44 protein-coding genes and 1 tRNA gene (1 of these 45 running past the window's edge) are annotated in these 57,671 nt (G+C 50.7%); 22 read left to right on the top strand and 23 right to left on the bottom strand.

Features of this window, described 5'->3' with window-relative positions; translation table 11 throughout:
* Both ACEW81_RS03595 and ACEW81_RS03590 read left to right on the top strand, forming a co-directional pair.
* On the top strand, window positions 1-227 hold the end of the coding sequence (locus ACEW81_RS03595; RefSeq protein WP_373531601.1) for an S-layer homology domain-containing protein. Its footprint begins 1,195 nt before the window's first position; the window shows 227 of its 1,422 coding nt (coding positions 1,196-1,422); the start codon falls outside the window, past its left edge; it ends in the stop codon at window positions 225-227.
* A gap of 308 nt (window positions 228-535) precedes the next feature.
* Window positions 536-1,471, top strand: a complete 936-nt coding sequence (locus tag ACEW81_RS03590; RefSeq protein WP_373531600.1) for a hypothetical protein — start codon at window positions 536-538, stop codon at window positions 1,469-1,471.
* A 487-nt stretch (window positions 1,472-1,958) separates the two neighbouring features.
* Here ACEW81_RS03590 and ACEW81_RS03585 read toward each other — a convergent pair whose 3' ends face one another.
* The 3 genes from ACEW81_RS03585 to ACEW81_RS03575 form a co-directional block, all read right to left on the bottom strand.
* Window positions 1,959-3,404: a C2 family cysteine protease gene (locus ACEW81_RS03585; protein WP_373531599.1), complete on the bottom strand. Its 1,446-nt coding sequence runs from the start codon at window positions 3,402-3,404 to the stop codon at window positions 1,959-1,961.
* 339 nt (window positions 3,405-3,743) lie between these two features.
* Window positions 3,744-4,541: a hypothetical protein gene (locus ACEW81_RS03580; RefSeq protein WP_373531598.1), complete on the bottom strand. Its 798-nt coding sequence runs from the start codon at window positions 4,539-4,541 to the stop codon at window positions 3,744-3,746.
* 282 nt (window positions 4,542-4,823) lie between these two features.
* Window positions 4,824-6,404 carry a leucyl aminopeptidase gene (locus tag ACEW81_RS03575; RefSeq protein ID WP_373531597.1) on the bottom strand — a complete coding sequence of 527 codons (1,581 nt, stop codon included), beginning with the start codon at window positions 6,402-6,404 and terminating at the stop codon, window positions 4,824-4,826.
* A 322-nt stretch (window positions 6,405-6,726) separates the two neighbouring features.
* Here ACEW81_RS03575 and ACEW81_RS03570 point away from each other — a divergent pair, with 322 nt between their 5' ends.
* A complete protein-coding gene (locus ACEW81_RS03570) occupies window positions 6,727-8,646 on the top strand; it encodes a hypothetical protein (RefSeq protein WP_373531596.1) in 1,920 nt (639 codons plus the stop codon).
* Here ACEW81_RS03570 and ACEW81_RS03565 read toward each other — a convergent pair.
* Genes ACEW81_RS03565 through ACEW81_RS03555 form a run of 3 tightly spaced genes read right to left on the bottom strand, consistent with a single transcriptional unit; the run spans window position 8,643 to window position 12,084 of the window.
* The gene (locus tag ACEW81_RS03565) at window positions 8,643-10,415 is read right to left on the bottom strand and encodes an Rqc2 family fibronectin-binding protein (protein ID WP_373531595.1); all 1,773 of its coding nucleotides are present in this window, start codon (window positions 10,413-10,415) and stop codon (window positions 8,643-8,645) included. The genes ACEW81_RS03570 and ACEW81_RS03565 overlap by 4 nt on opposite strands.
* A gap of 8 nt (window positions 10,416-10,423) precedes the next feature.
* Window positions 10,424-10,930 (bottom strand): adenylyltransferase/cytidyltransferase family protein, encoded by a 507-nt coding sequence (locus ACEW81_RS03560; RefSeq protein ID WP_373531594.1) that lies wholly within the window; start codon window positions 10,928-10,930, stop codon window positions 10,424-10,426.
* Between the two features lie 2 nt (window positions 10,931-10,932).
* Window positions 10,933-12,084 (bottom strand): peptidylprolyl isomerase, encoded by a 1,152-nt coding sequence (locus ACEW81_RS03555; protein WP_373531593.1) that lies wholly within the window; start codon window positions 12,082-12,084, stop codon window positions 10,933-10,935.
* A gap of 215 nt (window positions 12,085-12,299) precedes the next feature.
* Between ACEW81_RS03555 and xerA the strand changes: the two genes are divergently transcribed.
* From xerA to ACEW81_RS03535, 4 genes are all read left to right on the top strand, one after another.
* The gene (gene xerA / locus ACEW81_RS03550) at window positions 12,300-13,325 is read left to right on the top strand and encodes a site-specific tyrosine recombinase/integron integrase (RefSeq protein WP_373531592.1); all 1,026 of its coding nucleotides are present in this window, start codon (window positions 12,300-12,302) and stop codon (window positions 13,323-13,325) included.
* 45 nt (window positions 13,326-13,370) lie between these two features.
* Window positions 13,371-15,278 (top strand): ArnT family glycosyltransferase, encoded by a 1,908-nt coding sequence (locus tag ACEW81_RS03545; protein WP_373531591.1) that lies wholly within the window; start codon window positions 13,371-13,373, stop codon window positions 15,276-15,278.
* A gap of 145 nt (window positions 15,279-15,423) precedes the next feature.
* Complete coding sequence (locus ACEW81_RS03540) at window positions 15,424-16,473, top strand: hypothetical protein (RefSeq protein ID WP_373531590.1); 1,050 nt, start codon at window positions 15,424-15,426, stop codon at window positions 16,471-16,473.
* Between the two features lie 239 nt (window positions 16,474-16,712).
* Window positions 16,713-17,798 (top strand): hypothetical protein, encoded by a 1,086-nt coding sequence (locus ACEW81_RS03535; protein WP_373531589.1) that lies wholly within the window; start codon window positions 16,713-16,715, stop codon window positions 17,796-17,798.
* 29 nt (window positions 17,799-17,827) lie between these two features.
* On the opposite strand, the gene ACEW81_RS03530 is transcribed toward ACEW81_RS03535, so the two are convergent.
* The 4 genes from ACEW81_RS03530 to ACEW81_RS03515 form a co-directional block, all read right to left on the bottom strand.
* Window positions 17,828-18,772: a tetratricopeptide repeat protein gene (locus ACEW81_RS03530; protein ID WP_373531588.1), complete on the bottom strand. Its 945-nt coding sequence runs from the start codon at window positions 18,770-18,772 to the stop codon at window positions 17,828-17,830.
* A gap of 71 nt (window positions 18,773-18,843) precedes the next feature.
* On the bottom strand, window positions 18,844-20,805 hold the full coding sequence (gene guaA / locus ACEW81_RS03525) for a glutamine-hydrolyzing GMP synthase (protein ID WP_373531587.1): 1,962 nt from the start codon (window positions 20,803-20,805) through the stop codon (window positions 18,844-18,846).
* 109 nt (window positions 20,806-20,914) lie between these two features.
* Complete coding sequence (locus tag ACEW81_RS03520; protein WP_373531586.1) at window positions 20,915-21,640, bottom strand: polysaccharide deacetylase family protein; 726 nt, start codon at window positions 21,638-21,640, stop codon at window positions 20,915-20,917.
* Window positions 21,640-23,910 carry a glycosyltransferase gene (locus ACEW81_RS03515; protein WP_373531585.1) on the bottom strand — a complete coding sequence of 757 codons (2,271 nt, stop codon included), beginning with the start codon at window positions 23,908-23,910 and terminating at the stop codon, window positions 21,640-21,642. Before ACEW81_RS03515 ends, ACEW81_RS03520 begins: the two co-directional genes overlap by 1 nt.
* Before the next feature lie 244 nt (window positions 23,911-24,154).
* Here ACEW81_RS03515 and ACEW81_RS03510 point away from each other — a divergent pair, with 244 nt between their 5' ends.
* The 7 genes from ACEW81_RS03510 to ACEW81_RS03480 all read left to right on the top strand — a co-directional run bounded on the left by ACEW81_RS03510 (window position 24,155) and on the right by ACEW81_RS03480 (window position 34,425).
* Window positions 24,155-25,288 carry a polysaccharide biosynthesis/export family protein gene (locus ACEW81_RS03510; protein WP_373531584.1) on the top strand — a complete coding sequence of 378 codons (1,134 nt, stop codon included), beginning with the start codon at window positions 24,155-24,157 and terminating at the stop codon, window positions 25,286-25,288.
* Window positions 25,289-25,357: 69 nt separating this feature from the next.
* The gene (locus ACEW81_RS03505; protein WP_373531583.1) at window positions 25,358-28,063 is read left to right on the top strand and encodes a hypothetical protein; all 2,706 of its coding nucleotides are present in this window, start codon (window positions 25,358-25,360) and stop codon (window positions 28,061-28,063) included.
* 37 nt (window positions 28,064-28,100) lie between these two features.
* Window positions 28,101-29,648: an O-antigen ligase family protein gene (locus ACEW81_RS03500; protein ID WP_373531582.1), complete on the top strand. Its 1,548-nt coding sequence runs from the start codon at window positions 28,101-28,103 to the stop codon at window positions 29,646-29,648.
* A complete protein-coding gene (locus tag ACEW81_RS03495; RefSeq protein ID WP_373531581.1) occupies window positions 29,645-31,189 on the top strand; it encodes a lipopolysaccharide biosynthesis protein in 1,545 nt (514 codons plus the stop codon). Before ACEW81_RS03500 ends, ACEW81_RS03495 begins: the two co-directional genes overlap by 4 nt.
* A gap of 22 nt (window positions 31,190-31,211) precedes the next feature.
* Window positions 31,212-32,312 (top strand): glycosyltransferase family 2 protein, encoded by a 1,101-nt coding sequence (locus tag ACEW81_RS03490; RefSeq protein WP_373531580.1) that lies wholly within the window; start codon window positions 31,212-31,214, stop codon window positions 32,310-32,312.
* On the top strand, window positions 32,309-33,499 hold the full coding sequence (locus ACEW81_RS03485; protein WP_373531579.1) for a GNAT family N-acetyltransferase: 1,191 nt from the start codon (window positions 32,309-32,311) through the stop codon (window positions 33,497-33,499). The genes ACEW81_RS03490 and ACEW81_RS03485 overlap by 4 nt, the downstream gene beginning before the upstream one ends.
* A 386-nt stretch (window positions 33,500-33,885) precedes the next feature.
* On the top strand, window positions 33,886-34,425 hold the full coding sequence (locus ACEW81_RS03480) for a Spy/CpxP family protein refolding chaperone (protein WP_373531578.1): 540 nt from the start codon (window positions 33,886-33,888) through the stop codon (window positions 34,423-34,425).
* A 108-nt stretch (window positions 34,426-34,533) separates the two neighbouring features.
* Here ACEW81_RS03480 and ACEW81_RS03475 read toward each other — a convergent pair whose 3' ends face one another.
* From ACEW81_RS03475 to rpmE, 9 genes are all read right to left on the bottom strand, one after another.
* Window positions 34,534-35,838 carry an MFS transporter gene (locus ACEW81_RS03475; protein ID WP_373531577.1) on the bottom strand — a complete coding sequence of 435 codons (1,305 nt, stop codon included), beginning with the start codon at window positions 35,836-35,838 and terminating at the stop codon, window positions 34,534-34,536.
* A gap of 147 nt (window positions 35,839-35,985) precedes the next feature.
* Window positions 35,986-36,450 (bottom strand): peroxiredoxin family protein, encoded by a 465-nt coding sequence (locus tag ACEW81_RS03470; protein WP_373531576.1) that lies wholly within the window; start codon window positions 36,448-36,450, stop codon window positions 35,986-35,988.
* Between the two features lie 228 nt (window positions 36,451-36,678).
* Window positions 36,679-38,268: a GNAT family N-acetyltransferase gene (locus ACEW81_RS03465; protein WP_373531575.1), complete on the bottom strand. Its 1,590-nt coding sequence runs from the start codon at window positions 38,266-38,268 to the stop codon at window positions 36,679-36,681.
* Window positions 38,269-38,388: 120 nt separating this feature from the next.
* The gene (locus ACEW81_RS03460; protein WP_373531574.1) at window positions 38,389-39,831 is read right to left on the bottom strand and encodes an MBOAT family O-acyltransferase; all 1,443 of its coding nucleotides are present in this window, start codon (window positions 39,829-39,831) and stop codon (window positions 38,389-38,391) included.
* Window positions 39,828-40,901: a hypothetical protein gene (locus ACEW81_RS03455; RefSeq protein WP_373531573.1), complete on the bottom strand. Its 1,074-nt coding sequence runs from the start codon at window positions 40,899-40,901 to the stop codon at window positions 39,828-39,830. The genes ACEW81_RS03460 and ACEW81_RS03455 overlap by 4 nt, the downstream gene beginning before the upstream one ends.
* A 164-nt stretch (window positions 40,902-41,065) precedes the next feature.
* Window positions 41,066-41,149 (bottom strand) — tRNA-Leu (locus ACEW81_RS03450).
* Window positions 41,150-41,232: 83 nt separating this feature from the next.
* On the bottom strand, window positions 41,233-42,249 hold the full coding sequence (locus ACEW81_RS03445) for a class I SAM-dependent methyltransferase (RefSeq protein WP_373531572.1): 1,017 nt from the start codon (window positions 42,247-42,249) through the stop codon (window positions 41,233-41,235).
* A gap of 74 nt (window positions 42,250-42,323) precedes the next feature.
* The gene (gene prfA, locus ACEW81_RS03440) at window positions 42,324-43,421 is read right to left on the bottom strand and encodes a peptide chain release factor 1 (protein WP_373531571.1); all 1,098 of its coding nucleotides are present in this window, start codon (window positions 43,419-43,421) and stop codon (window positions 42,324-42,326) included.
* 106 nt (window positions 43,422-43,527) lie between these two features.
* The gene (gene rpmE / locus ACEW81_RS03435; RefSeq protein ID WP_373531570.1) at window positions 43,528-43,737 is read right to left on the bottom strand and encodes a 50S ribosomal protein L31; all 210 of its coding nucleotides are present in this window, start codon (window positions 43,735-43,737) and stop codon (window positions 43,528-43,530) included.
* A gap of 514 nt (window positions 43,738-44,251) precedes the next feature.
* Here rpmE and ACEW81_RS03430 point away from each other — a divergent pair.
* The 4 genes from ACEW81_RS03430 (at window position 44,252) to egtD (ending at window position 47,391) form a co-directional block, all read left to right on the top strand.
* The gene (locus tag ACEW81_RS03430) at window positions 44,252-44,710 is read left to right on the top strand and encodes a response regulator (RefSeq protein WP_373531569.1); all 459 of its coding nucleotides are present in this window, start codon (window positions 44,252-44,254) and stop codon (window positions 44,708-44,710) included.
* Between the two features lie 95 nt (window positions 44,711-44,805).
* The gene (locus ACEW81_RS03425; RefSeq protein WP_373531568.1) at window positions 44,806-45,387 is read left to right on the top strand and encodes an NADPH-dependent FMN reductase; all 582 of its coding nucleotides are present in this window, start codon (window positions 44,806-44,808) and stop codon (window positions 45,385-45,387) included.
* A 109-nt stretch (window positions 45,388-45,496) separates the two neighbouring features.
* Entirely contained in the window at window positions 45,497-46,177 is a 681-nt protein-coding gene (locus tag ACEW81_RS03420) for a phosphoribosyltransferase (RefSeq protein WP_373531567.1), read from the top strand.
* A gap of 143 nt (window positions 46,178-46,320) precedes the next feature.
* A complete protein-coding gene (egtD, locus tag ACEW81_RS03415) occupies window positions 46,321-47,391 on the top strand; it encodes an L-histidine N(alpha)-methyltransferase (protein WP_373531566.1) in 1,071 nt (356 codons plus the stop codon).
* Window positions 47,392-47,443: 52 nt separating this feature from the next.
* Here the strand turns inward: egtD and ACEW81_RS03410 are convergent, their stop codons facing one another.
* Complete coding sequence (locus ACEW81_RS03410; RefSeq protein ID WP_373531565.1) at window positions 47,444-48,802, bottom strand: SUMF1/EgtB/PvdO family nonheme iron enzyme; 1,359 nt, start codon at window positions 48,800-48,802, stop codon at window positions 47,444-47,446.
* Window positions 48,803-48,976: 174 nt separating this feature from the next.
* Here ACEW81_RS03410 and ACEW81_RS03405 point away from each other — a divergent pair, with 174 nt between their 5' ends.
* Window positions 48,977-49,942 carry a hypothetical protein gene (locus ACEW81_RS03405; protein WP_373531564.1) on the top strand — a complete coding sequence of 322 codons (966 nt, stop codon included), beginning with the start codon at window positions 48,977-48,979 and terminating at the stop codon, window positions 49,940-49,942.
* A gap of 510 nt (window positions 49,943-50,452) precedes the next feature.
* Here ACEW81_RS03405 and ACEW81_RS03400 read toward each other — a convergent pair.
* A complete protein-coding gene (locus ACEW81_RS03400) occupies window positions 50,453-52,321 on the bottom strand; it encodes an AarF/UbiB family protein (RefSeq protein ID WP_373531563.1) in 1,869 nt (622 codons plus the stop codon).
* Between the two features lie 719 nt (window positions 52,322-53,040).
* Between ACEW81_RS03400 and ACEW81_RS03395 the strand changes: the two genes are divergently transcribed.
* Complete coding sequence (locus ACEW81_RS03395; protein ID WP_373531562.1) at window positions 53,041-54,033, top strand: GntR family transcriptional regulator; 993 nt, start codon at window positions 53,041-53,043, stop codon at window positions 54,031-54,033.
* Window positions 54,034-54,081: 48 nt separating this feature from the next.
* Here ACEW81_RS03395 and ACEW81_RS03390 read toward each other — a convergent pair whose 3' ends face one another.
* Window positions 54,082-54,855, bottom strand: a complete 774-nt coding sequence (locus ACEW81_RS03390) for a dienelactone hydrolase family protein (protein WP_373531561.1) — start codon at window positions 54,853-54,855, stop codon at window positions 54,082-54,084.
* A gap of 452 nt (window positions 54,856-55,307) precedes the next feature.
* Here ACEW81_RS03390 and ACEW81_RS03385 point away from each other — a divergent pair, with 452 nt between their 5' ends.
* Window positions 55,308-55,580, top strand: a complete 273-nt coding sequence (locus ACEW81_RS03385; RefSeq protein WP_373531560.1) for a hypothetical protein — start codon at window positions 55,308-55,310, stop codon at window positions 55,578-55,580.
* 16 nt (window positions 55,581-55,596) lie between these two features.
* On the opposite strand, the gene ACEW81_RS03380 is transcribed toward ACEW81_RS03385, so the two are convergent.
* Window positions 55,597-56,136, bottom strand: coding sequence for a DUF2871 family protein (locus ACEW81_RS03380; protein ID WP_373531559.1), 540 nt, complete (start codon window positions 56,134-56,136; stop codon window positions 55,597-55,599).
* Between the two features lie 999 nt (window positions 56,137-57,135).
* Here ACEW81_RS03380 and ACEW81_RS03375 point away from each other — a divergent pair.
* Window positions 57,136-57,414, top strand: a complete 279-nt coding sequence (locus ACEW81_RS03375; protein WP_373531558.1) for an HU family DNA-binding protein — start codon at window positions 57,136-57,138, stop codon at window positions 57,412-57,414.
* Window positions 57,415-57,671: the final 257 nt, after the last annotated feature.

Here is a 57,671-nt window from a genome sequence, read left to right as displayed (position 1 = left end):
GCTCCACCGCAGCGCTGTCGCGTGAGATTAACACCTCGTCCGGCTCCCTGTACGGCACCAAAATTGGTAAGGCCGAAGTGCTGGATCAAGCCATGGTGCAACAGGTCAGCGACAAGCCAATGGATCCGCTGGACAAACGCAGCAGCAACATCGTTATCGGGGTTGGTGATCGCTTGCAACTCCGCCTTGAAAGCATGGGTAGCGACCCCGCCACCAATACCCAATAATCCATTTGTATAGAGAGCGGTACGACGATGCACCCGGTCGGCACGACCGATCGGGTGCTTTTCTTTATCTTTTTTTCAATATAAATACTTCCCCAAACAACGACCTGTTACAAAGCACGCACAAAAACGGAAGCTTTTGTTTTTATGCCTATGTTCCCACATTGACTTATCAATTCAGGAACAACGGTGTGAGGATGAAAAAGAGATGGATTTTTTTGAGGGGTAATCTCAATTGCGGAAGGCTTAAAACACAGGCTTATGGCCTAATCGCTTCTTAGTAAGCTTGGATACAGGGGGGAAATCGTACTATGGCATCACCAATATCAGGCAGTCCAAATGTTTATTCACTTTATAATCCGGCGCAATCCGAAGGGCAAGCAGCCCAGGCAAAGCCTTATACCAATCACGACATTGGCAGCCAATATTTTCAGCCAAGCAAAAACCAACCCGGATTTACGTCCAATGACCTCGGCTCCATTATGTCCGCGCAAACGCAACAACCCCAACCCTTGAATGATATGACCGCATTGGCCAGAATTCAAAGTGTGGGGGCTGAGCTAGATGCCCAAACCACCGGCGAAAAGGACAATAAAATCAGTATCGACGATCTGCGTAAAGCCATGGAAGATACCACCGAAAAATACAGCAAGGAAGATCAAGAGGCCATTCGCTACCTGCTGGATAACCAAAACGGTTTACGGGGACGTCTGGATCAGTTTGATGGCAAGTCCGATGGGCTATTTACGCTGGAAACCGTGAACCAGGTCACGGCCAATCCAAACACTCAGCCTAAACCCAAAATGAGCAATACTGAGGCAGTAATAACCCTGAAAGACCATTTGCGGGGCCAATTTAAAGCCGGTTTGAAACGCGAAGATTTATTCCGGCTTCAGAATGATGAAAAAGCCCCCGAAGCGGTTAGGGAAGCCGCAAAGAAACTACTGGAAAACGAAGCGTTATTTAAAGCCGCCGATACCGGTCGAGACGATGACGGTAATTATGACGGCCACATCAGCGTTGAGGATTTAAGCAAACTGGCAAACCGCAGCGATGTGGATAAAATAGGCGGCGGCTCCTCATCCACTACCACCGGGGGCTTGGCTGGACAATCGGTGGTGCAGAATGCTTACCTGCCCGTAAGCACCGGCAACCCCAACGCCGATTATTACCAGAACAACGTGGTCAACCGGGCGCTGGGACCCGCCATAGATGCCTTTAGACAGGCCAACACCCCCGCAGCCTAACCCGCCTATTACCGCTCAGTTCCGCATTAAAATTCCGGGCGTAAACGAGCGGATCGCTCTATAGTCATGGGGTTCAAAAACGAAGCCCAGACCATGAAAAGCGAGTGCATGGCCGAACAGGCAATCCGTATTAAAACGATTTTGTCCAAGGCCAGCAGCCTGATTAAAAATAAATGGCAGAGCACTTTGCCATTTATTTTTTTGGGAGAGGCCAAGCCCACAAGGCGGAGATGCCGAGCAACACCGCAAAAGCGTTGGAGCTTGGCAAGCGCCCTGCAAGCCATTCGAGATATTTCCATACCCATGAAAACGTAAAATAAAAAGGGAAGGGGCTAGGAAACTTCTCCATTTGATTTGCCCCTACGCTACGGTAAACCCTCTCAACAAAAAGCGACCCTGCCGCTTACAAGGTCGCTTTTCATCAATAATGCCGTCTTAACCGTATCAATATCAGCTTAAGGATTTTTGATACTTCCGGTTAAGCCTTTTACGGATTTCGAACGGGTCCCCGACCCGAAGCGGGTTCTGGATTCCCGGCAGCTGGTTCCGGATTCCGAACGGGGCCCCGGCCCCGAGCTGGTTTTGGATTCCCGGCAGCTTGTTTCGGCTTCGAAGCAGGTTGCGGCGCCTCTACTTCCTGGAAGCCAACCTGATTTTTCATATTCAGGAAGCTCTCTTTAGACATGGTGAACTCTTTGCCGGAGAACCACGGGTTGCTGTAGGTCACCGAATCGGCAGTCACGCTTTTAACGGCATAGGCATGATTTTGAATGTCTGCGCCAGCTGTGCCATCACCTTGGGCCCTTCCGCCAAATACTACTGAAATGCCATCTTTATCATTCAGCATCTTATCCCATACGGCTTCTTTCTCTGATTTGGAACTGGCCACTTTGCTTTTCTGGCCAGTTAGTAGCTCCTGAGCTTCATACACACTACCACCGAGATTAATATCCCGACCATTTTCGGACGTTCTGTAATATTCTCGGCCAGCTGCTTCTAGAATCTGGGTATCTTTGTCACCTCTGCTAAGCTCGCCTCTGGCTGCTTGCTCACTCAGCATGGCATCGGTTACTTGATAAGATTTATGGGTTTTATCGCCAGCAAAGGTTACGTTGTAGCTGCCATCACCATTATTTTTAATGGATTTTTTCAGCACGTCCTTGCCTTCTTTGTCATTATTAACAGAATTAATGCTGCTCAGGAGAAAACAATTTCCGATGCCACCCTGCTTGAACGGATCGATACTGCCATCATGCATTTTTATGTTTAGCCCGGATTTAATTTCTGAGTGAGTCAAGAGGCCATTTTCATCCGTATCTATTTCCTTAAAGCCCGCGTTGAGCACGTTAACACGTTCATCGTAAATGTCATTTTTTTTCATATTGGCTTGCGCTGCGGTCAATTCTCCCTGTGAAAGGGTGCCATCATTCGTTTTATTAGCTTGATCCTTGGGATCCAGAATCTTGCTTTTGGTTGCATCCGTTTCAACCAAGCCAGCAAGACCCTGTGCTTGTTCTATTGAATAAGGTTTATCGCCAACATAAAAAGACTGCCTTGCAGTGTCTTTTTGCTTGGGCTCTGGTTTCATGGGTATTTGTTTGGGCGTATTGGGCTCATCGGGGTTATAGGGCTTATAGGGCTTATAGGGCTTATTGGACTCATCGGGGTTATAGGGGTTATAGGGGTTATAGGGCTTATTGGGCTTATTGGGCTTAGAGGGCGGCTTATTGGGGTTGAGGGCTTGGGCAACCTGTGCCTTGCCGGCTACTGCTTTAGGATCTGCATTATTAGGCAACGCTGGTGCAGACTTAGCTTCAGCCTGGGCCGGAGCTGACGAGGGTGTTTTTTTCTCCTCTACCTTTTTGTCTTCATGTTTTTTCTCGGTAGGTTTTACAGCAGGTGCTGGTGCATTTGCGCGAACGGAATTAATCATCGTTTCTGCTCTCTTATATTACAGGCGTGTACATATCTGGCTGGATCTGCCAGTTAATTGAGGTGTTCAGGAGATTGGATTACGCTTCTCTCGTTTTTACGTGTTTATAAATAAAAAAACAATCTCTTGCGTATATGATCTAAAGTTACATTTCTTAACGAAGTTAATCCCATTTCTATGCCCGCATATTATTTTATTGATGGCCAATTTGATTTGCCCTTACGCTACCCTCTCAACAAAAAGCGACCCTGCCGCTTACAAGGTCGCTTTTCATCAATAATGCCGTCTTAACCGTATCAATATCAGCTTAAGGATTTTTGATACTTCCGGTTAAGCCTTTTACGGATTTCGAACGGGTCCCCGATCCGGAGCGGGTTCCGACTTCGGAGGTACTTCCGGCATCCGCTTCGGTTCCGGCTTATGCGCTGTTTCTGGCTTCGGAGCTGGTTCTGGCTTCCGGGCTGGTTTCATATTTTCGAGAAAATCGCTCATTTCGCTTTCGGAATCTTTTAATGCATTGCTTATCTCATACTTGCCCAAAACACCATCACGGCTGGTATCCGCTTTTGCGAACTTCTCATCCAGATAGGCTGCAAAGATATCGCCTTTTTTAGCGCCATTTTTAAGTTCAGATTGACTGACCACGTCATCTTTATTGGCATCCACCCCTCTTAAAATGTTCCTAATTTCAGAACTCTGTGGGCCATTATAGTAGTCTTTACTTGCCTTATTGATCTCATACTTACCCAAAACGCCATCACGGCTGGTATCCACTTTTGCGAACTTCTCATCCAGATATTTTGCAAAGCCATTGCCTTTGTTAGCGGAACTTTTAACTTCAGACTTATCGACTACATCATTTTTATTAGTATCCAACCCTTTTACAATACCCATATTTATAGAATGCTGTGGGCTATTATTGTAGTCTGTTATTGCCTTATTGATCTCAAACTTACCCAAAACACCATCACGGCTGGTATCCACTTTTGCGAACTTCTCATCCAGGTATTTTGCAAAGCTATCGCCCTTTTTGGCGCCATTTTTAAGTTCCGACTTATCGATTACGCCATTTTTATTGGCATCCAGCCTTGGTAAAGGAGTGTTTGCTGCGCTTTGCGTATTAAATTTCATTTCCATATATCGTGGCTCTCTCTCTTCTTCAATAACGTGGAACTATCTATTCAATAAATGCAATATTAAAATTAAAACAATCAAAAGTTTAAGATTGCCCTTTCTTTTCAGAAAACTAAGACTTGAAAGCCCTGGGGAAACCAAGCGTTCAGCCATGAAACGCTTAGGCTCAAGACGCCTCAGAGCGATTGAAATAGGCATCGCTATTTCCCTGAACGCTAAGCCCACCTCAAAAGGGCCTCCCAAAAAACAAGAGGCCCTTTTGTTGGCATTGATTTTGAATAAGCCCTAATTCAGGTTGTACAAATAATAAAGCAAGGTGCGAACCCCAAACCCCGTGCCGCCCTTGGGGGTTTCTGGTACATCACTGGTAACCCAGGCAGGCCCGGCAATATCCAGATGCGCCCAGGCCCGGTTTTTATCCACAAAGGCCTTCAGGAACATCCCACCCGCTGAAGACCCTGCCTGCCCCTTGGAGCCTGAATTAATCAGATCGGCAATATCACTTTTCAAAAACGACTGGTATTCCTCGTACAACGGCAATTGCCAAAGCTTTTCTCCGGCCTGCTCGCCCGCGGCCCGAACCCGATTGATTAAATCATCGCTGGTGCCCATGATACCGGCCGCCACTTTGCCCAAAGCCGTCACGCAAGCCCCGGTTAAGGTGGCCAAATCCAGCAGTTCATCCGGGTCTGTTTGTTGCTGGGCGTAAGTCAGCGCGTCGCACAAAATCAACCGACCCTCGGCATCCGTATTATTCACCTCAATGGTTTTGCCGCTCATAGCGGTTACCACATCGCCGGGTTTGCTGGAACGGGCGCTGGGCATATTCTCGCAAGTGGCAATAAACCCGTGCACTTCCACATCCAGGTTTTTAAACTCCGAAATGGCTTTGAGAGTGGCCAAAACCGCAGCGGCCCCCGCCATATCCATTTTCATTAATTCCATGGAAGCCGGAGGTTTGAGAGAGAGGCCACCGCTATCGAAAGTAACGCCCTTGCCCACCAAGGCTACTTTTTTGCTGGCCTTGCCCGATGGCTTATAGCACAGGTGAATCAAGTAAGGCGGCTCGTCGCTGCCTTTGGCCACCAATTCAAAAGCGCCCATGCCCAGCTTGCGAATCTGATCAAAATCCAGCACCTCGCAAGTGACCCCCTGAAGGGCTTGGGCCTGCGTTTTTAAAAAGGTGGGGGTTACATAATTGGCGCTGTCATTGACCCAGTCTCGGGCTAAATTGGTATGCACACCAATCATGCGCCCCAAGCCAAGCCCCAGTTCAATGGCTTTCAGTTGTTCTGCCTGAGGGGCCACAATGGTCAAGGTTTCCAGACCATGCCCGCCCAACTCTTCATCTTCATTGCCAGCGCTTTCCTTTTGAGATTCCGCCGTTTTTTTGCCCTTGCGCAGCATAAATTGATAATCGCCCAGCAGCGCACCTTCAGCCAGCAAGCGGGCTAGCCGTTCAGGCGAATTTTCTGCACCCCCTGCCCCTTGCAGATCTGATCCATTTAGATCTGATCCGTGCAACAAACTAGCAACCTGTTTAACCTTAAGCTTGCCGCAGGCCCGAATGGCAGCGGCACTGGCCCGGCGCAACTGTAAGGCGTTTAAAGCCTCCACCGAGCCCAGCCCCACCACCACAACATATCGGGCCACCAACTGCCCATAGGTGGGAAGCACGCAGGTTTCCCCCAACTTGCCTTTAAACACCTGAGGAAGCGTTTGTAGTTCTCGGGTCAGCAAGCCCCCCAAAGCCTTATCTACCGAGGCTGTTGCGCCAGCGGGAGTGGCAGCCCCCTCTACCCAATTAACAATAATGGCCTCGGCCTTGAATTGGCTAATATCACCCTGTGCCACTTCTATTTGCATGCCGCATCCCCTTCCCAACTCTGATACATTCAACAATACCGCTATTATACTCCAGCTCGATTCATCCGCATGGCACGGGTGACCAGCCATATCTTTACAATCATAGTATTGATTTTTAAAGTTGATACCTGATCATGGATAAAAATTGAATGCTCAGGGCTGCCCTTTCAAACCACGCACCCCAAACCGCCGGAATCCACCGAGTGCGCCCCGCATGACCCTGATATTCGCATTAAGCATTCATCCGGCAAAACGCAGGAAAACAAGCTTTCATATGTACAATTTTTTCTCGTCTTCGGCCTTCCCCCCAGAAAATAACCTGATGCTTCAAAAACAAAAGAAGGCCTATCAACTGAGCCAACAGGCCAAAGAACCCCAATCTTCTGTTCAGCATTCATCTGAAGAATTAGACCCCGATGATCTGGCGCAAGTGAAGTTTTATGTACGCAACGTACCCATTAAATTACTGGCCATGGATGTCTCCAGAAAAACTGGAAACCCGGAGGTGATGCGCTATCTGGGTCAAGTTTTCCGGCAGAACTATAAAAATATCGATGTCCCCGTTTTTCCGTCCAGTGGGCTTACCCTGCTGCATGTGGCCCTCAATCAGGATAACCCGTCTCTGGTGCAAAGTCTACTGGATGAAGGAGCCGATCCCCGAGTTGAAGACAAGAACGGACAAAATGCTTTTGAACGACTGGCCAAACGCAACATACCCAACCGGGACCGTAAGGTGCTGGAAAAAAAATTAACCGATCAAGTCCTGCGACTCAGCCAGCCTTCCCCCAAAACAACCACCTTGATGTCCTGGCTCCCAAACTGGTTCAAAGCAAGTCCAATGCCCACCTTGCATGAACTGGCCAAACCGGATCCCGCATTGCGAAACCGCCAAGCTGAACCGGCATTTTCCGAGTCTTTGCCCGCCGCACAAAAAACGGCTCCTGCCAAAAACCCCGAGCAAACCCACTCCAATCCACCCGCCAGCCCTGAACCATCCACCCCTGAACCGCCGCCTATCCCCCCAAAAACAGAAATAAAAGTAAAAGTAAAAAAGGAAGAAGCAAAAGAGCAAGAAGCGCAAGCCCAACAGTTATTGGCAGTTGCCAGTCAACAACTGGAAACGCTTCAGGGCAGGCTGGAAGGGGCCCAAAGAACACTTTCAGGCCAACAAGCTCAGCGCAACGAAACAGAACAGAAAAACCATCGCCTGAAAGAGCAGCTGACTCAGGCCAATCAGGCCCATCAAAACACGCAAGCCCAGGCCAAGCTGGAAAGACATCAAGCCCAGCTTGAAAAAAACAGGCTAGAAAAAAAGATAGCCGCACTGGAAAAACAACAGGGCAGCACTCACCGCACATTGACCGCTCAGTTGAAACAGCTGAAAAAACAGGCAGAGCAACACAAAAGCACCCTTGAACAAAGAACGCAGGAACTTCGGACGCTCAAACAGCGCCTGAAAGCGGAAGCAAGTCATCAGGAGGAGTCCCAGCAAGCCTTGCAGGCCCAAATCAGCGAACTGGAAAAACAGCATGCCCACACGCAAGCCGAGCAAATGGCCCAAGCCCAACAGGCGCAAGCAAACTTAACCCAAATGCAAGCAAATTTACGCGACAGCAAACAGGAAATAAAAAGGCTAAAAACCCGTTTAAGCTCCGAAGGATTCAGGCAAAACAAGCGCAATGCAAATCTGGAGGTATCTCTCAGGGCCGAATTAAACAAACAGCAAGCCGCCGCCTTGCAACTGGCCGAAAACAAAGCAACCCACCAAGCCCTGCAAACCAAGCTGGAAACTGCCGAAACCCAAATCTCTCGGCAAAAAGCCCAGATTGCCAACTTGTTGGTAGCCAGCCAACATCAACAATCAGCACCCATTCCAGCAGCCCCATCCAGCCTTCAAAACCAGACTAAAAAGCCCGCCAGTGCCAGCAGCGCAAAGCCCCCCACCCCGCCCAAGCCGATCACTCAACAAACGTTTTCTGAGGTTGTGCAAGGCATCATGCACTTTTCCGCCTGGAAGCGACAACTGGCGCTCCAGCAAAACAGCATTAATGATGTGGTGATGAGCGATATTCTAAAAACGCTGGAAACGGTGGAGTCCCTGCCCGAAGCCCAAGCCACCATCCAGCAGTTGGCACAATACAGAATGAGCGCACTGAGCGATTTATCGCTGAAATACCAACTGGAGAGCGGCTTCAAGCCAAACCCACCGCAATTAATCACCCGTTCCAAATCGTTTGGTTAGCCGCCCATCAATTTTTCAATCAAAGCGGCATCCGGGCTGATAAACACGGTTTGCTCCTCCCGGTAATTGACATGCCCCGGATAAGACTGCGGAATTTTACGAACGTGTTTGCATTGGGTATAAACCACCGGCACGTTCAGGCTGCTTCGGGCGGAACTGTAATAAACCGCCAGTGAGGCCGCCTCCAGCAAGGTTTGATCCGGCACCGGCTCTTTGCCCGCCCTAATTAAAACGTGAGAACCCGGCATTTGATGCACATGCAACCACCAGTCATCCGAGCGAGACAGCTTGCCCACAATGGCATCGTTGCCCTGCCCGCTTTTGCCCAGTAAAATTTCAAGCCCATCGGAAGAACGCAAACGACTCACCCCCGACAGCTCTTTGGCCTCAGGCTCCCCGGCTTTTTTCTTTTTGCCTTCCAGCAACTTGGGCGCCTTTTTGGCAAAACCGGCGGCCGCCATGTCCACTTCCAAAGCGTCCAGATCGGCCAAGGTTTCCGCCTGGGTTACCAACTGCTTCAAGCTGGCCAGATAATCCCCCTCGGCGTTAAGCGCCTCGGCCATTTGCTGGTAAGCGTCTTTACGGGCTTTGGCCTTTTTGGCCCGTCGGTAATACAGTTGGGCGTTCTCCACCCAGCTGTGGGCGGCGTCAATCTCAATCACCCAGGCACTACCATCCTCGTAATGCGTAAGGGCCACCGTGCCTTTGCCACTCAGGGGCTGGGCGGGTACTTCTTTTGCGCTAAAGGCGGACAACAACCTGTCCCCGGTGGCTTGCAAGCGCTCAATTTCGGCATCCGTAATGGGCACCAGCTCTTTTTCCCGGCGCAAGCGTTTTTTCTCGTGCTGATCCAGCTTTAACAACAATTGCTCGCTTTTACGCCCAATACGACTGGCGTTTAAATGCCCGATAAAATAAGCGCCCACCAACGCGTTCACCGATTCAAAACGCAGACCGCCTTCCAAAGCAGGCACCCGTTTCAACAACCCGAAGCGCTGGCCATTGGGAGCAATGGCAGGGGCCAAAGCGGCCCCATCTTCCAGGGCATCCAACTGACGGTACAAGGCCAACGGCTCTCCGTCGGACAAAGTTAGAGCGTCTTCCAGCATTCGCAGGCCAAACCCCGCCAAATGGGCATTCAAAAAATGCGGGGTCGATTCTTCCGCCGGTTTTTGGGCCAATAAAGCCTTAAACTCAGCGGAGGTGATTTCTGATAACAACCGTTTCCCGGCCGGTTTGGGAGGAGGGGCGTAGGGCAAGCCCGCCGCCAGTTCCCGATGGCTGCTCATGGTTTCGCTCACCCCATGGGCCACCGCCAAAATAGCGCCTTGCAGTTCATCGTAAAAAATCATGTTGCTGTGCTTGCCCATTAGCTCCAGAGACAGCACCAGCCGCACCTGATTGCCCAGCTCGTTAAAATTCTCAAACACCAAATCAATCACCCGCTCGCCGGGTTGGGTTCGAACCTGAATCAGGCTGGCCCCTTGCAGGTGTTTACGCAGGAGCATGCACAGCGCCGTGGGTTTGGCAAAGGTATGCAACACGGTTTCCTGACGGTGCTTTGGCTGGGTCAGCACGCAAAAAGGCGCTTCCGGGTTGAGCTGAATATAAAACAAATTGAGGTTATCAGAGCGCAACGGGCCACCCCAAAAGGTGATTAAAAACTCATGTGGGCTGGGATGCTGCACCTTGCTCACCTTGGCATTGCCCAGCAAAGTTTGCAGCTCAGCGGCCAGGGCTTTCAGGGTAACGGCATCCAGTTGTTGCATGGCGATAATTACCCGGAACAGACAGGCGCTTGGCTGTCGTCTGCCAACAGCCGCTGCTTGATGGTGTCAATTAAAGAGGTGGTGGAGCGATTTTCCACCATGGGCACAAATTTAACCTTCGCCCCGATTTTACGCAGGGTGGCAATTTCCGGCAAATTATCCTCGTTGTACTGCGCCCCCTTGGCGTGAAAATCGGGGCGAATGATTTCCATCAGAGGCTCAGGGGTGTCTTCATCAAATAACACCACATAATCCACACAGCCCAAACCGGCCAGCAGTTCCGCCCGATCCGCCTGTGGCACAATGGGCCGCTGAGGGCCTTTTAAACGACGCACCGAGGCATCGGAATTGAGCATCAGCACCAGAATATCGCCCATGCTCTTGCAACCCTGCAAATAGCGCAAGTGGCCCACGTGCAAAATATCAAAGCAACCGTTGGTGGTCACGATAGAAGACTGGCCCCTCAAGGGGGCCAGATCTTCCAGTAGCTTTTCGGTGGAAAGCACTTGTCCCATCGCTAGTGCTTACCCGCTTCAGGCTGGGGAGCCGCCGCGCCTTGAGGGGTAGGCATCACGCCGCCCTGACCCTGAGCTTCTGCTTCCGGCTCTTTAGGCTGATAGGCTTTTTCAACATCAATTTTAGCCACCGAGCGTTGCTGCTGCGCCCATTGCTGCAAAAAGGCCTGCTTTTTCTGCTGAGACATTTGCTCACGAATATTGTCCTTGGCCTCGGCAAAGGTTTGCTGATGCGGGGCCTTGTGATCCAGCACCTTAATAATATGGTAGCCAAACTGGCTGGCCACGACCCCTGGATACAACTGGCCCTTGGGGGTTTTATCGGCGGCGGCCCAGAAAGCGGGGTCTACAGTGCCTTGAGGCATGTAACCCAAATCGCCACCTTTAACAGCCGACATCGGGTCTTCCGAATTTTTCTTGGCCAGTTCTTCAAACTGAGCGGGGTTGGCCTTGATTTCAGTGAATAATTTGTCAGCCTTGGCTTTCAAATCCTGTTTTTTGGCCGCAACGCTTTTTTCCAAATCGGCGTCCGAAATTTTTTCGTTGCCTTTGCGCACTTCCTGCTTAATCTGAGGCTCAATGGCTTTTACCAGAATATGCTTGGCATGAATGCTTTCCGGCACCTTGAACTGATCCACGTTTTTATCGTAGAAATTTTTCACTTCACTGTCAGAAACCTGAACGGCCTGCCCGCCCTTGGCTTCCATAAATTTATTCAGCAGCAGGTTTTCCCGCAACATGGCGTCAAAATCCGATTCCTGCATTTTATTCTGGCTCAGGAAGGTTTTGAACTGCTCTTTCAAGGTAGGATCGTTGAAAATTTTGGCTTCTTTGTATTCTTTCACTTCGGCATCGGTTACCTTAATGCCGGTTTTACTGGCTTCCGTGTTAATCAGGGTTTGCAAAATCAGCTTGTTCAGGGTCATCTGCTTCAGGTAGTCATCCAGCACACTTTTTTGCGCTTCAGGCACGTTTTCAACGTGAAATGACTTCTCAAAATCGCCGTAGGTTTTATCGTATTCGGCCTTGGTAATGGTGGTTCCATTCACGGTTGCCACTTTTTGCCCGCCACCCAGCCCGCCTTTGGCGCAACCGGATACCAGCACGGTAACTGCCAGCATTCCGGCCAACAGAGATACTTTAGTTTTATTCATTGAGGAAGGCTCCTTAAGAATTCGGGTTTTGACTCTCTACAATAATACGGGCTTAACTAGACTGAGGGAGGGAGGGTTTGCGGTTCCCGGAACTGCCTGCCACCGGATGCCCGTTCCACGGCCTGAGGCCGGGAAAACGGATGGAGAACGCCTCAGGTTATCCACTCGTTCAAGAACCCCACTATTATATACAAAAATCCCCTATAATGAAGTGTATGGAAGAAATAGCAGCCGGACAAACAGAAGAATCGCAGAGAGAAGAGAGTCTTTGGTGCGAGCGCTTTGCAGAAGGCGCCAGCGCCTTTTTAAGCTATCTGGATGTCACCCGGGATTTATCGCCACACACCTTGCGGGCCTACCAGTCCGATCTTCAGGTGTTTTTAAGCTGGCTGCCCAATTTTTGCCGGGACATGCCAGCCATGCCCCACCAGCACACGCCCTTCATTGGTTTGCCTGCCGCTTATATCGCCCATTTATCGGGGCAGAATTTGTCAAAAACCTCCCTGGCCCGTAAAGGATCTTCCTTGAAAACTTTTTTCAAATTTTTAATGAAAGAACGTTACTTTGAGGAAAATAGCCTGCCCATTGTTTTTCGCCGACCCAAACAACTGCGAAAACTGCCCAATTTTATGTCCTCTCAGGAAATTGATCGCCTGCTACAAGCGGCCTCTCAAGCACCGGAATCGGCCCTGAAGTGGCGAAACAAAGCCATTGTGGAGCTGCTGTTCTCCTCAGGCATCCGGGTCAGTGAGCTGACTTCTCTGGATGTGGGCCACGTCAACTGGGAAGAATGTGAATTGCTGATTCAGGGCAAAGGGGGACGGCAACGCATGGCTTTTTTCAGCCAACGCAGCCTGAGCGCCCTGCAACGTTACAAAACCTGCTGGGCCGATCTGGGCGAGCAACCCATGACCGCTGAAAGCCCGCTGTTTTTAAATAAAAACGGAAGCCGTCTGGATGTTCGCAGTGTGCGACGGCTTTTGAATGATTTGGGCCATGTGGCCAACCTGCAAAAACCACTGCACCCGCACGTGTTTCGGCACAGCTTTGCCACCCATTTACTGAACAATGGGGTGGACTTGCGGGTGGTGCAGGAACTGCTGGGCCATGTCAGCATTCGCAGCACCCAAATTTACACCCATGTCAGCACAGAACGCCTGAAGCGAGCGTACCTGAAAGCGCACCCCAGGGCGGGGGCCGAAAGTAACCGCGAACTTGGAGACATGGGGAAATCCGTATGAGTATGGAAAAGCGTTTCACGCCTGAAGTTGGGGTAACCGGGGTCAATGGATAAAGGATTTTCCGCCAAGGCGTTTTTGCCTGAGGTCATTTTATTTATCTTGATCAGCATCTTGCTGTTCAACAACATATCGGTTCTGGATATCGATCCCTACAGCGAGTTCTTCCATCTGGAAGCCGCCAAGGAATCCTTAGCGGCGGGCCGTTTCTGGACGCCCTTGCTGAACGGCCACGATTATCTGGTTCGTGCGCCCTTATGGACCTGGTTAGTCACCATCAGCTTCAAACTGCTGGGCGTCAGTTTGTTTGCGGCAAGGCTTCCGGCCGTTTTACTCACCCTCAGCGCATTGGGCCTTATTTACATGATGACGCTGGAGCTGACCAAAAGCCGGTTTTCCGCCTTCTTTTCCGCAGCGGTTCTGGCCACCACCTGGAGCTTTTTTGCTTTGGCCCCACTGGCCACCGCCGATATTTTAGCGCTCAACATTTATCTGGGGTTTTTATGGGCCTTTTTTCAGTGGAAAGAGTTTGCCTCCCGGCGCAACATCCTTCCCGCTGAAATGAACCCCTTATCGCTGATCATGGGGCTTTTGCTGGGCACCTTGCTTTTAACCAGTGGTCCCCTCAGTGTGCTGATATTAGGAACCATTGCCCTTGCTTACCTGTTGATGACCCAAAACACCCATATCCTCAACCGGCTCAATTTACCTCTGCTGTTTTTGCCTTTGCTGTTACTGCCTTTACCCTGGTTGCTGTGGGCCTCCATTCAAACCGGCAAGGCCAATTTTATGGTAGATTACTTACTGGTGTACCCCATTCAAAAACTAATGGGCGGCGGCCTGTGGCAAAACTTAAAGGGAGACTGGCTGTTTTACGCCAAGCAATTAATCAGCAGCACCTGGCCCTATCTTCTGTTTCTGCCGGTGGCCCTGCTGAATACCGAATTGCCGATGGGAAACCGCGCCAGCCAAAATCAGCCCAACCCCACCTACTGGTTAGGCCTGTGGTTTTTAACCGGGTTTGTAATTTACTCGCTGTCCGCTTTTCAAGAACCGACCCTGCTTTTGCCCTTTTTAGCCCCCTTGGCCATCATAACGGGTTGTTATCTCGCTCAAGTGGCCGAATCCGCCAATGGAAAAGTGCCAGAGCATTACGAAAAAGTTCTGATTCTCTGCATTATTTTGATGATGAGCCTTTCGGTATTGTTTACCATTGTCATTTTCCAGATTATTCCCAACAATTACGTGCAAGGCTTCTGGACCTTGCCAGGGCTAGCCGTTCTGGAATCCTTTACCATTAAGGACAAAGTGTTTCCATTGCCAGAGGCCTTTCCTTTGTGGAAATTCTGGCTGATTCCAGGCCCCTTTGTGTTGCTGATTGGCGGCTTTGCCCTGTTTATCATGCAAGCTGGCCGAAAACTGACCTTAACCCCATTGGCCCTGTGTTCAAGCCTGTTGCTTTTTCTGCTGTTTGTTAAATGTGTTTATCTGCCCATTATGAAGCGCCCGGTGCCCCAACAGTTCGCTCAACAAATCAATCGGCGGCTTCAACCGGGGGATCAAGCCCTGCTTTACTCTCTGCACCCCGATATCAAGCGGGTTCTGTTTTACATCGCCCCGGAAAAATTACCGGTAACCCATGTGGTTCGCGATGACCGGGAAATTGCCCAACGGCTCAACAGCGACAACGGGGTGTTGTTTGGGGTGATTCGGGAACGCAGCTATTTTAACGATCTGGGCTACCATCACCGCACCCTGTTGCGGGTCAATCAATACAATTGGCGCTGGGACATCAGCCGTCTGGGAGAGCTGAGCAAACTGGCCTCAGGCCACTTGCCCAATTTTGACAAAATGCGCTCAGAAATTCTTTTTTTTCAAAGCCTACCCACCCAAACCGCCAAGGGTTTATATCAACCCGAAGAAGCCCTTCTGCCATCCCAAAAATCACCCCGCTAAACAGGACTGCCCCAAGATAAAGATTGCGATTTTTTCTTGAACCGGTATAAGTAATTGAAAATGATTCGCAATAAGTTTTGTCGTCAATCGCTGGCCATGCCGTAAGCGGTTCAGGCTGCAACAGCGCAAGTGGAAGGGTTTCTATATGATGACTACTGTTATGGGAATAGGTTCATCGGTTTCCAGCCCCCCAAAGCCGGTGGTTGTCAGGCAGGCTCTGGCCCCTCAAAACCGTTCAACCCGTGGTGCGGGCGATTCTTTTCAGCGCAAGGGCGTTCCCCCTCAGCCCGCCCTCAAAAAACCCAGCCTGTTTCAGCGGCTGTTTCAGCCCAAAACGTCTGTAACAAAATCTCAAGCCATGCGCTTTGGACCTTGGGTAGTGGCAGGCGCCCAGCATGACCGAAAAGAACCCCGTAACCCCATTCCCTTTGAATCTCTGGATGCCATGCTGAAGGAAGTGGAAAATGACGTGGCCCCGGAAGTAGGCTCGCTCCTGAAAAAGGGGTATGCCGACGGCTTAAAGCATCTGCTGAACGTGGGCAACCAAATGTTAGCCGAAATGAATGAACTGACCGATCAGGGCCGTGAGAAGGTAGAACTGGTAGTGTTTTATGAAAACCCTCGTCAGGGAACACTGCGAGACCCCTTTAACCACCAGGCGCTACCCTATGAAATAGATCCCGACAAACAGGAAGTGTGCATGATTCCTACTCCACTTCGCCTGTTCAAAAAATTTGACGCCATGAGCCACTGGTCCACCATTGCCAACGGAAAACAACCCAACAGTGATTTGGAATATCTGGAATTTGCGCCACAGGAGTTGGCTTACTTAAAAGAAACCACCCAAAACCATCGCAAAGCCAAGCCGGAACACCGCTTTGATCTCAATCACAAGGATCAGCTGGCCGACTATGCTTTTCAACTATTTAACATGCTGTACAACGTGCAATTGGCCAAAGAGGAAATGCCGCAGGAAGTCGGTCACGGCGATTCCAGCCACTATAAAATTGGCATTCGATCCACCCACCCGGAAGGCGGCCCCATCAGCATTCAGGATATCAGCCATCTGTTTCCCGGTTGTCGTCTGGGCAAAGCCCCCCCCCATGGATCAGAGAAGGCGGACGGGTCTTTGTTTCTGGCAGAGCAAAAGGCCTATCTGGAAAACCTTTTTTCCAGAGGCACTTCTTACGAATAACACTGAAAACAGACGCAGCTCAACGTCCGTGACTCACTGTCAAACATAAATCCTTTCTCTCCAGACACCGGGGGGTTCCCCTAAAGCTTGCGCTGCTGGGTAAAGGGAAGCAAACGTTTGCTTTTGTTATTTTTGGCGTATGATTTGCTTCGGGTTTTGTGAGAGAAAAAATTATTCATCCAATCAATATTCATCCAGCAGTAGGGAGGGAACTTGTGCTTATGCAGGGGATTTTTTCAATGTTAAATCCGGTGCGCCCGCAGCCCGGTATGCAACGTCCAACTTCAACCAAGGCTTCACCCAAGCCTTTCTTAGGCCACCCGGATCAATTTCAACGCAGTCACCCCAAGCCATCCCCCGGAATTCATGGCAACGGGCTGCCCGCAATCCGCCAACACGCTTTGCAAAACTGGCGCTTATCGCATCCCACAGGAATCACTCAGGCCAGCATGGGTGATTCTGATATTTCGCCAGTCACCCGGATCGTGAACCCCATTTCATTTCAGCGAGCTGAAGCGTTATTAACCGCACTGCAAAGCGAAGGTTCACCGGCTGCCAGTGCCTTGCTGAAACACGGGCCAGCCGAGGGGCTTAAAAAACTGCTGCTTATCAGCAACCGTATGGTCAGCGATGTAAACGGCCTGCGTAAACAGGGGCGCAACAATGTACGCTTTGTGTTCTACCTGCACGACCCTCGCCTGAAGTCATTCAAAGACCCGGAAATCAGCCGACAGAATCCGGACGTGGCGGATGGAGTCCCGGTGCTTTATTACTTCAGCAAGCCAGAAATCCTGCAAGACGTTGAGCGTATCTATCGTCCGCTGCTACACGCCGGAAAGGGCATTCCAGCCCCTCAGCCCGCCAGCCCCGAAAATATGGCCCACCCCATGCAACACCTTTCCTTTAACGAAGCGGAACTTCAATGGCTGAAAAAAACCGCCCAAAGCGCCGGTTTCCAAAACAACCCGACTCACTTTTCCCACTACCTGAGCCTGCTGTTTGATCAGGCCGAAAAGCTGCACCAAATCGGATCAGCCATCCCCCGCCAAGAGTTAGGCGTGTTGCCTTTAAAACTGGGTATTTACTCCGATAACTTGCCGTATCTCAGCTATATCAAACGGGGCAAGCGAAAAGAGCCGCCCACTCGGGACCTGAAGGGTTGGCAAAGGCTGGATGACCCCAAACGCCATTGGGAAATTCACGACATTACCCAGCTATACCCCGATTGTGATTTACAGGGCTATCACCGGGATCCAGCCCAGCATAAGCTCAATCTGGAAAGCCTGATTCCGTTTTGGTACGAAAAAAATAAAGAGAAGGGCTAAGACAGGGTTATGGCTAAAATAAAGGCCGCTCAGGGCTTGCAGTTCTTGCTCAGGTAGCGTTGTAAACCATCTCGCTGTGGGTGCTGGGCGATATCCACCTGTTTATAAAACGTGTACGCCTTGCCATAATCCGCCGAAGCGCAATAGGCCATACTTAAATTGAACTGGGCTTGCGTAATATTGGCGGGATCAATAAATCCGGCTTTTAAGCTCAGGGCCTTGCCCGCGTTTAAAAACACTTCTTCCCAGCCATGCTGAAGCAAGAAAGCCGAAGAGAGGCCCACATAAGCATCCGCCAGGTGCGGGTTATTTTGAATGGCTTTTTGATAAGCCTCAATGGCCTGACTCAGCTGATGGGTGCGGCCATAATGACTGCCCCGGTTGTAATAGGACAGCGCCACCTGATGCTTATCCGTTTGGGCCACAATGCCCGCCGGTAAATAAGGACTGTAACCCACTGGATAAAACCCGGCTTCCAACCCCGGTACCCAACCATGAGCCGACTCAGAGGCAGGCGCCGCTTTTAAATCCTGAGGAAAGTAAACCAGCGCCTTTTCCGAAGGGCTGGTGTGGGTGGCTTTAGACTCAGACCCGGTGGATTCTCCCTGCACCGAGGCCATAGATACTGCATGCCGGGGCAGGGCGCTTTGCGGTTCCCGTTTTTGGGCAGGCTGGGGCGCTGCGGGTTGATGAGCAGGCACCGGGGCATAGGATACTGGCACAAAGCCAGAATCCAGCACCGGAAGAGGTTCGGGGTGAATGCGGGAATCCGTTGAGCGAGAAGGCGAAGCGGAGGATTCAGAGGGCAACCAGGGCGACAGCACCGGGGCCACTGTATTGCTGCGGGGGGAAAGCCGGGGCGTTTTATGATACTGGGCAGAGGCCTGGGTTACCAATAATCCCAGCCCAATCAGGCCCAGCGTTAAGCCTGCGGCCAGCAGACTGGCTGATTGGTTACGCAATCCATCTTTCAAAAGGTTCGCTCCCTGTGGTTCAGGCAAGCGCCACCTAAAAAAAGAAAGTCAGGATGGAGGAAAAAAGAAGGCTATTCCCATTCCACCGTGGCCGGGGGCTTGCTGGTAATGTCGTATAACACCCAGTCTACATTGGGTTGCACCGAAAGTTCCTCAGCCAGATTGCGGATAAATGAGATCGGAATTTCTGAACCAAGCGCCGCCGGACGAGCGGTCATATAATCGCTGGTAATCACCGCCCGAATCACGGCGGAATGCCGAGCCGGACGATCGCCGCCCGCCTCGCTATCCACGGGTAACAGCACGGTAAACAGTTGGCTAATGGCGTCATGAATGCCTTCGGCTTTGAAGCGTTCGGTCACGATGGCGTCCAGCACCCTTAATTTTTCAATCGTGACCGGATTCAACCAGGTGGGGGTCACCGTTTTGAGTTGTTTGGGCATGGGTTTGTCATTCAATAACAAGGCCACCCGGTTAATGGCGTGAATGCGGTTGGGAATCTTCTGGGCCAACGCCCGAATTTGCGACCAGTCCGCCTTTTGCAGGTTGCCTTTAATGGCCGCTAAATAGCGATAACTGCGGCTATCGCCTTGCACACCCACACTTTGCACCGGCACCAAAACCGCTTCAAAACCCTCTGCTTCGGCCAGTTCCTGAAGTTCAGCGTTGACACAGGCATAATCATCGGTGAGGTATGGCTTTTCCACACACAGTACCCGAATCCCCAAACCCGGCCCCGGAAAGGGATGGCGCATCACCAGCGCTTCCGGCAAGCCCAGCATGCGGCCCACTTTACGCACTTCATCCTTGTGCCAGTCCCGATTCGGCTCAATAATCAGGCCTTTTTTGCGCTGCTCCTGAATCAAAGGCACATCGTTGTGGTGGGTTTTAATGGTATGGGCCTGACTGCTGATTTCCCGGTTGCCGCTTTCAATCAAATCCGGGCGCAAGGTGCCTTGGGCAATAAAGGTATCATCCAGATTCAACCCGCTTTTGCGGATGGCTTCAGTAATCAGGTGATAAAACACATCGCCAATAATGCGGCGCTTGGCCTCAGGCTCGGTGGTCTGGCTCAACGGCCCCACCGTTCGGCCATCGATGTCGGTGGTGGCGTTCAGAAACACCGCTTCAGCGTCAATGCGCTCCAGATGCCTTAGGCCAATGGCTTTTAGCGCTTCGCAAACCAAATCGCTTTCCTGAGCCCGCATCATGCCCGAATCGATATGCACGGCGAACACCTGCTCAGCGGGCAGGGCTTTTACCAGCAAGGCGGCGGTCACGCTGGAATCTACCCCGCCGCTAACCAGTACAAATACGTTTTTAGGACCCACCGTGGCCCGAATGTTTTCCAGGGTATCTTCCAGCCGGTGAGACAAATCAAAAGCACCCGTAAGCCCACAAGCCTTGTACAGAAAGTTTTCCAGCATTTTGCCGCCATGAACGCTCAGGTCCACTTCCGGGTGAAATTGCACCCCGTAAAAGCGCTTTGAGGCATTTTGAATGGCCGCCACCACCCCATGCTGATGGGTGGAAATGGAGTGCCCCACCACTTCAAAGCCCTGAGCAGGCTCTCCCACACTGTCGCCATGGCTCATTAGCACATGCTGAGCGGATTCTAAACCATCAAACAACAGGCAGGACGGTTGTACCGTAATTTCGGTTTCCCCGTATTCTTTGGTAGGAGAAGGCAACACGCTGCCCCCAAAATTCCGGTTCATCAACTGCATGCCATAGCAAATGCCCAAAACCGGAAGCCCCATTTCAAAAATAGCCGGATCGCACTGGGGGGCATCCGCTTCATACACGCTATTTGGCCCGCCGGATAAAATAATACCGGCAAACCCCGATCCCAAATCAGCGGCCTTGACATCCACCGGAAAAATCTCGGTGGCCACGTTCAATTCCCGCACCCGGCGATCGATCACTTTGGTGTATTGGGCGCCGCAATCCAGCAAGGCAATTTTTTCAAGCGGGGTAACCCCATCGGCATGAAAGCCAGAGACGGGCTGATTGGCAAGCAATTCCTGATTCATGGGCGGTCAAATTCCTTTTGGGGATTTAATAGAACTGAAGGCTGCGAGAATGCTTGATTATAGACCGAAGCAGGCCGGTTGTCTGCAAGCCGGGTATTCCACCAAAAGCCTAGGCAAACAACAGGTTGTGACGGGCCAGCTTGGCCAGCAACACCAAGGGGTTGCCATCCCGGTAAAAGGCGGAAAAACGGGGAATCTGGTAAATATTATCGGTAGAACGCCATGGCCGGGTTTCCACCGTAAAGGCCGCCTGATAAGGACTTTGAGAGAGCGCTTCCACTTCCCGTGGCCCATAATGCCCCCAGGGATAAGCGAACACCGGCAAAAAATTCTCCCCAAAAGTCTGGTGCAACATCTGGTAAGACTCACTCAATTCGGCCACCATATCGCTTTCAGCCAAGGTGGGAAAATCTCGGTGGTACAAACCGTGACTGCCCAGCGTAATGAGAGGAGAGGCGGCCATGCGTTCCATCTGGGCCAGAGACATGAGCTGATCTCGTTGCGATTCGGGCAAATGGCCCTGATCCCACTCGTTGGTGCCACCGTATCTTCCGGGCAACACAAACACGGTGGCCGGACACTGCTCGGCCTCCAGCACTGGCAAGGCTTCCAGCAGATTATTGGTGTACCCGTCATCAAAGGTCAGTAAAACACTACGATGATCGTTAATCGCATCCGGGGTGGCGGCAAGCACCTCCTGCATGGAAACAATCCGCATGCCCAGCAGGCGCAGGGTGCGAATGAAACGGCTAAGCCCCTGTGGGGACATGCTAATGTGCTTGCGCTCGGGGTGAAGCAGGTGTTTTTCAATGTGATGGAAATTAAAAATCAGCATCAACGGGTTTCCTTGCCTAAAGCGGCTTTATAGGCCGGAGAAACAACCACGCAGGACGTGGCCTTCAACAACCCCTGTAATAATAAACGGGCCAGATTCAAAAAATTGATCCCCGTGTTCAAACTGAACTGGGCCAGTTGCCCTTTGCGGCCTTGCAGCAATTCCGCCATCACCGCCGGGGGATAATGCTGGCGCATCTGCTGATATAAGTGCTGCGCAGAGGGGAAGTAGTCATACATCAGAAAGCGAAACACCAGATTGCGGTGCTGGCGATAAGACAGCAGAGAAAGCTGCGACTCGCTCAAAGTGCCTTGCAAGGTAAATACAATCGACAATTCAGCGCTCAGGGCTTCCTCGTGATTTTTCAGCACGGAACGACAACGCCCGGACAGGCTTTGGCGATACAGAACCAGCCGTTTGCCGGTGGCATAAGCGGGAAATTGCTGGCAAGCCTGAATGAAAAACACCCGATCCTCATGATAGCAAGCCGGTTGAAATCCACCCACCGCCTCAAAAACAGAACGATGCACCAAGGCAGTGCTAGGCAGAAAAATGCCTTCATCCTTCAACACCGCATCCGCCAAATTGCCGGTTTGCTGGCTGATGGCGGGCAGGTTGATTAACTGGTTGGTCTCATTCACCGCGAAATACCCACTGTAAACCAGACAAGCCGGATGATGCGGTGTGGTGCTGGCCCGGCGAATCACAGCCACTTCTTCAGCCAGCTTACGGGGCAACCAAAGGTCATCGGCGTCAATAAAAGCGATATAATCCCCGTTGGCCTGAGCAAACCCGAAGTTGCGGGCCATGGCCACCCCCTGATTGCGTTGAGAGATCACCCGCACCCGATGATCGGCTAACTCGTCACAAAAAGCGGACAACCGGGCCAAAGTATCATCGGTGGAACCATCATCTACAATAATCAGCTCCCAATGGGGGTAGGTCTGGTTCATGATCGAGCGCACGGCGTTCAACACGCAATCGGCGCCATTATAAACCGGCAGCAAAATGGAAATTTTTGGGGTCAGCGCTTGATAAACGCCCGTCAATTTCTGGATTGAGTCTTGCAGGGAAAACTCGGCGGCCCGTGCTATTAAGGCGGTTTTCAGGGCTTGTTGACGTTCGACTGACAGATTCAGCATGGCCTTCAGCCGGTTTTCCAGGGCATCCAAATCACCCACCGGCACCAAACAATCGTTGGTTTGGGGTGTTTCTAAAATTTCACCGGCTCCTTCGCTGGCATAAGCCAAACAAAGCACCCCTGCGGCCATGGCCTCCACCAAGCCCAGCCCAAAGCCTTCCGCCAGCGCTGGATAAATCAGCACGTCCACCAACGCAAGCAGGGCAAACACATCCGTGCGATAGCCCAAGTACTGAGCATTCCCTAAAGCGGCACAAACAGCCGCCACCGTGGGCTTTAAAGGGCCATCGCCCACTATTATAAATTCACAGTCCGCAAAGTCGGGATACTGGGCAAAGCGTTCTGCCAGCGCCAAAAAATGCGCCGGGTTTTTATTGGCATCCAGCCGGTTTACAAAAGCAATCACCCGGCTATCCGGCCGCAAGCCCAGGCGGGCCCGCAGGGCCGGGACATCGGTGTGGGCAACGGCCTGCGTAATGGTATCCAGACAAACCCCGTTGTGGAGCACGTGCCCGCTATGAGGCAGGGCTAAAAACCGTTCTGCCAGCAGTCGTTTTTGCTCCGCCTGACTGACAATCAACAGTTGATCCAGACCGTTCACCGTTTTTTGAAAAATTCGTTTCACCCAGCCTTTAAAAAAGCGTTGCAGGGGATGGGTGGCCCAGCGATCGCTATAGAGAGAGCCGTATCCATGAAAGGTAAAAACAGCGGCACAGCCCCAGTGTTTCACCAGACAGGTTTCCAGCAAGCCAATATGCATATGGACAATATCGGGCTTTTCCCGATCAATCACTTGCTTTAAAGCCCTGAGCGCACCCATATCCAGACTTCTTAAAAAAGAGCGAGCGAAAAAAGACGGACTTTGCACCCCGTACACCGAACAGCCCAAAGCTTTCAGTTGATGGTACAGCGGGGTGTTTTGCGAGCATAAAAACACCGGCTCAAAATCATCATGGGCCAGCAGGGCCTGCCCCACCGTTAGTAAGTAGCGCTCAATGCCGCCCATTTGTCCAAAATCCTGATAAAAGAACAGGATTTTCCGACGACCCACCGGCGATGTACACAACGAACAAGCAGGAGGAGAAGGCTGAGACATCAGGATTTTGGCCAAATGGGGGGCGTTATCCATCAATTATGATCGTCCTGATTCATCAAGCTTATCCAATGTAGATATTAAAAAAAAGCAGGCTGGGAAATTGCCCTGATTTTTAAATTTTTGGCCCTAAGCAACTTTTAGGGAGCCTTGGACTTTTAGTACAAACAGATAGTACAAATGGCTAACCCCTATCGATCCTTTTTTAATATTACTTTTTAAATTTACATTTTTAAATTACAACGTTTGTATCGTCGTTCCCAACCTCAGGTGAGCCGCCATGTTTAGTCGAGTGTTCTCCCCAGTATCCTTTTCCCGGCAGTGGATTCTCTCTGCCTTGTTTTTTGTCGGCCTATTGGCAATGGGCGCCCTGCCTGCCATGGCCGAAAATTTAACCGGGCAACTTCAGTTTGCCGAAGGCACTTACCGCATTAACGTGGGCGATGTGCTGAGCGTGAACGTTTATAACCAGCCGGACTTATCGGGAAGCGCCATTCTGGTGCGCTCCGATGGCAACGCCTCTTTTAACGGGGTGGGAGAAATTCAAGTGGCTGGCAAAACCATTCGGGAAGCCAGTATGTTGCTAGACAGCCAGGTTCGAGAATTGGTGCGAGAGCCTCGCATTACCCTGACCGTGAGTGAAAGCAAACCCCCCAGTGTTTATCTGGCCGGTGCGGTGATGCGACCGGGCATGTTGCAGGCCGGTAACTCGGCGGCCATTATCAGCAACAATAACAACGGTACCCAAGGGGCCTCCTCCGCCAGCAACAATGGGGTTCAGGTGGGTAACAACCTGTCGGCCAACCACATGGACTTTCGACTGTCCAGCGTGTTGGCAAGCTCTGGCGGCGTCAAGCTCTCGGCCGATTTGGCCAACGTGGCCGTCAGCCGAAACGGGCAACTGTTTAAAACCGTCAACCTGTGGAAACTCCTGAAGGAAGGCAACCCGGACAATGACCTGATGCTGCAAAATGGCGATTCCGTCTATATTCCCGAACTGCCGTTTCAGGCGCTGGATGATGAAACCTACAACCTGCTGCTCAGCTCGGCCATTGGTCCCCAGGTTTTCCCGGTTCGTATTATTGGCGATGTAAAAACCCCCGGCGTTTATGATCTCAACAGTGCTTCGCCTTATCTCAACTCGGCCATTGCCAAAGGCGGGGGCTTCAATTACGGGGCCAACATCAAAGTGGTGGCCATTCGACGCTTTACCGGAGAAAACAAGTTCAGCACCTTGCAAGTGGATCCCAACCGTCATGATTTCATGTTGCGTCCCAACGATGTGGTGTACGTTTCCGAACAAAAAGTTTACAAGGCAGGGCGATTTGCCGAAAATGCCGCCAAAATTCTTTCCCCGTTTACCAATGCCAGTTCTGCCATATTTGGGGTAGCAGTGCTGGGAGGAGTCAATTAAACCGCAATGACCCATAATCGACCCTTTGCAACGCCTTTCACCGACTCTACCCCCAAAAAGGAAACTGAGATGGCCCCTTTAACCTCATCACCCTTCCAGCCGAACAAAGCCACATCCGTACAAGCCGATTTGCTTGGTTTTTTAAAACGGAACGCCGCCCTGATTATTGGGGTGGGCCTTTTTGTGACCTTCTGGATGCTGATTTACACTTACATGGTTTACAAACCCGGTTACGCCGCCAAATCCATGGTTATTATCAAAGATTCCGCCATTACCGGGCGCTATATTGAACCCGATCAGTATTATGCCCTGCAAACCACCACTTCCAGCTCATCCAACCCGGTTTTAAACACCATGGGCATCCTCAAATCCGATGCCATTCGCAATGCCTTATGGGAATTTTTCCAAAAGAAGCACCCAGAGCAACTGAAGAAAAATAATATTGAAACCCAACAGGACTGGAACGCCTTTTTTCAGGACGGGTCCGCTTTTATTAAGGCCAAAAACCAGTCGGGAACCGATTTAATTGCCGTTCAGTTTTCATGGACCGATCCGCTCATCGCCAAAGAAGCGCTGGGCGTGGTACTCATCGCCTTTCAAAATGCCAGCCGCGATTTAAACCGATCAGAGCAAACCACCCGCACCCGCTTTTTAGACAAACAGGTGGCTGACATTGAAACCCAGTTAACCAGCATGCGTAACCGCAAAAGCGCTTACCAAAGCACAAACGGTACCGTCAGCGTTCGCCGGGAAGGCGATGATTTGGCGGGCACCCGCATGGAGTTAAGCAATAAGCTCAGCCAGATTGAAGCCCAGGCCCAGGGTAAAGAAAAACTGATGCGTCGCTATCAGCAGTTGTTGGGTATGACCCCTGAAAAAGCGCTGAAAGCGTCTGCTTTGGGACAAAATGGCGCTATCGCCCGTTTGCAGGATGAACTATACCGACTGGAACAGCAGCATTCCCTGCTCAGTGCTTCTTTAACGGAAACCAACCCCAAAGTGCAGGAAATTGAGGCCCAGATTACCCAGGTAAAAGCCAATTTGGAAGCGGAAGAAACCCGCACACTGGGCAGTGCCAAAGCCAACCCTAATCAATCGGTGGTGGCCGACAGCACCCGCAGCGATCTGGTTCGCAGCATGCTGATTGCCCAGGGAGAAGCTCAGGATCTGCGGGCTCAAGCCGCCGTCACCCGAAACCGACTGGGGCAGATCAATTCAGACATCAGCGGCTTTCCCCAAAAAGCGGAAGGGTTGGCCCAACTGGAACAAAAAGAAGCATCGCTCAGCACCGCACTGGATCACTTGCGTCAAAAAGCGCTGGAAGGGCGGCTGAAAGAAGAGCAAACCCTCAGCAACGTGTTTATTGTGGATCAACCCAGCTTGCCGGAAAGCGCTCAATTCCCCAACAGAACCCACCTGGCCATTTTGAGCCTGTTAATGGGTTTGGGCGTGGGCGTGGCCACCGCCTTTGCCAAAGAGCAACTGTCCTCGCCCACCGCCAGCTACGGCATGCCCCAATGGCTAGCGCCTCTGGATGACGACACCCACGAAACCAATAAAGTCACCGAAAATGACCACACCACCGACCCGGCGCCATTCATTGGCCTCCAACCCGCTCACCCCCAAAACGCAGGCCCTGTATTCCCCCTGACCGTGGATGAGGAAGCGACATTAACGCCCCCGCTCAGCCCACGAGAAGCCATGATGTCTCAGCAACCGGTGAGCGATAAAGTGTCCATTCCAGCAATAGGCTCCCTGTTTGATTCACTGGTGCCTGTGGCTGGCCCCATGTTGCACCAGCAGGTTCAGCCACCAGAATTTCGGGAAGATTTAACCCGGGCGCTGCCCCCACAATTCAATAGCCAACCCGCCAGTCCGCATCCAGAGGTTCTCCTGAATAGCACCCGGATAGACGCGGAGGCCAGCCCCTTGCCAGTGAGCGAACCCACCGCCATCGAACTGCTACAGCCTGATTTTAAAGTGGAGGACGCCCTTTTAAGTCCTCACCCCCAAATCATGCCTCCTACCCCCACGCCCGCCAAAAGCGTTCGGGTGGCCGCTACCCCCAGCCCCATTACGGTGGCCCGCGCTCAGGCTTCTCATCAGGAAAATGCCACCCTGCCCATGATGAACCTGGAAGGGATTCCGGTGCTGCATGCCACACCCACCCTCTCCGGCCAATCCAACTCCGATTTTCTGGACAGCTTCCCCATGCCTGAACCAGCCGGACTGGACAGTGCGCGACCCATTGCCTATGAACCGATCCAGTACAAAGCACCTTCCCAAATCAATGTAACGGCGGAAGCCCCTACCCCATCGACACCCGTGGATGATGCGGCCAGCGATCACTATGAAAATCAGGCCCTTCAAATGCCACTGCCTCGCCGTATGCGGAGCATGCCCGCCTTTTTAATGGGCAGCGAAGGTAGCCCTACAGGTGAAGCCTCTGCCACTGAGCAACCCTACACGCTGGTTCCTCGCAAACAATTGCTATCCGCCGATGAAGATCTCACGCAGGAGGTCTCTCCCCTGACAGCGCCCAGCCCACAAGCTCAGGCCAGCGAAATGTTGCCCTTCCCCGAAACGGTGAGCGGTGAGTCTTTTCGTCCCCGCAAGCCTTTACTGGAATCCCTTGGGTTTGGAAAAAAGCCCGCTTACCGCCCTGAAATCTATTCCAGCGTTCAGGATCGCAAAAAAAAGCAGGCCCCGCTTCCCACCTCCATTAATCGACTGATGGCCGCCATTCAGGATAGCCCTAACAGCCGCAAGCGCTAAACGTCACTTGTTTACCCCCAAAGGTTAGAGGTCAGCCATGAGCCGATTTATTGAGGGATTCAAAGCACCCGCTTTTCCGGTTTCGGGTAAGGCCATGGCCATTGGGCTAGCGGTACTTGGGCTGGTTTTGCCCCTTTTAATTTATCTCGTGCTACCCGTCTTGGGCGTCAGTGGGCTGGCAGACGCCCTGGGTTACAAGCGCCTGATTTTACTGGCAGGCGCTGGGATAGGGGCCATTGTCTACTGGCAATATTGGCGCTTTGTCATTCCCCGGCCTCAAGTGTTACTGGGGTTTGTTTTACTGGCTTGGCCGGTGGTGGCTTTTCTCAACGCCATGTTACTGGAGCTGGGCATTAACCTGCGCTTAACCCCCCTGCTGTTGCTCACCCTGATGCTGCCCATGTTGTGGGTCTCCGCCAAAAACTACGCGCTGATTTTCTCCCAGTTGCCGTGGCTCAAGTATTATCTGATTTTTTTCAGCTGGCTGACCCTGTACTTTATTTTTTACAACGCCCACGCCACCGATCCCCAGTTAAGCGGCGGAGATAACGCCCTGAGCGATGGGGCGGTCAGTACCGTACAACTTATTTCCTATTTATACTGCCTGCTTAGCATTACGGTGAGCGCCGTGGCTATTTTAAAAGCCCGAAACTTCCGGGGCTTGTTCGATTTTTTAAATCAGGCCCTGTTATGGGTCAGCGGACTGGAAGCCCTCTTCACCATTATCGGCTTTCCGTTTAAACTCACCAGCCTGATGCTGGACGGCTTTGACCGAGCCATTGGCATTTTTAGCCACCCCAACCCCTTTGCCCACCACATGGGCATTGTCATGATCTATTTACTGGGCCTGTACTGTTACTATCAGGGCGAGCGAAAACAGCGCATGCCAGCGTGGTTAATATGGGGCAGTATTGGCTTCAATTTTCTAGCCTTCATGTTAGGGCTGTCTAAAACCGCTCTGGGAACATTCGCCCTTTGCGCCTTAACCCTGTTTCTGATGAATCTTGCCGTACCGGCGGTTCGGCGAGGCTTTGCCAAAATCCTGATTGGGCTGGTGGTGGTGTTGCCCTTGGGACTGCTGGCTTTTCAGCTCTTATCGGGCAAAAATTTTTTTGGCATGCTGGACTCCCGCATGAACGAAACCGAGAGTTTTGACTGGCGCACCATGATTTGGGAAGATTTGATGAGCCAAATCCATTGGGGCTCGGTGTGGTTGGGCCACGGCTTTACCGCCGCCAACCAAATGGTTTTTAACCTCACCTTTAACGACGCCAAAAACGCCAACCCCCTCATGATGGTTCATAATGCCTACATTGCCCTGTTGTACGATTTGGGCTTAATGGGGTATTTCATGTTTGTCGCCGCCATTTCTTTGGCCCTGCAATCCCTGCGTGGGTGGATGAGCGCCATTCGTCCGGCCTTGCGAACCGAGCATTCCATTATTATTGCCCTGACCCTGTATTTTTTACTGGTGTGCGGCTTTGATGAAATGTCGTATATGTTTGACGCCCCCCAACTGTACTGGCTGCTGGTCAGTTTGTTGTTCTGCATGACCGTACGTGAACGGAGGGCCTTACCCGCATGAGCATTGGTCAGCGCTCCCTGTTTGGCATGCTCACCGGTGGGGTGAGCGTGGTGATTAAAACCGGGCTCAATATTCTGCTCATACCCGTTCTGATTTCCAAACTGGGGCTGGATGTCTTTGGTCTCTACATTTTATTAATCGCTATTTTTGAAGTCTCCATCCTGCTGGATCTGGGGGCCACCGATGCGCTGGTAGCCAAACTCAGCGCAAGCACCCAAACCCAGGCGGAAAAACGGGCCTACCTCAAAGTCGGCAACCTGTTACTGAGCGGCTTGGCCCTGATTGGCCTGCTGCTAGGTCTGGGTGTTGCTCCCTGGTTTTCCAGCGTATTCAATATTTCCGTGGCCTTGGCCCCAATGGCCCAAACCGGCTTTTTGCTCATCGTGATTGAATCGGCATTAATGCTGTACAGCGCCTATAGCCAAGCCATTCTGTTGGCCCATTGTTCTCAGCAATGGACCAATCTGGCTGATACCACCTGCGCCGTCATCGTGAATGTGGGCGCTTTGCTGGCCTTGCTGGCGGGGGGCGATTTGGTGAGCATTATGGCCTTGCGACTGGTGGGCACCACCGTGCGCCTGTTGATCCTGACCGTGCAAACCCACCGGGTGGAACCCTACGCCTATTTTCCGAAAGTGCCTTTCAGCACCGAGGCCGCAGGCAGCGTCATTCGCCTCAGTGGCCATGCCATGATGATCAACTTCAGCATCATCGTGTCTCACAAAATAGATGACATTGTCATTGCCCGCTTTCTACCCCTCAGCGCGGTGGGCATTTACGAAATCGTGTTTCGCTTTTTAGGGGTGGTCATTCAGATTTGCATCAAGTTGCACGAAGGGGTTTACCCCCTGCTGGCCCGCATGGCTTCGCTGAATCAGCCCACCGAAGCTCGTCAGCTTTTTTTAAGAATGAGCTGCTTTCTCAACTTTGTGGCCTGCATGATGCTGATGCTGATTGTGTCTTTTTATCAGGAACTGTTTGTTATTTTTTCGGCGGGCAAGGTGCCGGTGGCTCAAACCTTGCCCATTCTGGCGGTAGCGGTTCCCTGTGTGCTAAGCGGCGTTTTGCAAATGCCCGCCAACGCCCTGTTATTCACCTGGGGTCGACAACGGTTTTTAAGCATTACCAGTCTGCTGGCCGCCGGGGCCAATTTGGGGCTAAGCCTGATTCTGGTTCATTATCTGGGTATTTTAGGGGTGGCTTTGGGCACCTTGCTGCCCCAGCTCATTCAGCATCAATGGGGACTGGTCGGCCAAAGCTGCCGTACCCTGAACATCTCCTGGGGTCAGTATTTAAAAGCCGTGCATGGGGCAATAATTCTGCCCGTATCGGTTTCTTTTCTATGGGTTCAACTCTGGCGAATGGGCTTAGGCACCGCCGCCGCCGGATTATTTCCCATCAGCCTGATTGCGCTGGGCGCTGTGTTATTGGGCAGTTTCCTCTGGTTTCGATTCAGCGCCACTGCCATCGAACGGGATTTACTCAACGCCCTCGTCGCTCAATTTACCGCCAAATTTTCTAAACTAGAGCCCAGTCAGTGACCTTAACCGTGGACACCGCAGGATGAACCCAGGTTTTTCAAATCCGAAAACCGCTGAAAAAACAGAACCTCAGCCCCCTTTAATTTCTATCATCATGCCCACTTATAACGCCCAGCGTTATATTGGCAAAGCCATTCAGTCCGTGCTGGATCAAACTTACCCGCACTGGGAGCTGATTATTGTGGATGACGCTTCCAGCGATGAAACGGAAAGCGTGGTGCAAGGGTTTTCGGATGCCCGGATTCGATACCGCAAAGTGGCCCGCATCGGTCATCCGGCAGGCGTTCGCAATGTGGCCCTCAACATGGCTGAAGGGGAGCTGATCGCCTTTCTGGATTCGGACGATTTATATTACCCCGATACATTGGCAAAATTATCAGCCCCGCTTTTAAACAACCCTCATTTTATTTCCGTTTATGGCTTTGCCTTTCAAATCGATGAACACGATCACCCTTTGCCCAATGCCCTGAGCCTGATTCCAAACCCGGCCCACCGCCAACAACCCGGTGAGCCTGAGTATTTGTTACCAGCAGGCTACCAACACAGTTGGGAACGCATTGTAACCAGTCAAATCAGTTGCCTGCTGGCCGCGCTCATGATTCGTCGCAGCGCCTGGGAGCAAATTGGCTTTTTTAACGAAACCCTGTGCGGGCCGGAAGATTATGAATTTTATGTACGCATGTTTCTGCACAACCACGCAGGGGTGCATTGCCTGAGCGATTATGTGTATCAGTACCGCATTCATTCGGCCAGCCTGACCAAAGCGCCTGAGCATTGCCACCGTTTGCTGGAAAGCTGTCTGAGCATCATGCGCTGGCTGTTTGAGGAAACCGCCCTGCCTCCGGCGGCCAAGGCGTTGAAGTCTGAAGCGTATGTGGGATGTTATCGCTATTTGGCCCGAGAGCGCTTGTTGAACCATCAGCCCCACATTGCCAGAACACTGGCCCTGAAAACATTTTTTGATCCCAATGTTCGCAAAAAAGATGCCCTGCTGGGCTGCGGCGCCTTACTACTGCGCTCCTTCCTGCCCAGCCAGTTCGATCAGGGGCTGGTTGCTTTAAAACGGGAATTTCGGGGCCTGCTCCACAAGAAACCTACACTGAAAGCGAGAGCCAGCTTATGATTACCGAGGCACCGGACATCACCCCGGCATCTGCCCCCCCCCTCAACGCAGCCACTCACCCCACGCATTATCATGTTCACGTCATCAACACCATGGCGGAATGGTTGCCTTTAAAAGCCGAATGGGACGGCTTGCTGAATCGGGCGGGCATTGAAAATTTATGCATGACCCATGGCTGGATGACCCAATGGCTCCAACAATTTCCGGCGGATGAATTGCTGATTGTGATCATTCAGGATGCTCAGGGCCAATGGATTGGGGCAGCCCCTTTTAAAATCAGCAAAGGCAGCCACGGGCTGACCCACAAACAATTGCGTCATTTGCAATTGATTGGCACCCAACCCAATGTGTACGACTGGATGACCCTGGTGGTACTACCGGGTGAGGATGAAACAGCCATGATTCAAACCATGGCGCAGGCCATTCAAAACCGCCGGTGGGACATACTGGATTTTCGGTTTATGCGCTCACAAGAGCAATGCGTTGTGTTCTGTGAGGCCCTTCAACCTGGCCAAAGTGCGCAAGCGGTGGTGAGCAACACCGCCATGCCATATGTGGCCTTGCCGCCCACCGTGGCCGCCTACGAGAAGGTTCGCCGCAAGAAAACCCGGCTGGAAGTGAATCGCCACTGTAACCGTTTTGCCAAAGACTTTGGGCACCCGCCCAAACTGGAATTTCAAATGGCGGATGAGGCCAGCGAGGCAGCGCTGAATCGGTTCATTTCGGCCCATATTCGCTACTGGGCAGATAAACACGAAAAAAGCGATTTTCATCGCTTTCCCAAGCTTAGGCTTTTCTACAAAAACATGCTGGCCTACTCCCAGTTTCAGGCAGAACCCCATGAGCCCAAGCTGTTATTTTCCATTTTAAAAGTGGGTAAAATCCATCTCAGTTATCAACTGGGCTTTTGGCAGGGACAAAGCTATTTAAGTCATATCACCAATTTTAATCAGGGGTTCCGCAGTTACAGCCCCGGTACCATCCATATGGACAATCTAGTGTTTGAAACCCTGAACCGACAAGGGCAAAGGTTTGAACTGGGCCGGGGGGATGAACCCTACAAGCACCTATGGACCCGTGAAAAAGAATTACTGTGGGATTTACGACTGTTTAAAACCCCGGTGGCCCATGCCCTGTGGGATACCGATCAGGTTTTGAAAAAAATAATGGGCAAAACCACCGGGTAAGCCTTCATGCTTATGCCTCTGCCTTTCTCGCCTGACAGCCTCAGTGCGCCCTTTTTCAGCAGCTCGATTTCAGCCTGAAAGCCTGCGGGGTTGGCTTTTCAGCGTGGGGATTTTGCGAGTCAGTCGGGCCTATGAACCATTGCGCCCAGCTTATTCAGCCAATCAGGTCCGGCCAACCCACAACAACCGCCTGTCTCAAAAAAAGGCCGGGCAGAAACCTCGCAAGCCATGCCTCTCCCACTCTTTTTCTGGGCAGGGGTGAAACTTTTTATAATCCTGTTTCGTAACAGAATAACAAGCCTCCAGTGAAAGCTTATTCACTTTTTGATGAGAACTCAAATTTATTAAAGCCAAAGTCTTGTTATAACTAAAGTCAGGAGATCCCTATGAACTCTAAATTTAACCCTATGTACGCCGTTTCCCTCAGCCTGATGTTAACCGGTTTATTGGTGGCCCCAATGACCGCCATGGCCCAAAACGCGGCCGGTGGAGAATCTTCTACCCCGGTGAAGGCCGAAAAAAAGCATGACTGGGGCGGCAAGCATAAAAAAGGCATGCATCAGGGTGGTCATCACAACGCCATGAAGGATTTAAACCTGAGCGAAGCCCAAAAACAACAGTTCAAAGCGGCACATGAAAAATTCCGTCAGGAAAACGCCGGAACTATGGCCACCATGAAAGCCAAGCGGGAGCAATTCAAAGCACTGGGCGATGATCCTGCCAACGCCGCAAAAAAAGAACAACTCAAAGCAGAAATGAAACGGGATCGCGAAGCCCTGATGGCCAAGAAAAAAGCCAGCATGCAAGGCATTTTAAACCCGGAGCAACAAGCCAAATGGGATGCCAAAAAAGCGGAACGCAAAGCCCAATGGCAAGCAAAACACGCCCAGCATAAAGCCAACCAAAAACCGGGCCCCAAACAGTAATCCCTTTCTGGTTTATTTCACAGAAACTTTAACCAACTCAATTGCCGTGGCTTGTCCACGGCTTTTTTTTGCGAAATAGCAGGCGCTACATGCGCTTTTTATAAAAATCTAACTTTTAACGGGCTCTTTTAACATACCCTTTTCCAGATAGAAACCTTTGAGATAGGCTCGTATTTTGGGGTATTGCCACCAATAACCCAGCACCCCCAGCAAGGTTAACCCACCGGCGCATAACAGCGTGGTGCTAAAGCCTATTTTACCGCTTAACCAGCCCATACACAGGCTGCCAAACGGGTACATGCCAATATAGGCCATGGTGTAAAGACTCATCACCCGACCCCGTTTTTTGGCATCCACCAGGGTTTGCAACAAAATATTGCTGGAAGCCAAATGCAGCATCATGCCCAGGCCCAAACAATACAGGCAAATCATGGCCGCCCAAAAGTCACGAATTTGAGAGAACACCAGCAAGGTTAGCCCAAAGCCACACACCGCCGCAGGAATTAATCGCCCCAACCCCAGTACATCGTGCCGGGAAGCCAGATACACCGCCCCGGACAAAGCCCCGGCGCCCACCGCCCCCATCAGCAAGCCCAGGGTTTGGGCGTTGCCATGCAAAATATCTTTGGCGTAAATGGGTACTAATACCGAATAGGGAAGCCCCACCAGACTGTTCAAGGCAATTAACAGCAAAATGGAGCGCATGGGCGGATGGCGATACACATACATCCAGCCCTCCTTCATGCGCTCCCAATAACTGGCGGGCAAATCGGTGGGGGTTTCCCGGTGAATGGTAATGGCCGAAAGCGCCCCAATCACCGCCAGAAAACTCAGCCCATTCAGTAAAAAGCACCAGCCTTCTCCCACCGTGCTAATGGCCAACCCGGCAATGGCAGGCCCAATCAAGCGGGAGCCGTTAAAAACGGATGAGTTCAGCGAAATGGCGTTGCTCAAATACTCAGGCTTATCCAGTAAATCCAGCACCATAGACTGTCGAATGGGGATATCCAGTCCGGCGATTATCCCCAGAAAAGCACTAAGCGTTAAAATATGCCATTCCTGAATTTGCCCCGAAAGGGTTAGATAGGCCAGTATAAAAGCCTGCAGCATGGCCAGCGATTGGGTCAGCATCAATAATTTTCGGCGATCGTAGCGATCCGCCAGTAAGCCCGCAAAGGGGGCTATCAACAAACCCGGCCCCTGATTTAAAAAAGCCACCAATCCCAACAACAACCCGGAATGGGTTAGGCGATACACCAGCCAGCTCATGGCCATCTGCTGAATCCAGTTGCCGATGAGGGAAACCAGTTGTCCGCTGATAAAAAGCCGGAAATTTCGGCTTTGCAGGGCGCGAACCGTATGCTTGAGCTGATGAACCATCCCTTTGGCCGGGAGGGCCGTTGCGGTTTCCATGCGGGTCAAGGGTCCTGTGCATCGGGAAGGGGCCAAGTGAGCGTTGATTTATTATAGAAGAAAAGCGCTTCAGGCGGGTCAAGCCGCTTTGCGCACAAAAGCCAGTCCACCCCAAGGCGACTGGCTTTTGCAATATCATTCCAGAAACTAGTTCAAGGTTTTGATGATTTCCACCAGTTCGCTATCCGGTGGCAAGCCCTGCTTGGCAAACCGAATCACGCCCTTGGTATCAATAATATAAACCGTGCGCTGAATCCCTTTTCCATCTTCCTTCAAGGCCCGGTAAGCCTTGGCCATGGTGCGGTTGGCGTCCACCAGAATGGGAAATTTATAACTTTGGGCGGCGGCAAATTTCTCATGGCTTTCCATCGAATCGGGGTTGCAGCCCACAAACTCGGTATTCAAACCCTGAAACAGTTCCGTATCATCCCGCAGGGCGCACAATTGCTGGGTGCAGCCAGGGGTTTGATCCTTGGGATAAAACACAACAATCAGATTCTTGCCCAGATAATCGGCCAATTTAACCTGACGGCCACCGGTGGCTGGCAAATCGAAATCAGGGGCCTGAGTACCCACTGGCAAAAGGCTATAGGTATCAACAATTGCAGACATTTTCACTTTTCTCCCATTCAAACAAACAAACGAATAAACACTGGTTTTTTCAAATAACTTTAGCTGGATCAAAAAAGTACAATGCGAAATTTGGTGTGTTCTGGCGCATCTTAACACAAAGGCGTTCAAACCGCCTGTTTGCGATCATCGCATAAGGTGGACGGGACTTCCCATTCACCACATAACGCCAACCAAAGCCTGCACGGCCCTGATTGGCATTCATTGCGGTTACTCCGGCTTCACAGGTTCATCGGCGGGCTTTAACACATTTTTTTTGTGCCAAACCACACTATAAAGATCATGGCGTCGATCTTTCAGGTTCATCACCGTACCCGAGTGTCTGGCCCGGTAAATATATTCCAGTCGCAAGTCGGCAAAAGCGACCGTTTCCACGTTCGGGGTGGTATCGGCGGCAATGCCATCTCTGGAGAAATAGAAATCGCAAGGGGTTAAAATGCAGCTTTGGGCATATTGAATGTCCATGTTATGCACTCGGGGCAAGTTGCCCACATTGCCAGACATCACCACATAGCACTGGTTTTCAACCGCTCTGGCCTGAGCCGAATAACGCACCCGTAAATACCCTTGCCGCTCATCGGTACAAAACGGCACAAACAGGATATTGGCGCCTTGATCGATCAAATGGCGGGCCAGCTCCGGGAATTCGCAATCGTAGCAGATTAAAACCCCAATGGGGCCGCAATCGGTTTGAATAACGCTTAACTCGTTGCCGCCTTCAATGTTCCACCAGTAGCGCTCGTTGGGGGTGGGGTGAATTTTGGGTTGCTCGTGAACAGCGCCATCCCGCAGACAAACAAAGGTCACATTCTGGATGGAGCCATCTTTCATTTTGGTGGGGTGAGAACCCGCAATGATATTAATGTTGTATTTAATAGCCAACCGGGTAAACATTTCCTTGATTCTTTCCGTATACTCGGTCAGGCGATCAATGGATTTATCCGGGGCAATCGGCTCATTTTCAATGGACAGCAGTTGCAGGGTAAACAGCTCGGGGAACACCACAAAATCGGAGCGGTAATCGGAAACCACATCCACAAAATAGGTCACAATCTGCTCAAATTCCTCAAAGGAGTGAATCCGGCGTTGCTCATACTGAACCGTGGCCACCCGCACCGACTCGGGCAGGCGTCCCACGTTTTCGCGAGATTTCCCTTCAGGCTCAGGGGCTTCCGGGTTGCGCCAGACCATATGGGTGGCAGCCCCCATGGATTCCTTATCGCTGGGCAAATAGTCCTTCAGAAGGCCGATCACTTCAAAGCCCTGGCGCAACTGAAAACTGGTGGTGGGGTCATTCAGGCTTCTGTTTTTAACCTGTTCCACGTAATTCTCAACGGTGCCGACCTGTTTCAGTTTTTTCTTGAGTAGCGGCATACGACCGCCAAACACAATGCCCTTCAAGCGGTAATAGCTGCACAGTTTTTTTCTTTCGCTGTAAAGGCGTTCGCCAATTCGCAAGCCCCGGTAATCGGGGTCTACAAAAATTTCCATGCCATATAAATATTCTCCGGTGGCCAAGTGGGTGGACCCATAACCGCTGCCGGTAATTTGCCGCCAGGTATGGGCGGACATGGCCGATTGCTCGGACACCCGAATGGTCGCGCAGTAGCCCACAATTTTCTGGTCATAGACCGCCACAAACTGCCCTTCCGGGTAGTTGTTCAACTGTCCTCTTAATACATCCACCGAATAGGGAGGGATATCAGGATACACTTTTTCAGAAAGGATCTGAATCTCCTTTAAGTCGGTAAGCGTGGCGTTTCTGACGACTAATTTGGCTTTACTGGCGTTGTTTTTCATAAAATACCCATATTGGAACTACCCCCTCATTTTACTCGATCTACCCGCCAATGTCTGCCAGCAAAAGAAAATGCGCCGGTTCACAGCATCAATAAGCCCGCCCCGCTTCAATCCTGATTTTCAGAATTGAAAATAAATGAACGGCACCGTGCCTTCCGCAGTGAGTAGCCAGCACAATAAGGCCAGCACACAAGCGGTTTGCACCTTCACCCAAAACGGCAAAGGCAGGTAAAGCCCACGCACCCAGCGCATGGCCAACGGCCCCACAAAACACAAGGCCAGCATGCCAGCAATACCCGCCACTTCATCCCAGTGAGACGGCTTGCCCAATTCGCTCAGCAAGGCCGGAACCTGAAAGAGCCTTGTCAAAATCAGGGAGGCGCTGCCCAGATCTTTGGAGCGAAATAAAACCCACCCCAGGGCCACACAAGCAAACGTCAAACCCACCCCAGCAGCTTGATAAAACGGATGCGCCCGCAAACGGTTCAACCCCGAGTGATCGATTCCCTTGGCCCCGGTTTTAAACAGGTGATAGCCGCCCAGCAACAGTCCATGATACGCACCCCATGCTATATAGGTCCATCCAGCCCCATGCCAGGCCCCGCAAATCAGCATGGTCAGTAGCAAGTTAAACAGGGTGCGCCCTAAAAGCCCCTTGGAGCCTCCCAACGGGAAATACAAGTAATCCCGAATCCAGCGGGACAGGGAGATGTGCCAGCGCTCCCAGAAGTTGCTGATATTGGTGGCCAGATAGGGATGGTTAAAGTTCAGGGGTAGCTCAATATTAAACAGCAGAGAAACCCCTCGGGCGATATGGGTGTACCCCATAAAATCAAAATAAATTTGAACCGTAAAGGCCAGAATACCCAAATAGGTGGCTAACACGCCCCCGGCTTCCGGGTGGGTGAACACCGGATCCGCCATGGCCGCTACCGGGTCCGCAATCATGACCTTAAATAAATAGCCCAATAATATTAATTGGACGCCTTGGGCTATTCGGGCTAAACCCGGCAATTGCAAGGGCTGTTTATACTGGGGCCACAGCTCGCAAAAACGAATAATGGGGCCGGAAATTAAATGGGGAAAAAACATAATATAAAAGTTGTAATCCAGCCAGTTTCTGGCCGGTGCTTTGCCCCGGTAAACATCCACCATGTAACTAATGGCTTCAAAGGTGTAAAAAGAAATACCCAAGGGCAGCAAAATATGCAGCACAGGGGGCGCTTGCACCGGCTGATGCAGGAATTGCAGCAAGCCATAGGCGCTATCTAGCAAAAAATTAGCGTATTTGTAATAAACCAGAATGCCAAGATTAACCAGCAAACCCAGCGTTAAAGCGCCTCGTCGCACCCACGGTTTTTGACTTTTGGCGATGATCTGACTCATCCAGTAATCCAGACTGGTGGAGCCTAAAATCAGGAGGATAAAGGGGACGTTCCAGGAGGCGTAAAATAAGTAACTCATCCCCAGCAACAGCGGTTTACGACCTCGGGCCGGTAAGGTATAAAACAGTAACAGCGTCATCAATAAAAACAGCACAAAGCTGAAAGACACAAAATTCATGGGGGCGAGCCCGCCAAGTTCAACAAGCCACGATAAGGCGGCTGGCTCAGAATTTTTGCCATTTTTTCTGTGGTTTTAACCGCCCCCAAGGGGTTTAAATGATCCAGATCCGCAAACCCGCTTTGATGAATTTTCTCATCGCTTAAATCCAGAAAGTAAACCTGTTTTTGATCCGACAAGCGAGCCAGCCGCTGCGCCAATAAAGACTGTGACAAACCAATTTGCCGGTAATAGCGATCCATCAGCTTTTGCTCTGGCAACCACACCATGAGGACGGGTATTTTCTGCTGCTTACAATAGGTCAGCAACGGTTGAATTTGCTCGGTTTGCCAGTGATAATGGCCCAGCTCTTTTTCAAAAACATCCTCCACCCGATCATTATCCCCAAAGGCCAGGTTGAGGCTTTGGCGGGTATGCACCGTATAGGCGGGCGCCCACCCCTGATCGGAAATTTCCAGCTCGGGATTGTGCCCTTCGGGAAAGGCCATGCGCTTATCAAACTGAAACCAGGTGCGAGGAATTTTTTCCAGCTCGCCACTTAAAAAACCACGATAGCGCACCAGGGCGGAATGACGCTCTAAAACGCATGACGCCCGGTTCATCCAACTAACGGATTCCGTCCCAAAACAGCGTTGGTAATAGGAGGATTGAAAGGCCTGATCGTAATCATCTACCACTTTAGCGCCATTAAAAATGCGAGGGCTAAAATTATAAACAACCAGCTTGGGCGGTCCACTTTGCCCGATAAAGCGCTTCAGCAAAAACAGATTCATGTCCACACTGGCGCTGGGGGTGGCCAAATTGAAACTGCGAAACGCTTTTTGCGGCCCCGCATTCATCAGCACATCCAGCAACTCGGGATAAATGCCAAAATACATCAAAGAATCGCCCAACAGCAGCACATCGGGAGCTTGTGGTTGCTTTGCGCTGGCAATCTGGAATTTGCGATCAAAGGTTGAGGTTTTCCCCAAGAGTGGCTTGGCCTGAATGACCAGCAAACGGGCCCCGGTTTCCAGCAGAAACAGGTTGCATATCACAATCAGGATGGCCACTAAAATGCGTTGAAGCATGGGGATTTCAGGGTGTATCCAAAATAAAAAAACCGAAGTATGAGACAACCGTTTTGTGCCTTTTTCAAACAATCAAGGCAAACAAAAGAGATTGGCCCCCATATTAACATTAGCAGGCCCCAATCAACAAAAAAGCTCTCGGAAAGAGAGCTTAAAAGTATAAATGGTGCCGGTGGTCAGAGTCGAACTGACATGTATTGCTACGGTCGATTTTGAGTCGACTGCGTCTACCATTTCGCCACACCGGCTTTAAATCTGAGGAAACTATAACACCCTTGCCCTTGAGATTCAACACCAAAAACCTAACAAAGTCAGCATCTTTGCGGAAAGGTTAAAGCTCGGCCACCACCACCGTAACCCCGGCATCGATTTCTTGCAAGGTAACTTTGCCAAAACCCGCTGCTTTCAGCCATTGGGTATATTCAGCGCCGGTAAATACATCGCCTTCCGGAGTGGTAATCAGCATGTTCACCCCAAAAGTTAACGCCCAACCGGATTTGGAACGCGCGTCATCCGGCACAAAATCCACAATGGCAATGCGCCCACCCGGCTTTAAAACCTGACGCAGTTTTTGAAACGCCTTTTGAGTGGCGGTAGGCCCCAGCATGTGGCAAATATGAGCCATCACCACCAGGTCAAAACGGGCGCCATCCAAGTCCATGGCCTCTAAATCACCGGGCCAGTAGCGGAACCGCTCGGACAACCCGTGCTGGGCCACATAACTTTCCGCCACATGAGTAACCGAGGGAAAATCCAGCAGGGTGGCCTGACTGCCCGCATCCTTTTCCAGCATGGCAATGGACCAAACCGCAGAACCGCCCGCCACATCCAGCACTTCCAGATTTTGATAAGCGGAACCCACACCCAAAATGCTGGCCAGCTTTTGCGCAGTGGGATAATTGGACACATACAAGCCCTTGACCAGTTCTGAAAAATAAATCTCCAGCTGGGCCAAACTTTGCGCCCCACCCACCGGCTGCCCCGAGGTCACGGCGTCCGTTAACATGGACCAGTTCTCATACAGCCATTTGCAATGATGCACCATACCACCGATGTAAGAGGCCTCTGGTTTTACCAAAAAGTGGGCCACATCTTCCGGCAAACTATAGACGTGCTCGGCACTGGCTTTTAAAAAGCCGATGCCCACCAACCCGTTCAGTAAAAGCCGAAGCCCTCGCTCATCCAGCGACAAACGCTCCAGCAGTATCTCCAGCCGGTTGGCCCCTCGGGCGATATGGGTAAACAAATCCAGATCAATGGCCGTAAACAGAATTTGACTGCGCGTAAAAGCGTACAGGGTATCCTGAATACGATCACTGGTAAGCGGCGTTTGTGAAATAGCGTTCATGGCATCATTCCGGTTATGTGACGCTGCAAAATCCTGGGCTTAAAAACGGCTCGACTGATCTGCCAAGCCACCCATCAGGACATCGAATTTTGAGCCAGCTTTTCCATTTTAGCCCGTTGATCGGCCAGCGCCAACTGATTGATCAAATCTGACAAATCGCCCCCAATAATGGGGCTTAATGAAAAGTTTTGCCCAATACGATGATCGGTGAGACGATCTTGCGGGTAGTTATAGGTGCGAATCCGCTCGCTGCGGTCCCCGGTTCCCACCTGAGAACGACGCAAATCCGTTAATTCTTTCTGTTGCTTTTGCTCTTCGAGATCAAACAGCTTCACTTTTAATAAAGCCATGGCCTTGTTGCGGTTTCCCAGCTGGCTGCGATCTTCGGTCATGTGAATTTGGATGCCTGAGGGTTTGTGGAACAGACGCACAGCGGTTTCAACCTTGTTAACGTTCTGTCCGCCCGCTCCGCCGCTGCGGGCCGTGATAATCTCAATGTCTTCCGGGCGAATCTCGATGCTGATATCCTCAACCTCGGGCATCACCGCCACGGTGGCCGCACTGGTATGCACCCGCCCCTGAGATTCAGTCACCGGAACCCGCTGCACCCGATGCACCCCGGATTCATACTTGAGGGCGCTATATACATTTTGCCCCTTAATGCCAATGACCACTTCGCTGAAACCGCCAATTTCGTTTTCAGACTTGCTTAATACACTGGCTTCCCAGCCCACGGTACTGGCGTGGCGCAAATACATGCGCATCAGGTCGCCCACAAAAATATTGGCCTCATCCCCGCCGGTTCCGGCACGAACTTCCAGCATAATATCCTTGTCATCGTTGGGGTCCTTGGGCAGCAATAAAATTTGCAGCTTCTGGGCCAGCCCTTCCATATGATCTTCCAGTCGGTGAACCTCACCGTTCAGGAATTCCCGCATGTCTTTATCCGTTTCGCCCTTCAGCAGCTCCCGAGAATCCGACAAATCGGCGTCACATTGCTTCCACTCGTCAAACACCTCAATGGTGTCTTCCAGGGCGGCCCGCTTTTTGGAAATATCCTGCAACTTGTTGGAATTAGACAACACGGCAGGATCAGAGAGCATGTCTCCCAGCTGATGGTAGGTCACTTCTACCTCTTTCAGCTTCTCAAGTAGGCTTTCAAGTCCTTTCATGAATATCAGTCCAGTTGCTTTCTGCTTGCGGCGGCTTAACGAAAATACAAACTAAAACGCAACCGATAGGACCCGCAAGCAGGGCTGAATCGATTGCGTTTGAAGCTTATTTTTGCTCGGGTTTGGAATACCGTTTTTTGAACTTTTCCACCCGTCCCTCGGTATCCATAATTTTTTGAGTACCGGTAAAGAAAGGATGGCAAGCGCTGCAAACGTCCAAACGAATTTCAGACATTACAGAGCCGGTTTCAATGGTGTTTCCGCAAACACAGGTGGCTTTCACCTTGTTGTATTTGGGTTGAACTGCTTCACGCATGGGTAATAATTCTCCTGGGGGGTGAGCATGAGGAATGATTTCAGCATTGTAGCTCCCTGAAAATCCAAAATCAACCTTTGTAAAACCAGACCATTACTGGGGTCAAATCGGAGAGGGAACCTCGACAAAAAGCCGACTGAAGGTTTTTGATTCTACCCAAAGGTTGGCAGGACTTCAAGCCCAGCCAATGCTGGTTTAAAAAACAGCCCCCCATATTTGCGAACCAGCGCCCAAAAAACATATCCGCCCTTAATACAAAGCATCTCACTTCTTGAAAACCAACAGGCATCGATTGGAATCCGCCCCTTACCATTTCAACCCGGACTGACGGGTTATTGTTTTTTAACAAACAAAAAAAAGCGTGTTTATGAGAGCGTATTAAAGCTAAGCCCATCGGAAAAGAGTCCGACCCTACTCACGCTGTTAGTAAAAACCATTCTGAAAAAGCATCGAGGAACAAGGCCCTTTTAAGTCCATAGGCTGCTATACTAGTTACCCTTGAGGGATTTCTATAATGCGCTATAAGCTTTTACTGGTTGAAGACAATCCGGCCCATGAGGAATTGACCCGTCTGGCTCTGAAAAAAACCGGATTTTCACATGATTTGATTGTGCTGCGAGATGGCATTGAACTACTGGAATACCTGTTTCGGCAAGGAAAACACGTGGGCCTCACCCGGTTTGATATGCCGGATTTAATTTTGCTGGATTTAAAACTACCCCGCATGAATGGCCTTCAAGTACTGGAGCAACTCAAAACCGATGGTAGAACCCGCTTCATTCCGGTGGTCATGCTCTCCTCCTCCACGGAACAAAGTGATATTCAGCAAAGCTATAAACTGGGGGCCAATAGCTATATCCACAAAAGAATGAAAGCCGAGGAGTTCAACGCGGTTTTAAGAGACATTCTGGATTACTGGTTTTCATTCACCAAACTACCCCCTCGGGTTTATGTGGAAGACGTGGTGGGATAAGCCCACGCCCCCTCCTTAAAATCTGTTTTCTCACCGAGCGGCTCAGTGTATGCTAGGGCTTATTCATATGTGAAAGCAGCGAGGCAGGCATTTCCATGAGCGCATCTCCTTCCATTTTAATTTTCGCGGGCAGTACGCGTCAGGATTCCTACAATAAAAAACTGGTTAAAATCGCGGGACAAGGGGCTGAAGCCGCCGGGGCAACAGTTACCTTTATCGATTTGAAAGATTTTCCGCTGCCCTTGTACGATGAAGATTTGGAAACCGCCTCAGGATTGCCCTCACAGGCCCACCAGTTAAAAGCGCTGATGTTGTCCCATCAGGGGTTTCTCATTGCTTGCCCGGAGTACAACAGCTCTATTAGCGCGGTTTTAAAAAACGCCATTGACTGGGCTTCTCGCCCGGTGGATGGCGAAGCACCACTGGCCTGCTTTAAAGGAAAAGTTTGCGCGCTCATGAGCGCTTCTCCCGGTGCCTTGGGCGGCTTACGTGGACTTGTCCCGGTGCGCTCCTTGCTGGAAAATATCGGGGTTCTGGTTTTGCCGGAACAAGTGGCCATTTCTAAAGCCCACGAAGCGTTTGATGAAGCGGGCCAACTGCAAAACCCGAAACAGCAGGCATCCATTGAAGCACTGGGGGCCAGCCTGACCCGCATGCTGCTAAAACTGAACGCTTAAAACGTTCGTTCGGCACAACAGCCCATAGCCAGCCTGTCCAATTGTATTCAATAACAGGCTTGTTAAGATGACCCTGTTTGAAGTTTAAATGAGCAGGGGAAATAATGGCATGGTGTTCAGAAACAGAACGGATGCGGGAAAACAACTAACCGAAGCCTTATTGCCTTACCAACGGGAAAATTGCATTATTTTGGCCTTGCCCAGAGGCGGGGTGGCCGTGGGCCATGAAGTGGCCAAAAGGCTGAAAAAACCACTGGATGTGATGGTGGTGCGTAAAATTGGCGCTCCCGGCCACGAAGAGTTGGCGGCAGGGGCCATTGGCCCTCACGACGTTCTGGTTTTAAACCGGGATGTGCTGGTGATGCTCAGGCTGCAACCCGAGGCTTTACAGGATCGCATCGAACAGGAAAAAAAGGAACTAAACCGGCGATTGCATCTGTTTCGGGGCGACAGCCCTTTCCCCGATCTGGATGGCACCACCGTCATTCTGGTGGATGACGGGCTGGCCACCGGGGCCACGGCCCGAGCGGCCATTAAAGCGGTCAAAGCATTGAAACCCGCAAAAATTGTGCTGGCCATTCCGGTAGGAACCCGCCCCCTGCTGGCCCAATTGCGTTACGAAGTGGACGAGCTGGTGTGCCTGGAAAGCCCAGAGCACTTCGATGCGGTCAGCGCCTGGTATTTGGAATTTCCACAGTGCAGCGACAGCGAAGTGATTCACTGGCTGAATGACTTATGGGACCCAAAGAAAGAGCCTGTGGGCATGAACTGGGAAGATTTACCGTTGTAATGAGCGCTGTAATGAGCGCTTTCCCGGCTGAACGCAACGGACCTTTCTGACACAGGAGGTCCGTTCAATTAACGTGTTGCGGGATTGACAGTTTGAGCGCCCATTCTGGATGATAGACAAATTGATGACCGGAGACTTTCACCATGCCTTATCTCACACCCGAAAAAAAAACAAAGCACACCGCAGCAGAAAAGAAGACCACCCAATCCGCGACACTGAAAAGCGGTTACTGCGTGATTCCGGTTTCCGGCCCCCATCAGGCAACCCGCATGATTCAGGATGTATCTGAGGGGTTAAGCAGCAGTCCTCAAAAGTATTTGCCCTGCACCTATCTGTATGACGCCAAAGGCTCCGAATTATATGAGCAAATTACGGAGCTGGCGGAATATTATCCCACCCGCACTGAAACCGCCATTTTAAAGCAAATTGCCCCGGAACTTCGGAATTTAACCGAAACCCAACTCAAAGAACCACCGGAAATGGTGGAGCTGGGCAGTGGCTCATCGGCCAAAACCCGAATTATTCTGGATGCCTGGCAGCTTAGCAATCAATGCCTTACCTATATTCCGGTGGATGTCAGTGAAACCATGCTATCGGAAACCGCAAGCGCTTTAACCCGTGAATACAAGCAACTTCACGTGGTGGGACTGGCTGGAGATTACCAGGATGCCCTGAATTTTTTACCGGCCCAGCGAGAACGCCTGTTTTTATTTTTAGGGGGCACCATCGGTAATTTCTCAGCCGAATCGCAAACCGCTTTTTTCCAGTCTCTGCAACACAAAATGGGTTCTGGTTCCCGCCTGTTACTGGGATACGATCGCAGGCCCCATGCCACCAAAACAAAAGCGTTCATTGAAGCCGCCTACGATGATGCCAGTGGGGTCACCCGAGACTTTAACCTGAATATTTTGGCGCATATCAACCAAAAATTAGGGGGTAATTTTGAGTTAGCCCGCTGGAAACACCACGCCGTTTATAACAGCGAGGCCCAGCAAATTGAAATGTATGTAGAAAGTATCGAGGCCCAATCGGTTTACCTGAAAGCGCTGGATCGTTCCTTTTCTTTTGAGGCCGGGGAACGAATTTTGACCGAGATTTCCCGAAAGTTTGACCCCCAGGAACTGAGCGAGTGGTTTGAGAAATTAGGCTTTAAAACCATCAAGCACTGGCAGGATTCCGCCGGATGGTATGGCCTGCTTTTATTGCAAGCTTAAATTTTTTGAATTTATTTTTTAGTTTTGAACGCGTTGGCTTTTGCCAAAAACCCTAGCGCCGAACCACACAGCGGAAGGTGGCATAGGCGTATGGATAGTGCCCAAAATACCAGTTGCGAAAAGAGCGACGCATCAGGCGGGTGTCTGTAAAGCAGGAAGCACCCTTGACCACATAATGGCGGGCGTCGAAAAAATCCGTGGAATATTGAGGGTAACCCGTCGAAGCCCGAAATCCCTCGAATGGGCCGAACTGGGTACAGGTCCACTCCCAGCCGTTGCCCAGCATTTCCTGAACCCCAAAAACACTAGCCCCCGAAGGGTAGCATCCCACCGAAACCGGCGAGTAACGATAGAAATTAAAATTGCCCTTATCCGGGCTGGGGGCCGAATTGCCCCAAGGATACTGATTCACCTGAGCGTCCCCGTATGCGGCCCGATGCCATTCGGCCTCCGTAGGCAACTGCTTGCCCGCAAACCGGGCATAAGCAGCCGCTTCGGCCTGGGTGACATAAACCGGCCAATCCAGCGGCAGGGCGATTTCCTCAAAAAAATCACGCAGTCGCCATTCCCGATCGGTTTTTTTCCAGAAAGCGGGATGAGATTTTTGGGTCTGTTCTTTCCAGGCCCAACTCTCAGGGGTCCAATAGCGGCGCTCTTCATAGCCACCCGCTTCCACAAAATTGAGAAAACAGGCGTTGGTGACGTTATACACATCCATGGCAAACGGCCCCACTTCCACCGTGGCTCGGGGCATTTCATTATCCCAGGCATAATCGGCCATACCGTGAGACGCCCCCAAAATGGCCAAACCCGAGGGAATTTCAACCATTTGAGACAAATCCACATCCGGCGTACTACCGTATCCATCCAGCCGGAACAAGGGCATGTCATCCGGCTTTTGCTTCAGCGCCGGTGGGAGTTGATGGATCATGTACAACAAGGTTTCCTGATGCATCAGCTCATGCTCCAGCAACAGAAAAAACACCGCCCCGTTGTGCAGCAAGGGGTGCGCCGCAGTCTCAAAATCAACGGTGTCTAAATAGTCAAACAGCTGTTGATGAATATTGGCCCGGTAAGCCTGAACCGCAGCACGATCCGGCCATGCCGAAATGGTGGATTGATCCGCCTCGGTTTGCGATTCGGGATCAATGCCCCGCTCAAATAAGACATCAAACACGGGATGACAAGGCCCTTGTTCCAGCACCCGCACAAACAGGGTATTCCATATGAAGGCAGCCAAATGCCCCTCATAAAAATTAATGGGATGCCGCAAGGGAATGGGGCGCATCCCGTAAGCCGCTGGCGCAATTAAATTAAAAATACGCTCGGTTCTGGCAAAGGTTTGAAGAAACGCAGATTTTAAAGAGTCCGCCAAAACCGATGATTTTTCTAAAATAATGGCCTGCCCCATACGCTGGTTCTCCTCATTCTGCGCTTTAACATAAGCACCACAGTTTCACTCGTTATTCTAAGAACGGATGAACTAATTTTTCAACTGGCTACCTAGCGGTAACTGCCATGCAAAATAGATTCAACTGTGCTATTGATGTAGGCGTGTTCTTATTGAAAACTGGAGGAAAACGCGATGGTTCCGTTCATCCGTATCGCCCTGTCACTGGCAATGGTTACCACCCTTTGCGTATCGCCCGCTTCCGCCAGAGCTCGCCAATACGCCAGCGCCACTGACTTGCAAATTTCCTCTCAGGAAATCGAATCCGCCTCGGTGGGTAGAGATTTAATGGTACATGCCGTGCAAGTAGCCGGTAAACTGGCTGCCGGTCGGAATATCACCGGCACCGAATGCACGGTTTTGGGCAACGTATCCGCCGGACATAATGTGTTGCTGGAAAGCTGCCCTCAGGTGCAAAGCGTTTCCAGCGGTCATGACGCCGCAATTACCCGCAGCCAGATTCTAAATCATGTGGCCGCAGGACACGACATTACCCTGCACGGGGCCACCATCGAGCAACGGGTCAGCGCGGGCAATCAGGTGGTGGCGGAAACCTCGATCATCAAGGGCTTACTGTCACTAGGGGGCCACTATGCCAAGCTGGATGACACCACCGCGGTGGATATCGTTTTCTCAGAAGCCAACAACGTCAGCAACGGCTCTGGTATTCATATCGGGGGCAATAATTTTTCCAGCGTGCGGGTGGGTTCCAGCAGCCTCTCTTCCATCAACGGCTTCACCGTGAAGGGGGCCATGAATCAAACCACGGTCATCACCCCGGAACAAAGCATTTATGTCAACGGACTCAAGGTGTCGGGCGATGGCCCCAAAACTTACGGGGAGTATCAGGGCAAGCACCCGGAAGCGCCCACCGTGCATGGCCCCGGCTGGAGCAACGAAGCCCCCAAGGCCGCCCCTCAAACGTCCGGCAAACCCAACAAAGCCAGTCAAGCGGTCATTAACACGCTGGAACTCAGCAGCGGCAGTTTGGTGAGCGGGCAAGTCAATTTTGAAAGCGGTTATGGCAAAGTCATCGTGCATCCGGGCAGCCAGTTTCAGGGAAAAGTAATCAACGGCTTTGTGGAAAAAAGCAGCCGCTAAGCGCCTACCCACTATTCCAATTAAAGTTAATTGTTATATGACACTACCCGGTTGGGTAACTCAACTATAGACACACTGGCAATAATGTTTTGCCCTCCCTTTTCCTTACAATAATTTCACTCAGAGGATGAGCCAATCGAGGACAAAAAATTCCGGGCCCTTGCTCTGAGAAGCGTTGCGAATCCCTACGGCATCCGCCATCGACTTCAAAAAAAGCTCCCGGATCTCGATTCGGGATCCGGGAGCTTTTTCCAAAAAATGAAGCGGACAGCCTAAGTTAGGGTTCGCCATCTATTGTATTGCGTTTATCTCGTATTCCATTTATCCAGACCTTTAAACCGGTGAGGCTTACCTATTAAGAAGAGAAGCTGAAATGAGATTCTGACAACCACGGAGAGGCATCGGGAGCATTCCTACACCCATCACTGAAATTCAGGATCAGCCGTCCTGTTGCTTCCCTGTGGTTATTATTTTTATCTCAATCCAGTTTTGTTTCAATCCAGCCGGGCATTAAGTAAGCACCCATTTCATGGGCTCCAGATTAAAATCATTTCTGATAGAAGCGCTTATATTTTCGTTCAGCACCTTAGTTTGAGCTGCGCTCAAGGATTGCCGGGTACTAGCCTTTAAATCAGCACTCAGTTTTTGAGCAACGTCGGCCACCTTGCGATGACTGTCATAAGCTTTCAGCAGTAGCTCTTTTTCGTATTTTGCTTTAAGACCTTGCCCGGTTTTAAGATCTTCCTCAATTCTATTTGTAATTCTTTGACGCTTTGAAAGAACAGCCCCCTGCGGTGGTGCCGTCAAGTCTGAAGGCGCATCCACCAAATCAGCGGCGGGCAATAAATTATCCAGTTTTTCAGCCTTTAAATCTGCGCTCAATTGGTCGGCTTCTTTGGGGTCCAAATCGCTTTTAAAATAAGGCTTTAAAAACTGAGAGGCTTTTTGCTGATAAGTATCGAGATCTTTCAGAGACAACCCTTGTTCTGATAAATCAGGCAAACCCAACACCTTGGACTGACTGGCATAATTGGTCCACGGACTTAACAAGGAAATTTGCATTGAATTCAGGTAACCCGATGGTGACTTTGAGGTTTTCCATTCCTGATTCAGGGCATTTTTATCCTGAGCGTTAAAATTAAAGTTTCCAACCCGTTTATTAAACAGTTGAGCCAACAGATCATCCACCTTTTCCAACTCAGGACTTAAATCCTGCATCCGTTTATTTTGGGTGGCTTCATCGGGTGCTTCATCCAGAGCCTTCAACTTGTTTAAAGCCTGGGTGTACTCATTATTGGCTGTGGGATTCAATTGATACAAAGCGTTTAACTGCTGGCGAATGGCCGGATGGCTGGCCAGATTTTTGGTCAGGGGGGTGGCGTACACCGCAGTGGTTAAACCCAGCAGGGCCTGATGCACATTATCTTTCAGCGCGGCTTGCCGACCGTGATCGATTAAATAAGCCTGATTGCCGCCCACCCGAATATTGCCCGAGTGAATGTCCAGCGGCTTGGCGTTGGAAAGGGTTAGCAGCCGCAATAAATCGGGCGCGATTTGGCCCCGATATTTTTTGCCGCTTTCCAGATTATTCAGCTCCAGAAAATCTTTGTCGCCCACAAAAGGAAGCACCAGCCCCCGCTCGGTAGCGGCCAACACATCGGGAACCGTAAACCCTTTTAAATTTAAGGCTTCCGCCGTATCTTTCAAGGCTTTGGTATTCAACGCTTCCTGTTTGGATTGGGTTTCCATTTTAAGCAAGTGAACCGTTTCACTAACATTTGCAACCGCTTTGCTCTTGGCTTGCTCAGTGGTCCCCATCGAAACCAATTCTCTATAGTACAAAAACCGACGGTATTCATCCAGATAGGCCGTGGTAATTTCCGGTTTAACCGCTTTGAAAACCAGTTTTTTCCCCGATTTGGTTTTGCCTTCAAAAACCTGGCCGTTTGAACCGGCTTTAATGGCTTTCCCAACCTCATCCACCGGATCGTTTGGGAACTGGGCATTATAGGCTTTGGTCAACTCATCCAGCGATTTTTGAAAGACTTTTTTAGGCAACGGCGGTACGTTGCTAAGCACTTTACTCTGCTTATCAATGCTTTTTAAATAAAGATTAGCAAAAAAGACCACAAACTTGCTAATCAGTGACTCCTTCAAAGTCAGTTTTTCTTCGGGATTCTTCAAACGCTCAATCATCTGCTCCCAATGCGGCTTTTGGGCCAAGTCCGTTTCCGCCATCATTTGTGCATTTTTTAAAGCATCTGGCCCCATTTTGCTTAATAAAACCAAATCAGGCCCCGCCAATATATTGATTTTAAAATACCATTTTCTGGGGTTGAAGTTATACCAGAACAATTGCTCTCGATTCGCTTTTGGCAAATATTTTAGAGCAGTACCATTATATTCTTTCTTAATTTTTCGCTCATAAAAATAGCTCCTCAACTGGTATTTGGCAAAATTAAGAAGGTTTCTAAACCTTTCCGATTTTGAATTGTTACCATTAGCCGCCCTTGACTTCTCTCGTTTCTCTATTTGAGCCTTGGCCAATTCTTGCAGCTTTTTTTGCTTTTCCGGCTTGGTAAAGCCAGGATTTTTGACATTTTTGGCCCAGTCCGGCAGGCTTTCGCCTGAAAAAAGCAAATCTTTCCCACCAAAACGGGGCGAATGACTTTCCCCTGAAAGGGTTTTAGCCTGTGGACTCAGAACAGGCGAGCCGGAAACAGGACGCTTTGGAAAACCGGGAAGCTGCACAGACATCAAGCACTCTCCAATTAAAACTATTGCGATACTGATTCAACGTTCAGGCAAACTAGAACGTGCCAGTTGTGTGCGTAAATTAACGTTTCTTCATAAATTCCCCAGCCTAAATCCCACAGCAAGGAAAAGACTGGAAGCGGGAACTAAAGTGAACCATTCACGGTCATAGTACCAGTAATCTATTCAAAAGCCGTCTTGAAACAACAATCCAAAAGCCCAAGACGCACTGCGGTGTAACCAGCCGTCTATTAGACCTGTTTGGCACAAACCCATCTATAGCCGAATACAAAACCAACCCAGCCGTTTTGTATACTGATTGCGTTTCATCGGGGAGAAACCACATGGATATTTCCATCCAGAAAGGCACCAGCGTCTCTATTCACGAACAACTGGTCACCCAGATTTCCATGCAAATTGCCGCAGGCATTCTGGGGGCTAATTTCAAGCTGCCCAGCATCCGGGCTTTGTCCAAAAAATTGGGTATTCATCACAATACCTGCCTCAACGCCTATCGAGAGCTTGAAAATATGGGGCTTATCCAGATTCGTCACGGCAGCGGGGCCAGAGTAGCCAGCAACAACCCGGAACGTGGCCTGAACGAGCGAAACAACAAAGACGGCGCCCCCATGCCTCTGGATCAGCTGGCCGATTTTTTCGTGCAACAGGTCATTCGTCAGGATTATCGCTGGGAGGACGCTTTGGCGGCTCTGGAAAAATCCAGACAGGCCAAAAGCGCTCAGTTCCGGCAACCTCTGGTATTTGTGGATATTCACGCCGATATTTTGCCCATTTTCCAAATTGAATTACAACAAGCCCTCAATCGTCCGGTGCAAATCATGTTGTTAAACAATCTGGATTTGGATCAGGAACAAGACGCCCACTTTGTGGTAAGTCGCTACCACTTTCAGGCATTAAAAGACAAGCTGCAAGCCAGCCTGATCTTCCCGGCGGGGAATGGTCATGACCCAGCCAACCATCTTTATTTTACCGATCGCATCACCGTGGTGGATGTGGGGGCCGTTCGACAAGAGCTGGAGCTGATTAAGCAACTGCCGTCCGAAGCCTTGATTGCGGTTATCTCCAAAAGCACCATCATTCTACAACAGGCCGAAGCGGTAATTAAAGCGCTGCGAGGCGAGGACGTCTACATACGCACCATACTGGCCGGACATGAAAGCATTCAGGAACTGCAACGAGTCATCAAGCGGGCTCAGGCCACTTTTACAGACTGGCTTTGCCTTGACGACCTGAAAGTGTTAACCACCAAAACGCTGCATCCCATCCGCACCATTCCTCAGCGAGAAATTGACAAACTAAAGCCGTTTCAAGGATAGAGCATCAATCCCCAAAATGAGCTAAGGCCATGACTTCAGGGGCGGTTTTTATGATTTCAAGGCGGTGCTAAACAGGGTGCGTACCCGCATCCAGGCATCTTCAGCCGCGGATGGATCAAAGTCAGCCCGCTGATTGCAGAAAAAGCCGTGGCCCGTATTGGCATAGCGAATCACTTCATAACGCCGATTGGCGGCCTTCAGCGCTTGTTCAATCCGCTGGTTGTCTTCAGCGGGAATCAGTGGATCTTCCATACCAAACAGGCAAAGCATCTGGCCATGGATATCCCCCACAGACTCCACCGTGGGTTCGCCACCCCCCGGCGATGACGTAGCCACCCCACCGGGATAAAAGGCAGCCGTGGCTGAAATTTCAGGCAGTGTGGCCGCTATAAACGCCACATGCCCACCAAAACAAAAGCCGATACATCCCATTTTATGGGATGCGCCAACGGTGGGTTGCTGTTTCAAAAACTCAATGGTGGCCTGCAAATCATCCAGCAGTCCGGCTCGGGTGGTTTGCTCCTTGTGGGAAAATCCGGTGGTGGCATCGGCCTGAGTGTAGCCCAATTCCATATTTTGCGTGGTGCGATGATAATAATTGGGCGCAATGGCCACATAGCCTTCTGCGGCGATACGCTGGGTCACGTCCTGAATATGGGCGTTGACCCCGAAAATTTCCATCAGCACCACCACCGCAGGCCAGGGGCCTTCGCCTTGTGGACGCGCCATATAGGCTTGCATCGGCTCACCCTTTACATCCAGGGATACCCACTCACACAACAATTGATTGCGAAGATCTTGAGTCGAAAGGTCTTGTGCCATGATGCTCCCCTGACATTGAAAACGAGTGATGATACGGGCCTCATTCAATGGACTGATTTAGGCAAAAACAACCCCAAAAAACAATCCGAAAAAAATCCATTGATGAATACAGAATTAGTATCCTCAAAACAGACTCAATAGGCTATCCCCCAAAAAAATTTGCGAATTAAGTTAAGTTAAAATAAGCCCGCAGCCACACAAAACGCCGAAAGCATTAGCAGGAAGCGCCCGTTGGGTTCAGCTGATCAGCAATTCTCCGACAGGGGTATTTTCGCAAATCCAGTTTTAGTGGATAATACAAGAAAGCTGAGCCATTTGAAAAATTTCGCTTTTTTTAGACTGCCACCCAGATCAAAACATGAGGGGATTTTGATTCTGCCATTCAGCCGGAAAGTGAACTTTAAAAAGCACCAAACCACTTGAGAAACCTTATTTTATCGGGAGTGATACACATGATTTCAAAACGGTCTTATTTGCCGTTTACCGCTGTTTTATTAATGCTAAGTGTGGGGGTTGGCGTTACTATGCAGCATAAAATACGTTCTAACACATCTCATCGATTAGCCGCACTACAAGCGTTGCAAACAGCCCATTTAAAACTAGGGCAAGCAGGCCAAGCTCAGCCAGAGCATCTCAAAACCCAGGCTTTAATTGGTGAGGCCATTGAGCGCTTGAGCGCCAGTGAAAAAGGGCAAGGCTGGACAGAATCCGTATCGGTACATTAGCGCGGGCTGGAAACAATTAAGCGTTTGTAGCGGGCTTGCCCATGCTTTTCCAGAAACTAATCACCAAAATGGAGAGGCCTACCGCCATGGCGGTATGGGTTAACCCGTAAGTGGCGGAACGCAGGGCGTGACTTCCAAAAAACAGACTGGCATCCAGCACCGTAAAGTCCAGTTGACCGCTACGAACGCCCAGCAAATAATGATAGCCCTTGTAGAGCATCAACACCACGGCCATTACAGCGCTGGGCAAATATAACCCACCGCCCCAACGCAGGCTTTTAGCGGAAAGGGGTCGATAACCCAATTGCAGCCCCAGATAGAGCATCCAGGTAATGGCCAGCGGAATCAGGGCGCCAATAATAAAGGTATGCCCGTGTACCAGAGAAAGGCTGAAAATAGATTCCAGGTGAGGTCCCGGTGGCAAAATCTCAGACACCGGCGCTTTTTTAGAAGACTCCTGGAACAGGATACCCATCACCAAACCCGCAATCATCATAACGATAGAAAAGCGGAGAAAAACCCGGTAAAACGAGCGGTAATAATCAGGAATGCTCATTCTTGACACCTCAAAAAAATTGATTAATTGTATTTAACTTATAGGCAACACCCCGATTCAAATGGTCGGAATGCCCGATGGGGAAAATCGGTTGATGCGATTATCATAACCCGACCGGGCAGTAATCCATACCCCATTACCCCATTTTCAGCCTGGTCGGTGAAACGCCTGTTATCACCGCACCCGGTAACGCCCCTATAAACCGGCTAATCACCTCAGGCTCTAACAGTCAGGCACGCCTTTAAATTGTTTTTATACCCAAAAAGGTAATTGATATCGGCCCCGGCTTTATTGATAATAAGCCCTACATAGCGGTTATGCCTACCACAAACCGCTGGAATGCAAAGGGATTGCCTGCTCAACAAGGATGTTTTATGGCATGGCGAAATGGATTTCACCAGAACTAAAGGGCCGTAGGCTTTCCTGAATTCCGTTACAAGGCGAAACCACAGCAGGATTCGCTCACACAAGGTATTCAGCAGCAGAGGAGGACCCGAAAACCCTTGAGAACACCTTGACATCCATTCGACTGTAACTGTAAAAAGCACCAGATTCGTCTGGTGCTTTTTACGTAAGGGCCTTCATTATATAGGATGGAAAAACCAATCAAAATGAAATCGATGATTGTAGCAGGGGTTAACGCTTTACCCACACTTTAAGCCCTTGAACCCCAAAGGGCCATGGGAGTTTCCCAAGATCATCACCTGATCATAACTGGCATTTGGATTCGAAAAATAGCCTTAACCTGAATGGTGTGGGAATCACACCAAGCGCAGCCCCTCAAAGTAGGTCGGGGAAAGGTATCGGTTGAAAATCAGGCAGGGATTGAGAATACCCATTGACTATTACAGAACATGTAGCCCAACTATGGACGATTCACTTGCCATCCAGGATTCCTACATCCGTAGAATACAGACGGGCCAAGAAAAAATGTACTTGCCTTTGCTTGAACAACACTTATAATAAGTGTGTAATTAAATCTGAGGAGTTGTGTTTCCCATGAATAAAGAAGAATTAGTACAAGAAGTCGCAAAAAAGACCAAAGTATCCCAGAAGCAAGTTGATGAGACTCTGGCTTCCATCGTAGAAACTATCGTTAAAACCGTTTCCAAAGGCAAAAAAGTAACCCTGATTGGTTTTGGAACATTTGAACCACGCAAGCGCGCTGCCCGTACTGGCCGCAACCCACAAACCGGCAAAGAACTGAAAATCCCCGCAAAAACCGTGCCTGCTTTCTCCGCTGGCAAAAAATTCAAAGAACTGGTTGCCAAAAAATAATTATCCTTTGGCAAAAAATCAGGAAGCTCGCTTTCGAATTGAAAGCGAGCTTCTTATTTGGGTTATATAGCACTCTTTCTTAATCTAACGACTCTTTACCAATTGATTGCGCAAGCCTAGAACTCATACGGTAACTTTTTGAAGGCAGAGCATGGCACAGCCAAGCTGCCAGAAGGCTTCCCAGTTCTGCCAGTGATACTCGTAGCGGATTTCAAGCTTTCTAAATTTGCCCAGCCAGGCAAAGCAACGTTCAATGG

Source organism: Vampirovibrio sp. (assembly GCF_041737375.1).
GTDB lineage: Bacteria > Cyanobacteriota > Vampirovibrionia > Vampirovibrionales > Vampirovibrionaceae > Vampirovibrio.
Note: the sequence above shows the minus strand (reverse complement) of the source record. Positions and strands in the feature narration are given on the sequence as shown.

Coding starts and splice junctions, on each gene's coding strand:
- ACEW81_RS03590 (WP_373531600.1), top strand. CDS start 536: ATGGCATCACCAATATCAGGCAGTCCAAATGTTTATTCACTTTATAAT.
- ACEW81_RS03585 (WP_373531599.1), bottom strand. CDS start 3,404: ATGATTAATTCCGTTCGCGCAAATGCACCAGCACCTGCTGTAAAACCT.
- ACEW81_RS03580 (WP_373531598.1), bottom strand. CDS start 4,541: ATGGAAATGAAATTTAATACGCAAAGCGCAGCAAACACTCCTTTACCA.
- ACEW81_RS03575 (WP_373531597.1), bottom strand. CDS start 6,404: ATGCAAATAGAAGTGGCACAGGGTGATATTAGCCAATTCAAGGCCGAG.
- ACEW81_RS03570 (WP_373531596.1), top strand. CDS start 6,727: ATGCTTCAAAAACAAAAGAAGGCCTATCAACTGAGCCAACAGGCCAAA.
- ACEW81_RS03565 (WP_373531595.1), bottom strand. CDS start 10,415: ATGCAACAACTGGATGCCGTTACCCTGAAAGCCCTGGCCGCTGAGCTG.
- ACEW81_RS03560 (WP_373531594.1), bottom strand. CDS start 10,930: ATGGGACAAGTGCTTTCCACCGAAAAGCTACTGGAAGATCTGGCCCCC.
- ACEW81_RS03555 (WP_373531593.1), bottom strand. CDS start 12,084: ATGAATAAAACTAAAGTATCTCTGTTGGCCGGAATGCTGGCAGTTACC.
- xerA (WP_373531592.1), top strand. CDS start 12,300: ATGGAAGAAATAGCAGCCGGACAAACAGAAGAATCGCAGAGAGAAGAG.
- ACEW81_RS03545 (WP_373531591.1), top strand. CDS start 13,371: ATGGATAAAGGATTTTCCGCCAAGGCGTTTTTGCCTGAGGTCATTTTA.
- ACEW81_RS03540 (WP_373531590.1), top strand. CDS start 15,424: ATGATGACTACTGTTATGGGAATAGGTTCATCGGTTTCCAGCCCCCCA.
- ACEW81_RS03535 (WP_373531589.1), top strand. CDS start 16,713: ATGTTAAATCCGGTGCGCCCGCAGCCCGGTATGCAACGTCCAACTTCA.
- guaA (WP_373531587.1), bottom strand. CDS start 20,805: ATGAATCAGGAATTGCTTGCCAATCAGCCCGTCTCTGGCTTTCATGCC.
- ACEW81_RS03520 (WP_373531586.1), bottom strand. CDS start 21,640: ATGCTGATTTTTAATTTCCATCACATTGAAAAACACCTGCTTCACCCC.
- ACEW81_RS03515 (WP_373531585.1), bottom strand. CDS start 23,910: ATGGATAACGCCCCCCATTTGGCCAAAATCCTGATGTCTCAGCCTTCT.
- ACEW81_RS03510 (WP_373531584.1), top strand. CDS start 24,155: ATGTTTAGTCGAGTGTTCTCCCCAGTATCCTTTTCCCGGCAGTGGATT.
- ACEW81_RS03505 (WP_373531583.1), top strand. CDS start 25,358: ATGGCCCCTTTAACCTCATCACCCTTCCAGCCGAACAAAGCCACATCC.
- ACEW81_RS03500 (WP_373531582.1), top strand. CDS start 28,101: ATGAGCCGATTTATTGAGGGATTCAAAGCACCCGCTTTTCCGGTTTCG.
- ACEW81_RS03495 (WP_373531581.1), top strand. CDS start 29,645: ATGAGCATTGGTCAGCGCTCCCTGTTTGGCATGCTCACCGGTGGGGTG.
- ACEW81_RS03490 (WP_373531580.1), top strand. CDS start 31,212: ATGAACCCAGGTTTTTCAAATCCGAAAACCGCTGAAAAAACAGAACCT.
- ACEW81_RS03485 (WP_373531579.1), top strand. CDS start 32,309: ATGATTACCGAGGCACCGGACATCACCCCGGCATCTGCCCCCCCCCTC.
- ACEW81_RS03480 (WP_373531578.1), top strand. CDS start 33,886: ATGAACTCTAAATTTAACCCTATGTACGCCGTTTCCCTCAGCCTGATG.
- ACEW81_RS03475 (WP_373531577.1), bottom strand. CDS start 35,838: ATGGAAACCGCAACGGCCCTCCCGGCCAAAGGGATGGTTCATCAGCTC.
- ACEW81_RS03470 (WP_373531576.1), bottom strand. CDS start 36,450: ATGTCTGCAATTGTTGATACCTATAGCCTTTTGCCAGTGGGTACTCAG.
- ACEW81_RS03465 (WP_373531575.1), bottom strand. CDS start 38,268: ATGAAAAACAACGCCAGTAAAGCCAAATTAGTCGTCAGAAACGCCACG.
- ACEW81_RS03460 (WP_373531574.1), bottom strand. CDS start 39,831: ATGAATTTTGTGTCTTTCAGCTTTGTGCTGTTTTTATTGATGACGCTG.
- ACEW81_RS03455 (WP_373531573.1), bottom strand. CDS start 40,901: ATGCTTCAACGCATTTTAGTGGCCATCCTGATTGTGATATGCAACCTG.
- ACEW81_RS03445 (WP_373531572.1), bottom strand. CDS start 42,249: ATGAACGCTATTTCACAAACGCCGCTTACCAGTGATCGTATTCAGGAT.
- prfA (WP_373531571.1), bottom strand. CDS start 43,421: ATGAAAGGACTTGAAAGCCTACTTGAGAAGCTGAAAGAGGTAGAAGTG.
- rpmE (WP_373531570.1), bottom strand. CDS start 43,737: ATGCGTGAAGCAGTTCAACCCAAATACAACAAGGTGAAAGCCACCTGT.
- ACEW81_RS03430 (WP_373531569.1), top strand. CDS start 44,252: ATGCGCTATAAGCTTTTACTGGTTGAAGACAATCCGGCCCATGAGGAA.
- ACEW81_RS03425 (WP_373531568.1), top strand. CDS start 44,806: ATGAGCGCATCTCCTTCCATTTTAATTTTCGCGGGCAGTACGCGTCAG.
- ACEW81_RS03420 (WP_373531567.1), top strand. CDS start 45,497: ATGGTGTTCAGAAACAGAACGGATGCGGGAAAACAACTAACCGAAGCC.
- egtD (WP_373531566.1), top strand. CDS start 46,321: ATGCCTTATCTCACACCCGAAAAAAAAACAAAGCACACCGCAGCAGAA.
- ACEW81_RS03410 (WP_373531565.1), bottom strand. CDS start 48,802: ATGGGGCAGGCCATTATTTTAGAAAAATCATCGGTTTTGGCGGACTCT.
- ACEW81_RS03405 (WP_373531564.1), top strand. CDS start 48,977: ATGGTTCCGTTCATCCGTATCGCCCTGTCACTGGCAATGGTTACCACC.
- ACEW81_RS03395 (WP_373531562.1), top strand. CDS start 53,041: ATGGATATTTCCATCCAGAAAGGCACCAGCGTCTCTATTCACGAACAA.
- ACEW81_RS03390 (WP_373531561.1), bottom strand. CDS start 54,855: ATGGCACAAGACCTTTCGACTCAAGATCTTCGCAATCAATTGTTGTGT.
- ACEW81_RS03385 (WP_373531560.1), top strand. CDS start 55,308: ATGATTTCAAAACGGTCTTATTTGCCGTTTACCGCTGTTTTATTAATG.
- ACEW81_RS03380 (WP_373531559.1), bottom strand. CDS start 56,136: ATGAGCATTCCTGATTATTACCGCTCGTTTTACCGGGTTTTTCTCCGC.
- ACEW81_RS03375 (WP_373531558.1), top strand. CDS start 57,136: ATGAATAAAGAAGAATTAGTACAAGAAGTCGCAAAAAAGACCAAAGTA.